At 60.8% G+C, this 56,609-nt stretch carries 55 protein-coding genes and 1 riboswitch (2 of these 56 only partly in view); of the genes, 43 read left to right on the top strand and 12 right to left on the bottom strand.

From position 1 onward, the window contains the following. Positions 1–1,124: the 3' portion of a hypothetical protein gene (locus ASE36_RS05360; protein ID WP_062276258.1), read on the top strand. The gene continues 6,364 nt to the left of window position 1, outside the view; the window shows 1,124 of its 7,488 coding nt (coding positions 6,365–7,488); the start codon falls outside the window, past its left edge; its stop codon occupies positions 1,122–1,124. Positions 1,125–1,253: 129 nt separating this feature from the next. Here the strand turns inward: ASE36_RS05360 and ASE36_RS05355 are convergent, their stop codons facing one another. Next, positions 1,254–1,457 (bottom strand): hypothetical protein, encoded by a 204-nt coding sequence (locus ASE36_RS05355; protein ID WP_062276256.1) that lies wholly within the window; start codon positions 1,455–1,457, stop codon positions 1,254–1,256. Positions 1,458–1,664: 207 nt separating this feature from the next. Here ASE36_RS05355 and ASE36_RS05350 point away from each other — a divergent pair, with 207 nt between their 5' ends. The 3 genes from ASE36_RS05350 to ASE36_RS05340 all read left to right on the top strand — a co-directional run bounded on the left by ASE36_RS05350 (position 1,665) and on the right by ASE36_RS05340 (position 3,580). Further along, a complete protein-coding gene (locus tag ASE36_RS05350; RefSeq protein ID WP_062276254.1) occupies positions 1,665–2,666 on the top strand; it encodes a GlxA family transcriptional regulator in 1,002 nt (333 codons plus the stop codon). A gap of 43 nt (positions 2,667–2,709) precedes the next feature. Further along, positions 2,710–3,105, top strand: coding sequence for a cupin domain-containing protein (locus ASE36_RS05345; RefSeq protein ID WP_062276252.1), 396 nt, complete (start codon positions 2,710–2,712; stop codon positions 3,103–3,105). Between the two features lie 142 nt (positions 3,106–3,247). Then, positions 3,248–3,580: a hypothetical protein gene (locus ASE36_RS05340; RefSeq protein WP_062276250.1), complete on the top strand. Its 333-nt coding sequence runs from the start codon at positions 3,248–3,250 to the stop codon at positions 3,578–3,580. A 64-nt stretch (positions 3,581–3,644) separates the two neighbouring features. Here ASE36_RS05340 and ASE36_RS05335 read toward each other — a convergent pair whose 3' ends face one another. The 3 genes from ASE36_RS05335 to ASE36_RS22845 all read right to left on the bottom strand — a co-directional run bounded on the left by ASE36_RS05335 (position 3,645) and on the right by ASE36_RS22845 (position 5,582). Further along, positions 3,645–4,835, bottom strand: coding sequence for an NnrS family protein (locus ASE36_RS05335; protein WP_062276248.1), 1,191 nt, complete (start codon positions 4,833–4,835; stop codon positions 3,645–3,647). 65 nt (positions 4,836–4,900) lie between these two features. Then, entirely contained in the window at positions 4,901–5,416 is a 516-nt protein-coding gene (locus ASE36_RS05330) for a hemerythrin domain-containing protein (protein WP_062276247.1), read from the bottom strand. A 10-nt stretch (positions 5,417–5,426) separates the two neighbouring features. Next, the gene (locus ASE36_RS22845; protein WP_200945154.1) at positions 5,427–5,582 is read right to left on the bottom strand and encodes a hypothetical protein; all 156 of its coding nucleotides are present in this window, start codon (positions 5,580–5,582) and stop codon (positions 5,427–5,429) included. Between the two features lie 122 nt (positions 5,583–5,704). Here ASE36_RS22845 and ASE36_RS05325 point away from each other — a divergent pair, with 122 nt between their 5' ends. The 13 genes from ASE36_RS05325 (at position 5,705) to crcB (ending at position 16,784) form a co-directional block, all read left to right on the top strand. Further along, positions 5,705–6,250: a cytochrome c oxidase subunit 3 gene (locus ASE36_RS05325; RefSeq protein WP_062276245.1), complete on the top strand. Its 546-nt coding sequence runs from the start codon at positions 5,705–5,707 to the stop codon at positions 6,248–6,250. An 8-nt stretch (positions 6,251–6,258) separates the two neighbouring features. Beyond that, entirely contained in the window at positions 6,259–6,534 is a 276-nt protein-coding gene (locus ASE36_RS05320) for a cytochrome C oxidase subunit IV family protein (RefSeq protein WP_062276243.1), read from the top strand. Positions 6,535–6,682: 148 nt separating this feature from the next. Further along, a complete protein-coding gene (locus ASE36_RS05315) occupies positions 6,683–7,135 on the top strand; it encodes a c-type cytochrome (protein WP_062276241.1) in 453 nt (150 codons plus the stop codon). A 27-nt stretch (positions 7,136–7,162) separates the two neighbouring features. After that, positions 7,163–8,509 (top strand): nitric-oxide reductase large subunit, encoded by a 1,347-nt coding sequence (locus ASE36_RS05310; RefSeq protein WP_062276239.1) that lies wholly within the window; start codon positions 7,163–7,165, stop codon positions 8,507–8,509. 78 nt (positions 8,510–8,587) lie between these two features. Next, positions 8,588–9,391: a CbbQ/NirQ/NorQ/GpvN family protein gene (locus ASE36_RS05305; RefSeq protein ID WP_062276237.1), complete on the top strand. Its 804-nt coding sequence runs from the start codon at positions 8,588–8,590 to the stop codon at positions 9,389–9,391. A 12-nt stretch (positions 9,392–9,403) separates the two neighbouring features. Then, a complete protein-coding gene (locus tag ASE36_RS05300) occupies positions 9,404–11,302 on the top strand; it encodes a nitric oxide reductase activation protein NorD (protein WP_062276235.1) in 1,899 nt (632 codons plus the stop codon). Positions 11,303–11,486: 184 nt separating this feature from the next. Continuing rightward, positions 11,487–11,768: a DUF2249 domain-containing protein gene (locus tag ASE36_RS05295; RefSeq protein ID WP_062276233.1), complete on the top strand. Its 282-nt coding sequence runs from the start codon at positions 11,487–11,489 to the stop codon at positions 11,766–11,768. Positions 11,769–11,855: 87 nt separating this feature from the next. After that, entirely contained in the window at positions 11,856–12,371 is a 516-nt protein-coding gene (locus ASE36_RS05290; RefSeq protein WP_062276230.1) for a DUF2249 domain-containing protein, read from the top strand. A 283-nt stretch (positions 12,372–12,654) separates the two neighbouring features. Beyond that, a complete protein-coding gene (gene nirK / locus ASE36_RS05285; RefSeq protein ID WP_062276228.1) occupies positions 12,655–13,794 on the top strand; it encodes a copper-containing nitrite reductase in 1,140 nt (379 codons plus the stop codon). 68 nt (positions 13,795–13,862) lie between these two features. Continuing rightward, the gene (locus ASE36_RS05280; protein WP_244474663.1) at positions 13,863–14,756 is read left to right on the top strand and encodes an SUMF1/EgtB/PvdO family nonheme iron enzyme; all 894 of its coding nucleotides are present in this window, start codon (positions 13,863–13,865) and stop codon (positions 14,754–14,756) included. Positions 14,757–14,854: 98 nt separating this feature from the next. After that, positions 14,855–15,559, top strand: coding sequence for a Crp/Fnr family transcriptional regulator (locus tag ASE36_RS05275; RefSeq protein ID WP_062276226.1), 705 nt, complete (start codon positions 14,855–14,857; stop codon positions 15,557–15,559). 116 nt (positions 15,560–15,675) lie between these two features. Continuing rightward, the gene (locus ASE36_RS05270; RefSeq protein ID WP_062276224.1) at positions 15,676–16,122 is read left to right on the top strand and encodes a pseudoazurin; all 447 of its coding nucleotides are present in this window, start codon (positions 15,676–15,678) and stop codon (positions 16,120–16,122) included. 278 nt (positions 16,123–16,400) lie between these two features. Next, on the top strand, positions 16,401–16,784 hold the full coding sequence (gene crcB / locus ASE36_RS05265; protein WP_062276221.1) for a fluoride efflux transporter CrcB: 384 nt from the start codon (positions 16,401–16,403) through the stop codon (positions 16,782–16,784). 180 nt (positions 16,785–16,964) lie between these two features. On the opposite strand, the gene ribB is transcribed toward crcB, so the two are convergent. Together ribB and ASE36_RS22515 are read right to left on the bottom strand one after the other, a co-directional pair. Then, positions 16,965–17,600 (bottom strand): 3,4-dihydroxy-2-butanone-4-phosphate synthase, encoded by a 636-nt coding sequence (gene ribB, locus ASE36_RS05260; RefSeq protein ID WP_062276219.1) that lies wholly within the window; start codon positions 17,598–17,600, stop codon positions 16,965–16,967. A 116-nt stretch (positions 17,601–17,716) separates the two neighbouring features. Beyond that, positions 17,717–17,861, bottom strand: a riboswitch (FMN riboswitch). After that, positions 17,859–18,077, bottom strand: coding sequence for a hypothetical protein (locus ASE36_RS22515; protein ID WP_156378569.1), 219 nt, complete (start codon positions 18,075–18,077; stop codon positions 17,859–17,861). It overlaps the preceding riboswitch by 3 nt. A 100-nt stretch (positions 18,078–18,177) precedes the next feature. Between ASE36_RS22515 and ASE36_RS05255 the strand changes: the two genes are divergently transcribed. The 9 genes from ASE36_RS05255 to cysG all read left to right on the top strand — a co-directional run bounded on the left by ASE36_RS05255 (position 18,178) and on the right by cysG (position 30,771). Next, entirely contained in the window at positions 18,178–18,771 is a 594-nt protein-coding gene (locus ASE36_RS05255) for an ANTAR domain-containing response regulator (RefSeq protein WP_062276218.1), read from the top strand. Positions 18,772–18,805: 34 nt separating this feature from the next. Beyond that, complete coding sequence (locus tag ASE36_RS05250; protein WP_156378568.1) at positions 18,806–20,074, top strand: CmpA/NrtA family ABC transporter substrate-binding protein; 1,269 nt, start codon at positions 18,806–18,808, stop codon at positions 20,072–20,074. A 354-nt stretch (positions 20,075–20,428) separates the two neighbouring features. Next, positions 20,429–21,727 (top strand): CmpA/NrtA family ABC transporter substrate-binding protein, encoded by a 1,299-nt coding sequence (locus ASE36_RS05245; RefSeq protein WP_062276215.1) that lies wholly within the window; start codon positions 20,429–20,431, stop codon positions 21,725–21,727. Between the two features lie 264 nt (positions 21,728–21,991). Next, complete coding sequence (gene ntrB / locus ASE36_RS05240; protein ID WP_413813646.1) at positions 21,992–22,813, top strand: nitrate ABC transporter permease; 822 nt, start codon at positions 21,992–21,994, stop codon at positions 22,811–22,813. Between the two features lie 10 nt (positions 22,814–22,823). Next, positions 22,824–23,621 (top strand): ABC transporter ATP-binding protein, encoded by a 798-nt coding sequence (locus tag ASE36_RS05235; protein WP_062276211.1) that lies wholly within the window; start codon positions 22,824–22,826, stop codon positions 23,619–23,621. 5 nt (positions 23,622–23,626) lie between these two features. Continuing rightward, positions 23,627–26,074, top strand: a complete 2,448-nt coding sequence (nirB, locus tag ASE36_RS05230; protein WP_062276210.1) for a nitrite reductase large subunit NirB — start codon at positions 23,627–23,629, stop codon at positions 26,072–26,074. A gap of 4 nt (positions 26,075–26,078) precedes the next feature. After that, complete coding sequence (nirD, locus tag ASE36_RS05225) at positions 26,079–26,417, top strand: nitrite reductase small subunit NirD (protein ID WP_062276207.1); 339 nt, start codon at positions 26,079–26,081, stop codon at positions 26,415–26,417. Positions 26,418–26,642: 225 nt separating this feature from the next. Beyond that, positions 26,643–29,300 (top strand): nitrate reductase, encoded by a 2,658-nt coding sequence (locus ASE36_RS05215; RefSeq protein ID WP_062276204.1) that lies wholly within the window; start codon positions 26,643–26,645, stop codon positions 29,298–29,300. Further along, positions 29,272–30,771 carry a siroheme synthase CysG gene (gene cysG, locus ASE36_RS05210; protein ID WP_062276202.1) on the top strand — a complete coding sequence of 500 codons (1,500 nt, stop codon included), beginning with the start codon at positions 29,272–29,274 and terminating at the stop codon, positions 30,769–30,771. Before ASE36_RS05215 ends, cysG begins: the two co-directional genes overlap by 29 nt. On the opposite strand, the gene ASE36_RS05205 is transcribed toward cysG, so the two are convergent. The 4 genes from ASE36_RS05205 to ASE36_RS05190 are packed head-to-tail and all read right to left on the bottom strand — an operon-like array spanning position 30,757 to position 35,051. Then, positions 30,757–32,241: an FGGY family carbohydrate kinase gene (locus ASE36_RS05205; RefSeq protein ID WP_062276200.1), complete on the bottom strand. Its 1,485-nt coding sequence runs from the start codon at positions 32,239–32,241 to the stop codon at positions 30,757–30,759. The two genes, cysG and ASE36_RS05205, sit on opposite strands and share 15 nt — an antisense overlap. 5 nt (positions 32,242–32,246) lie before the next feature. Further along, the gene (locus ASE36_RS05200; protein ID WP_062276198.1) at positions 32,247–33,206 is read right to left on the bottom strand and encodes a transketolase family protein; all 960 of its coding nucleotides are present in this window, start codon (positions 33,204–33,206) and stop codon (positions 32,247–32,249) included. Continuing rightward, positions 33,206–34,027 carry a transketolase gene (locus ASE36_RS05195; protein ID WP_062276197.1) on the bottom strand — a complete coding sequence of 274 codons (822 nt, stop codon included), beginning with the start codon at positions 34,025–34,027 and terminating at the stop codon, positions 33,206–33,208. Before ASE36_RS05195 ends, ASE36_RS05200 begins: the two co-directional genes overlap by 1 nt. A gap of 43 nt (positions 34,028–34,070) precedes the next feature. Then, entirely contained in the window at positions 34,071–35,051 is a 981-nt protein-coding gene (locus ASE36_RS05190; protein WP_062276195.1) for a sugar phosphate isomerase/epimerase family protein, read from the bottom strand. Between the two features lie 348 nt (positions 35,052–35,399). Between ASE36_RS05190 and ASE36_RS05185 the strand changes: the two genes are divergently transcribed. From ASE36_RS05185 to ASE36_RS05165, 5 genes are all read left to right on the top strand, one after another. Beyond that, entirely contained in the window at positions 35,400–36,341 is a 942-nt protein-coding gene (locus tag ASE36_RS05185) for a D-ribose ABC transporter substrate-binding protein (RefSeq protein WP_062276193.1), read from the top strand. 71 nt (positions 36,342–36,412) lie between these two features. After that, complete coding sequence (locus ASE36_RS05180) at positions 36,413–37,030, top strand: DUF2291 family protein (protein ID WP_062276191.1); 618 nt, start codon at positions 36,413–36,415, stop codon at positions 37,028–37,030. Next, a complete protein-coding gene (locus ASE36_RS05175) occupies positions 37,027–38,556 on the top strand; it encodes a sugar ABC transporter ATP-binding protein (protein ID WP_062276190.1) in 1,530 nt (509 codons plus the stop codon). The genes ASE36_RS05180 and ASE36_RS05175 overlap by 4 nt, the downstream gene beginning before the upstream one ends. Continuing rightward, positions 38,553–39,617: an ABC transporter permease gene (locus ASE36_RS05170; RefSeq protein WP_062276188.1), complete on the top strand. Its 1,065-nt coding sequence runs from the start codon at positions 38,553–38,555 to the stop codon at positions 39,615–39,617. The genes ASE36_RS05175 and ASE36_RS05170 overlap by 4 nt, the downstream gene beginning before the upstream one ends. 95 nt (positions 39,618–39,712) lie before the next feature. Then, positions 39,713–40,522 (top strand): DeoR/GlpR family DNA-binding transcription regulator, encoded by an 810-nt coding sequence (locus ASE36_RS05165; RefSeq protein WP_082510840.1) that lies wholly within the window; start codon positions 39,713–39,715, stop codon positions 40,520–40,522. A 2-nt stretch (positions 40,523–40,524) separates the two neighbouring features. Here the strand turns inward: ASE36_RS05165 and ASE36_RS05160 are convergent, their stop codons facing one another. Together ASE36_RS05160 and ASE36_RS05155 are read right to left on the bottom strand one after the other, a co-directional pair. Further along, the gene (locus ASE36_RS05160; RefSeq protein WP_082510838.1) at positions 40,525–42,705 is read right to left on the bottom strand and encodes a sensor histidine kinase; all 2,181 of its coding nucleotides are present in this window, start codon (positions 42,703–42,705) and stop codon (positions 40,525–40,527) included. Continuing rightward, positions 42,702–43,442, bottom strand: coding sequence for a response regulator transcription factor (locus ASE36_RS05155; RefSeq protein ID WP_062276186.1), 741 nt, complete (start codon positions 43,440–43,442; stop codon positions 42,702–42,704). Before ASE36_RS05155 ends, ASE36_RS05160 begins: the two co-directional genes overlap by 4 nt. A gap of 213 nt (positions 43,443–43,655) precedes the next feature. Between ASE36_RS05155 and ASE36_RS05150 the strand changes: the two genes are divergently transcribed. From ASE36_RS05150 to ASE36_RS05095, 12 genes are all read left to right on the top strand, one after another. Then, positions 43,656–44,678, top strand: coding sequence for an ABC transporter substrate-binding protein (locus tag ASE36_RS05150; RefSeq protein ID WP_413813640.1), 1,023 nt, complete (start codon positions 43,656–43,658; stop codon positions 44,676–44,678). Between the two features lie 109 nt (positions 44,679–44,787). Further along, positions 44,788–45,813 (top strand): ABC transporter substrate-binding protein, encoded by a 1,026-nt coding sequence (locus ASE36_RS05145; protein ID WP_062276184.1) that lies wholly within the window; start codon positions 44,788–44,790, stop codon positions 45,811–45,813. Positions 45,814–45,889: 76 nt separating this feature from the next. Beyond that, complete coding sequence (locus tag ASE36_RS05140; RefSeq protein WP_062276183.1) at positions 45,890–48,121, top strand: ABC transporter permease; 2,232 nt, start codon at positions 45,890–45,892, stop codon at positions 48,119–48,121. Further along, the gene (locus tag ASE36_RS05135; protein WP_062276181.1) at positions 48,118–49,176 is read left to right on the top strand and encodes an ABC transporter ATP-binding protein; all 1,059 of its coding nucleotides are present in this window, start codon (positions 48,118–48,120) and stop codon (positions 49,174–49,176) included. Before ASE36_RS05140 ends, ASE36_RS05135 begins: the two co-directional genes overlap by 4 nt. 33 nt (positions 49,177–49,209) lie before the next feature. Next, positions 49,210–50,013 (top strand): inositol monophosphatase family protein, encoded by an 804-nt coding sequence (locus ASE36_RS05130; protein WP_062276179.1) that lies wholly within the window; start codon positions 49,210–49,212, stop codon positions 50,011–50,013. A 1,023-nt stretch (positions 50,014–51,036) separates the two neighbouring features. Then, positions 51,037–52,395, top strand: coding sequence for an NAD(P)H-dependent oxidoreductase (locus tag ASE36_RS05125; RefSeq protein ID WP_062278088.1), 1,359 nt, complete (start codon positions 51,037–51,039; stop codon positions 52,393–52,395). Positions 52,396–52,407: 12 nt separating this feature from the next. After that, entirely contained in the window at positions 52,408–52,719 is a 312-nt protein-coding gene (locus tag ASE36_RS05120; RefSeq protein WP_062276177.1) for a putative quinol monooxygenase, read from the top strand. A gap of 6 nt (positions 52,720–52,725) precedes the next feature. Further along, complete coding sequence (locus ASE36_RS05115) at positions 52,726–53,616, top strand: NAD(P)-dependent oxidoreductase (protein WP_062276175.1); 891 nt, start codon at positions 52,726–52,728, stop codon at positions 53,614–53,616. Positions 53,617–53,665: 49 nt separating this feature from the next. Then, a complete protein-coding gene (locus ASE36_RS05110) occupies positions 53,666–54,661 on the top strand; it encodes a DctP family TRAP transporter solute-binding subunit (protein ID WP_062276173.1) in 996 nt (331 codons plus the stop codon). 63 nt (positions 54,662–54,724) lie between these two features. Beyond that, positions 54,725–55,282 carry a TRAP transporter small permease gene (locus tag ASE36_RS05105; RefSeq protein WP_062276171.1) on the top strand — a complete coding sequence of 186 codons (558 nt, stop codon included), beginning with the start codon at positions 54,725–54,727 and terminating at the stop codon, positions 55,280–55,282. Then, positions 55,279–56,559, top strand: coding sequence for a TRAP transporter large permease (locus tag ASE36_RS05100; protein ID WP_062276169.1), 1,281 nt, complete (start codon positions 55,279–55,281; stop codon positions 56,557–56,559). Before ASE36_RS05105 ends, ASE36_RS05100 begins: the two co-directional genes overlap by 4 nt. A gap of 1 nt (position 56,560) precedes the next feature. Next, positions 56,561–56,609, top strand: partial view of a gluconokinase gene (locus ASE36_RS05095; protein ID WP_082510836.1) — the 5' end (the start) only. It continues 500 nt past the right edge of the window; the window shows 49 of its 549 coding nt (coding positions 1–49); the start codon lies at positions 56,561–56,563; its stop codon lies beyond the right edge, outside the window.

Genomic DNA, 56,609 nt, shown 5'->3' with positions numbered 1-56,609 from the left:
CGGGTGCGGTGGCGGCCCTCAGCACCAGCCAGCTGGCCACCCTGACATCCGAGCAGATCGATTCGCTGACCACGGCCCAGGTCAAGGCATTGACCTCCAAACAGATCGCGTCACTCACCACTGAAGACCTCGGATCTTTCTCGACCGCCCAGATCGCAGCCATCAGTGCGGCAGGCATGGCGGGGCTGACACAGACCCAGATGGCGGCACTCAGCGTCGAACAGATCAGCGCGATCACGACGTCTCAAATCGGCGCTTTGACATCCGATGCTCTTTCGGGCCTCAGTGCCGCCGATATCGAGGGCTTCTCGTCGGAAAAGTTTGCCGCTATCAACTCGTCGGGCATCGCCGGCCTGTCGACGGCATTCATTGCCGGTTTGAGCACCAGCGCCATCGCCGCCCTCAGCACGGCGAGCGTCTCGGGCCTGTCCAGCGCTCAGATCGCCGTGCTCGGAGCCGACCAGATCGATGCCTTCTCGACCAGCCAGATTGCGGTGCTGAGCGCCGATGCCATGGCGGGTATTTCCACGCTCGGTATCGCGACCTTCTCGCAAACCGATCTCGCGGCCATCAGTGCCTCGGCGATCAAGGGTCTGTCCACGGTCGTCATCGCATCATTGTCCACGGGTGAAATCGCAGGTCTTTCCACCGCCCAGATCGCCGGCTTGAGCTACAATCAGGTCGACGCCATGAGCACGCTGCAGATTGGTGCGCTGACATTGGCCCAGATCGGCGCCATGGGAGCGGTGCAGGCTGCAGGTCTCGGCACGGAAGATGTGGCGCTGATGTCGACGGATGCCATTGCAGCCTTGAGCAGCAGCGCGATTTCGGGCTTGCGAACGCAGGTGATCACGTCGCTGACGACCGCTCAGGCCGAGGCGCTTAAACCGGGTCAAGTCGCGGCGCTGAACTCTGCCCAGGTGGCGGCCCTCGAACTGGAGGACCTGGCGACCTTCTCCTCGTCGGATATCGCTGCCTTCAGTTCAAGCGGCATAGCCGGTCTCTCGACAACTTACATCTCCCAGCTTTCAAGCACACAGCTGGGCGCCCTGATGGATCATCAGATGGGTGCGATGAACTCCGACCAGGTGGCGGCGGTGATCGCGGCCTATCTCGGCACCTAAACCGCTTGACACTAAGGTTGAACGGAAAAAGGCCTCCCTGGCATTCGCCGGGGAGGCCTTGTCGTATCGAGACACACCCTGCCGCTCAGATAGCTGCATCGGCGTCATTGTCGTCGTAAAGGCACAAACTCAGACAGCGAGGACCGGCTCAAGATCACGCTCAAGAGCAACGCGTCCCTGTTTGAATTCTTCGTTGTAGAGACGATATTGAGGGCTGTTGTCACGCAGTGGCATCGGTGCCTGAACCGTGTAGGTCGAAGCGGCCTTGGGTGACAAGGCGGTCAGATTGGTGAGACGCACGGCTTGGCCGACGGTGAAGCGATGAACGGGCATGAGCTTTCCTTTGCAGGGCTGGAGCGAGATCCTTGGGAGGGGATCGGGAACGACGCATCGGCTTTCGCGGACTGCCACTACCAGTAGATGTGGGGTCTAAATTAAAAATTGCAATGAGACGATAGCAGAAGAACATCGAAAACAAGCTGAGGGGATACCGGGTCGCCTAGGCTCCGCACGCTGGATGGGTTACGACTGCTGGGACAGATGAGGACGGATCGGATGGCCATCGCAGAACGCAACAGCAAGCCGCAGCTGAAGATCGCCTTCGTGCTGTCGCGCGCCTTCACGCTTTCCGCGTTTGGTCTGTTTATTGACACCATTCGCCTCGCCAGCGACGAGTTCGACCGCTCCGGGCGCGTCAAGGCCGACTGGCACGTCCTTGGCAGCACCCGCCACCTGATCACCTCCAGCTGCGGCGTTCAGGTAGCGCCCACCAGCGACTTCGTTGATCCGAGCCGGTTCGACTATATCGTGGTGGTCGGCGGATTGCTCGGCCAACAGGCGGCCGTCGATGAAGACACAGTCCAGTTCCTGCGCCGCGCCGATGCTCAGAAGGTGCCGCTCATCGGGCTTTGCACCGGCACCTTCATCCTGGCCGAGGCCGGATTGATGAAGGGCCACCAGAGCTGTGTCAGCTGGCTGCATTACCAGGCATTTCGCGAGCGATTTCCGGATCTCGATGTCCGCTCGGACCGGCTGTTCAATCTCGACCGCCGACGCGGTTCCTGTGCCGGCGGCAGCAGTTCCGCCGATCTCGCCGCCTTTATCGTGCGCCAGTATCTTGGCCATGACGCGGAGCGCAATGCGCTCGAGGTGCTGCAGATCGAGCGTGCCCGTTCGAACCGCGACATCCAGGTCCGTCGCCCCTTGACCATCGAGTGTGAAGATCCCCGGATCAAGGCCGTGCTGATCCTGATGGAGCAGACGCTCGAAAGCGAGCTGAGCATCGATCAGCTGGCCCGATCCGTCGGCCTGTCGCGACGCCAACTGGAACGGCTCTTCGCACAGGAACTGAAGGCGTCGCCGGCACGCGTCTATATGCGGCTGCGCATGGAGCGCGCAAAGATGCTGGTCGCCCAGACCGATGCCTCGCTGATCGACATCGCCCTTCAGGTTGGTTTCGAGAACACCTCCCATTTCAACCGGGTGTTCAAGAGCATCCACGGCAAGACGCCGGGTCAGATGCGCAATGCGCTGCCGGCCTGATGAGGCGCATCGGCACCCGAAGCAAGAAGGAACAGGAAGCAAGATGGACATCAAACGCGCAGGCAGCCAGCCCTCCGGCAAGGGACCGCCAGAATGGTTTACTGGAACGGTGCGGCTGGACCCCTTGTTTCCCGCTCGCGCTCCGGCACGGGCCGCAGGCAATACCGTAACCTTCGAACCCGGCGCCCGCACCGCCTGGCATACCCATCCGCTCGGCCAGATCCTGATTGTCACGGCAGGCCTCGGCCGCGTCCAGCGCGAGGGTGGACCTGTCGAGGAGATCAGACCCGGCGATGTCGTCTGGTTCGAGCCGGGCGAAAAGCACTGGCATGGTGCAAGCCCGACAGTCGCCATGACCCACATCGCCATTCAGGAGGCGCTGGATGGCAAGGCTGTGGACTGGCTGGACCATGTGAGCGACGAGGACTACGCCGGCTGAAAGTTCACTCACGTTCCCAAGTGCTATCTGCCGCGGGAAGGGGCCTGATCGCGTCAAAGCGCAATCGAACTTCACTCCCGGTCGGACGTTTGGGTTGGATGGAGAAAAACCTTCGTCTGGACGCGAACCCGAAAGGATCGGCATGATCACCGGAAGACAGATTGCTGCGGCGCGTGCGCTCTTGGGGTTGACCGCAGCTGACCTTGCCCGGCAAGCGGAATTGCCCTTAGCCATGGTCGAAGAGATGGAGGCCAGCGCTACCGCTTATCCTGATGACAGGAGCGAGGCGGCAGCGCTCCGAACCGCGCTGGAAAAGGCAGGGATCACCTTCATAGACGAACGCGTGACCAGCGCTGCCGGCGGCCCCGGAATTCGCCTCTCCGTCCCGCTTTCGACATCTCATGACACCGATGTGAGTGGTACCGTGCAGTATCCGGAAATGGCGAAGAACGGCCCCTTCGGCGCTGGCGGTTGACGATTGGACCGGGCTACAAAACGGCACCCGGTTCAAAGAGGCGCAGGCGGTCCAGCGGCCGCCCCTACCGGCTGCGCAGCACAATCGATCCGTAAAACACCACATATCCCAAAAATGCGACAATCCAGGCGATGCCGGCCACTGAAAGCAGGGCAGAGGCGTCCGTGGGCAGGAGGGCCGCACTGATACGGGCGGATGCCGCGATGATGGCGAAGGCATAGATGAACCAGGTCGTGGTCCAGGGGGCGTGGAGCGCGAGCCCGGTATGGCCACGTGTCGCCCTCGTCATGACGGCAAGGATCATGATGCCGATGCCGCCGACCGTCCAGGCATGGATACCCGCGGACGTCAGGCTCTGATCATCGAGCAGCAGGGACGAACCCATGAGCAGGAAGCCGATGGGTATGAAGAAATAGCCGAGATGCAGGATCCAGAGGATAGGTTCTCTGAGGGTCTTCAACGGGCGCCAGCGGAATTGGCGCACGAGGTGGGCAGCACTGACCGCGATCATCAACACACCGAGAGGCGTTGCGAAGTTCAGGCTCGCCCGGGCTTGAATGACCCAGGCAAGGAGGGTGACCAGCGACAGAACGATCACCACAGCATCGAAGCGCGAGAAAGGGACCGGCAGCAGTCCGGGACGATTGGCCTTCAGCCAGTTCCCGGTGAAGGCTGGAATTATCCGCCCGGAGACGATGGACACCATCAGCACGATCGTCGCAACCGCGAGACGTGCGGAGACGAGCGTGTCCCCAAACTGATCGAGCTCGACGAAGAAACACACTTGCGCAAGACTGAGGAGAGCAAGGATGACGAGGATCTTGTAGTTGCGGCGGTTGCCGGCCGCAGCAAGCTCCCGACCGATCATCACTGCGAAGGCAGGCAAAAACAGGCACGCAATCGGCGCGGCGATGATAAGGCCGGTTGATCCCGACAGGGCAATCGCGATCCGTCCGGCAAGCCAGAGCAGGAACAGGCAGAGCAAAGGCCTCCCGGCAATCGCCGCACGGCCCGTCCAGTTGGGCACCGCCGTCAGGAGAAATCCGGCAACGACGCCGGGCACGAAACCGAACAGGAGCTCGTGCTGATGCCAGGCGAGAGGGGGCAGTGCAACTGGAAGATCAAGCAGACCGAGATACCAAGGTACCCAAAGCGCCACCGCCAGTGCAGCGGCAATCGCACTGCCGGGAAAGAACAGGCGATACCCGCCGGAGAGCAAGGTCTCTGATACGGACCGAGGGGGAAGGCTGTGCATGGCAATGCCCTTTCGAGGCGAAATCCGGAGCCGTGAGCTCTGAAGCAAATGAAGGGAGAGAAGGATCAGGGACCCGCTGGGGGTAAGGAGGATTTCAGTCGCGCGGGTGTGGCCGTATCCGGGTCAGGACCGCCTGTCGCAGCGACGAGATTGTCCAGAAGGATCTGCTCCGCCGCCACATGCCGCTGAAGATACTCCAGGAACCGTCTTGTCATCCGCGCCACCATATCGAGGCTGAGCCTGCAGCGACCATCTGCGACAGCGCCAAGCGTCAGTTTAAGCTCATAGGCGGCTTTGCGATCGACGCTATGCTCCGCCTTGATCTGCGCAATCATCAGGGAACTGAAGCAGGAACCGGCCTGCTCTTCCAGGGTCGGATAAAGTGTCTCTTCTTCGAGCTGATGAGCGGCCTCGACGAGCGGTTCGAGCCGGGCGGCGACAGACATGACTGCGGCAGGCACAATAGAGCGCGCGAAATCTGTGGCGACTTCATCCAGTTCGAGACATAGCGCCAAAAGGGCGCGGTGACGCTCTTCCATCAGAGCCACCTGCGTCGATGACAGTCTTGGAGTGTGGAGCATGTTCGCCTCCTCACTGGCCGACGAACAGGACGACAGCGATCAGCCCCGAAGCCAAAATGGCGGAGATGGTACCCGTTGGCTGAAGCACACCCATGCGATGGAGCATCAGGGCAAAGCCCATGATGACAGGGGTAGCGACGATGAGGCCGATCTGTGCATCCGTCATGGCGGTCTTCCTTCCGTTTCGCATGCACTCTGCCCTGTCTTTCCGCAGCCTTCTTTGCGCTCCCACAAAGAGGAACTGAGATTGTCGCTCTAGAACGGTCCCCGACAAACGGAGACGCGACCATGGCCTTGGGAACGAGCCTCGGAAACGAGACAAAGGAAGACCACCTGCTGCTCTGGATCCTTGTGTGGAGCGAATTGATCGCGTTCGGGATCCTGATCCTCGGTTTCCTCGTCGTCTCGACCTATCAGATTGAAACCTTCGACCTCGCCCGCCTGCATCTGAGGCCGGGGATTGCAGGGGCCAATACGCTGATCCTGTTGCTCAGCGGCTATTTCGTCGCGCTCGCGGTGCGGCATCGTGACGATCTCGCTGCCGTCAAGCGGCCACTGAGGCTCGCGGCAGCACTTGGGTTCTGCTTCGTCGCCGTCAAGCTGTTCGAATATTCGGGCGAGCTGCGCTTCACCACGGATGCCACGCTCGATTCCTTCTTCGAACTCTACTTCATGATCACTGGCTTTCATCTCTTCCACGTCTTCTTCGGCGCTCTTGCGCTACTGCTGGTCGCCTGGCGTCCGGCGCGCGAGAATGTGCGTCTGGTGGCGACGCTCTGGCACGTCATCGACTTGGTCTGGCTGGTCATCTTCCCGATCCTTTATCTGGCGTGAGGCCCGTCATGACACGCAGACAACATGAAGAACTGGCCGGAACGCTGGCCATGCTGCTGACCTTCGCCGTGGGTGCCGCCGTCGTTGCAGCCCTTGCCGGCGGCACGGTCGTCCCCATTGCAGCCGTGCTCGTCATCGCTTTCGCCAAGGGGCGCCTGATCGTCCTCGATTTCCTGGAATTGCGAGGCGCGTCCCACCCGATGCGGCTTGCCCTCATCGCCTGGCCAGCACTCCTCCTGACCGCGGCCTTTGCCCGCTCGGTCGCGGTCGCTTTCGCGGGGTGATCGTCGCGCTCTTTGTGAATGCGCAAAGAAGGCTTTTCGCCAAGCGATAGAAACGGGACATCCCGTGATGCCGACACCGCAACGAAGGTTGATCGCGGAGACCTCAACGACCGGCCATTCAAGCACCGGCAGACGGAAGGACAAAGGCATGGCAGAGCGCCTGACCAAGACCGGAGCGCGCAACGTCTTCTACGGCGGCTCCATATTCTTTTTTGCGATCTTCGTGGGGCTCACGGCCCACAGCCACTATTACATGCGCACCACCTCGACAAACGAGGCGACGCTCAGCGAAAGCGTCGAGCGCGGCAAGCGTGTGTGGGAAAGAAACGCCTGCATCAACTGCCATACGCTGCTGGGCGAGGGCGCTTATTTCGCCCCTGAACTTGGCAATGTCTGGACCCGCTGGGGCGGCAAGGATGATCGCGACGGTGCGCGCGAGACGCTGCGCGCCTGGATGGCGGCACAGCCCTCAGGCGTCGAGGGGCGCCGGCAGATGCCGCAGTTCCACCTGACGGATGACGAGATCAACGATCTCGCCGATTTCCTCGAATGGACGAGCACGATCAAGACCCAGAAGTGGCCGCCCAACGACGCCGGCTGAGCCTTTCCGATCTCAAGGAGACATGACATGAAATACCAAACCCAGAAGGTCGCGATGCTGTATTTCTACGGCGCGCTCGGCCTTTTCCTCGCCCAGATCCTGTTCGGCGTTCTGGCCGGGACGATCTACGTGCTGCCGAACACGCTGTCCGAGCTGCTTCCATTCAACATCGTGCGCATGATCCACACGAATGCACTGATCGTGTGGCTGCTCATGGGCTTCATGGGCGCGACCTATTACCTGCTGCCCGAAGAAACGGAGACGGAGCTTTACAGCCCGAAACTGGCCATCGCCCAGTTCTGGATCTTTCTGATCGCGGCAGCCGTCGCTGTCGTCGGTTACCTCTTCCACATCCATGAAGGCCGCGAATTCCTGGAACAGCCCTTCGCGATCAAGGTGGGCATCGTCATCGTTGCCCTGATGTTGTTGTTCAACGTCACCATGACCGTGCTCAAGGGCCGCAAGACCGTCGTCACCAATATCCTGATTTTTGGGCTGTGGGGCGTCGCGATCTTCTTCCTCTTCGCCTTCTACAATCCGGCCAACCTCGCGCTCGACAAGATGTACTGGTGGTTTGTCGTGCATCTCTGGGTCGAAGGCGTCTGGGAACTGATCATGGCTTCGGTCCTCGCCTTCCTGATGATCAAGCTGAACGGCATCGACCGTGAAGTCGTCGAGAAGTGGCTCTATGTCATCGTCGGTCTGGCGCTGTTCTCTGGCATCCTCGGCACTGGCCACCACTATTACTGGATCGGCGCACCCGGCTACTGGCAGTGGATCGGTTCGCTCTTCTCGACGCTCGAAGTCGCCCCCTTCTTCACCATGGTGATCTTCACCTTCGTGATGACCTGGAAGGCCGGCCGCAAGCATCCGAACAAGGCAGCACTCCTGTGGTCGCTTGGCTGCTCGGTCATGGCCTTCTTCGGCGCGGGCGTCTGGGGCTTCCTGCACACGCTGTCGTCGGTCAACTACTACACCCACGGCACGCAGGTCACCGCCGCCCACGGACACCTCGCCTTCTTCGGTGCCTATGTCATGCTCAACCTTGCGGTCATGGCCTATGCCATCCCCGAACTGCGCGGCCGCGAGCCCTATAACCAGTGGCTGTCGATCGCCAGCTTCTGGATGATGTGCACGGCCATGTCGGTGATGACCTTTGCGCTGACCTTCGCCGGTGTCCTGCAGGTGCATCTACAGCGGGTCTTGGGCGAAAGCTACATGGACGTCCAGGACCAGCTTTCACTCTTCTACTGGGTACGCCTCGGCTCCGGCGCCGTCGTGCTGGTGTCGGCCTTGATGTTCGTCTGGGCGGTGCTGATGCCCGGCAAGGAGAAAGCCCCCGCCTTCGGTGGCTATGTCGAGCCCGCTGAGTGACGCCTATGCCCCGCCCGTTTGCCTCGCCTTCTGAGCTGAGCCGGCGGGGCACTTCCCGATAATCTGAGGATCAGAACCATGAACATCATTGCCCGCAATCTTGAGCCTGAGATCCAGGCCTATTCGCCGCTCGGCAACGAATGCGCTCTTTTCGAAACGGCCTGGACCCGGCAACTGCCGCTTCTCCTCAAAGGTCCGACCGGCTGCGGCAAGACCCGCTTCGTCAGCCACATGGCCGAGAAGCTCGGCCTGCCGCTGACCACTGTCTCCTGCCATGACGATCTTGCCGCCGCCGACCTGACTGGCCGCTTCCTTCTGAAAGGCGGCGAAACGGTCTGGGTTGACGGACCACTCACTCGGGCCGTTCGCCAGGGCGGCGTCTGCTATCTCGACGAGGTGGTCGAGGCGCGCAAGGACGTCGCCGTCGTGCTGCATCCGCTGACCGACGACCGGCGCATCCTGCCGCTGGAGCGCACCGGCGAAGAACTGGAAGCGCCGCCCTCTTTCATGCTCGTCGTCTCCTACAATCCCGGCTACCAGAGCCTGCTGAAGGCCCTGAAACCCTCGACCCGGCAGCGCTTTGTCGCCATCGAGTTCGATTTCCTGCCCAAGGCGCGCGAGATCGAAGTGGTCTCGGCCGAAAGCGGCCTGCCGGCAGCGAGTGTCGAGTCTCTGGTGGAGCTTGCAAGGCGGCTGCGGGCGCTGAAAGGCCACGATCTGGAGGAAGGGGTCTCGACCCGTCTTCTCGTCTACTGCGCAAGCCTGATCGATGCCGGTCTTCCCCCGCGCGAGGCGGTGCGGGCCGCAATGATCGAGCCGCTGACCGACGAGCCGGATGTCCGCGCCGCCCTTCTGGAACTGGCACAGGCGGTCATCCGCTAGGAGCGATGCGAGATGCTGGATTTCCTGGAACTTGAGGAGACGGTCGGGCGCGCCTGGCACAGGCTGGCCGGCGGCACCCAGACCTGGCCCCGCTATCCGCAAGCGGCGGTCACGCTGGAGGAGATGCTGCCAATTCTCTCCGTCTGCTTTCGCGGCTTCGGCGGCGAAAGAACGGTGCAACTGGTGCCGGCGCGGGGCAAGACATCGCAACATCGCCTCAAACTGCGCCAGCGCATGGGATTGGGCGAGGAAAAACTCGTCCATCCGGCCCGCGACGAGGCAAGCGTCATGCTGCCGCCCGTCCTCGATCTGATGCCAGAACCAGCACTGAACCGCGATCTCTATGTCTGGCTCGCGGCTGCCATGGCCGTGATGCCGCTCGAGCCGATGACGGAGATCGATCCGCTCCAGGCCGATCTGGAAATACTGCAATCGGCGAAGCGTCTCGAAGCAGAGGTGCTGGCAGCCTTTCCCGGTCTGCGTGACCGATACCGCAGGCTCTGCCTGTCGCTCCTGTCGGAGCGCCGGCGCGGCTCGCTGCCCCGTGTCGAGGGGCAGGTCGAGGATCTCATCATCGATCGCCTGCGCGCAGGTGCAGGGCTTGCACCCCTCTCGACGGACCGGGAGTTTCCGCGGCGCGCTCCCGCCGGCTATCTGCCCATGCTGCCGGTACCGCTCTGGCCACAGGCGGTGTTGCGTGAGGAATGGGCGGGGCGGGAGAGCCAGGATCAACCGATCGGGAGCGGCGAACGCGACGCACAAGCGGCAGGACGCCATCTGGCAACGCGCGAAAAGGATTCGGCAGGCAAAGGCGAGCGAAGCCCCTTCATCCTCAACCGCTTCGAAAAAATCCTGGCCATGGCCGAGATGGTCAATGTCGACAGACCGTCCGACGACAGCGACGATCACGACTCGTCAGCCGCCGATGAACTGGATGAGATGGTGCTGGGTGAACGCAAGGGGCGCCCCTCTGCCAAATTCCGCTTCGATCTCGACCTTCCACCGGAGGCGCTCCGCCATTCCATCCTCGAAGCCGACCTCACCTATCCGGAATGGGACTATCGGCGTGGCGTCTATCTCAAGGATCACTGCCGCGTCGTGACAGGTGTGGCTTCGGGGGAAAGTCCCACCGGGCAGCCGTCGGAGGAGATGAAAGCGCTGGTTCGGCGTGTGCGACGTCAGTTCGAGGCCATGCGGCCGCGCCACGAAATGCTCCGCGCCCAGGTCGACGGATCCGATCTCGATCTCGACGCCGTCGTGCGCAGCCGCACTGAGCTTGCTGCCAGCGGCGAATGCTCCGATCGCATCCATTTGTCCAGTCGTCCTCAGGGGCATGATCTCGCGGTCACACTCCTGGTCGACGTCTCGCTGTCGACGGATGCCTGGTTCAACGATCGCCGGGTGCTAGATGTCGAAAAGGAAGCGCTGCTGGTGCTGGCGGAAGGATTGGCTGCCTGTGGCGACATGCATTCCATCCTGAGCTTTACATCCCGCCGCCGGGATTGGGTGCGGGTCGAAACCGTGAAGGACTTCGACGAGCCGATGAGCGCGCTGGTGCGCCACCGGATCGCCGCGTTGAAACCCGGCTATTACACGCGCATGGGCGCTGCGATCCGCCATTCGACTACAAAGCTCGCCGAGCGGCCGAACCGCAAGCATCTGCTTCTCGTGCTGACTGACGGCAAGCCGAACGATGTCGATCACTATGAGGGCCGCTTTGCCCTCGAAGACACCCGGCGGGCGGTGACCGAGGCACGCCGAAGCGGCATCCATGTTTTCGGCGTCACCGTCGATCAGGACGCCAAAACCTACGTACCCGCCGTCTTCGGCCATCACGGCTATGCCGTCGTGCCGGACATCCGCCGTTTGCCGGCCGCACTGCCGCAAATCTACCGCGCGCTCGTTCGCTGATCCGCGAGCGCGCCTGAGAGGACCCGGGTCGAGCGATCTGCCCGGGTCCTGACTTGCTCACCCAGCCCGTCGGCCCCTCTCTTTGTTGCAGCACAACGACGCGCTTGTCCGCCTCGCTCAAGAGTGGTCGAGGCTGGTCAGCATTCCGCACACTGGCCCCATGATCTTTCGACAGGAACATCCCATGACCGAGACTGCTATAGACATGCTCCAACTCGACGTACGCTCCATTCCCCACCAGGAACGCCATCCGCGCATCTTCGGAATGCTGAATTCGCTTCAGCCCGGTCATGGGGTAACGCTCACCGTCGACCATGACCCGCTGCCGCTGTACTATCACCTGGAAACGCACTTTTCGGGCCTCTTCGGCTGGGACTACCTGGAGCGCGGTCCCGAGATCTGGCAGGTCCGGATCACCCGCGAAAAGCATGAAGGCTGCAATTGCAATTGCGGCGGCAGTCATTGAAGAAGAACGGCGCGATGTGCTCTCATGTCACGCCGTGCATGTGCGGCTGGTGACCCGTCGGATCACCGGCCCGGGAGAGGGAAGTCAATGCCGCCACATTTCAAGGACCTCGACGTTCGCCCGATCCTCAAAGCGGGCGGAGAGCCCTTTCCGGCCATCATGCGGGCGGTGCAGACGCTGGAGCCGGGGGAGGGGCTGCGCCTGCTTGCGACCTTTCAGCCGACACCGCTCCTCAGCGTCATGGCCCGGCGCGGCTATGACGCTGTGATCAACGAATTGAGTGACGGCGACTGGGAGGTAATCTTTTCCCAGGTGTCGCCCATTACAGCCAATGTTTCCGTCTCGCTTGGTGCCGAAGAAGCGGCTGGCTGGCCCGATCCCCTGTGGCAACTCGATCTCACCGGGCAGGAACCGCCCGTGCCGATGGAGAAAGTTCTTTCGCGCATCAGTCTTATGGAGCCCGGCGAAGTCCTTTTTGCAGTCTTCTCCGATGAGCCGGTCTTTCTGATGCCGGAGCTCGAAAAGCAAGGCCATCAATGGGTCGGAAAACCCGACGCGAGCGGGTCGGGTTACCGGATGCTGATCCGCGTCGGCGGCGCCTGACCTCCGCCTCTTCTATCCATTCTACACAGGATCTCACTTCGCCACCGCTTACCTGGATGAGCGAACCGGTAACTCTCCCTGGAGGCGAGCGGACATGCTCGGATTGCTCCAGCTTGTCTTGATCCACATCAACGGAAAACAAATTTATTCTTCTCGATCAGGCGAGTTAACTACCGCTTTCCCTCGGAAGTTTGTCCTGAAACAAATAGAAATCGGCCTTTGCTCCTAAAACGGAAAGCAACGAAGCGGCTGACGCTTCGCTCTTTCCAAAGGAGTGACTGAGATGACCCACGGGCTTACACTGACAAGACGGACCATGTTGACCGGCGCTGCGATCGCCGGAGCTCTTGCGCCCGTGATCGCCTCCACCGTTGCCCACGCCGAAGGCGCGCCAATCACGACGGATCCGGCCGCCGTTGCTGCCGATATCGCCAAGCTCGAACGCGTGAAGGTCGAGCTGGTCCGCCCGCCCTTCGTGCATGCCCATACACAAAAGGCGGAGGGTGGACCAAAGGTGGTCGAGTTCACGCTTACCATCCAGGAAAAGAAGATCGTCATCGACGATGCCGGGACAGAGGTCAACGCCATGACCTTCAACGGCTCGGTGCCGGGACCCCTGATGGTCGTGCACCAGAACGACTATGTCGAACTGACACTGATCAACCCAGAGACCAACACGCTGCAGCACAACATCGACTTTCACGCCGCAACGGGCGCGCTGGGCGGTGGTGCTCTGACCCTGGTCAATCCCGGCGAGAGAGCGGTCCTGCGCTTCAAGGCAACGAAGGCCGGTGTCTTTGTCTACCATTGCGCACCTCCCGGAATGGTGCCGTGGCACGTCACCTCGGGCATGAACGGCGCGATCATGGTCCTGCCGCGGGATGGTTTGAAAGACCAGAAGGGCAATGAACTGGCCTATGACAAGATCTACTATGTCGGCGAGCAGGACTTCTATGTCCCGAAAGATGCAGACGGCAATTACAAGAAATACGAAAGTGCCGGCGATGCTTATGCGGACGTGCTGGAAGTGATGAACACGCTGACCCCGAGCCATATCGTCTTCAACGGTGCAGTCGGGGCCCTGACCGGTGACAATGCCATGACCGCCGAAGTCGGCGAGCGGGTCTTGATCATCCATTCGCAGGCCAACCGCGATACCCGGCCCCACCTGATCGGCGGCCATGGGGACTATGTCTGGGCAACCGGCAAATTCGCCAATCCGCCGGAGCTCGACCAGGAAACCTGGTTCATTCCGGGCGGAGCGGCAGGGGCTGCCTACTACACCTTCCACCAGCCGGGCATCTACGCCTACGTCAACCACAACCTGATTGAAGCCTTTGAGAAGGGCGCCGCAGCCCATTTCAAGGTCACCGGCGAATGGAACGACGACCTGATGACCGCCGTGGTCAAGCCCGACAGCTGATCGAACTGCGGGAGGTCGCCTCGGGAGAGGCGACCTCCCGCCACCCTCTCTCTGTGAGGATCGATTCCATGCCCGCCTCGATGTCTCTTCCCCTGCCACACAAACCGTTCAGCTCCCTGCTGCTGCCGATTGGATTGATCGTCGCGCTCTCGGCTGCTCTGGTCTGGCAGACTGGGTTGCTGCGCTTCGGTTCGCCGGCACTGACCGAGCCGTCAGCCATCACGGTAGAACCAGGCACCTTTCTTTACCGCCAGCCCGGCGAGTTTTATCGCGGCGGCTTTGCGGTCGATGGTCCGAAGGCGGAAGAGGCGGTAACCTATCCACTCACCATCATGAAGTATCAGGTGAGCACACTGGACTATGATGCCTGTGTGGCGGAAGGCACCTGCGCGGCGCGGGAGGCGACCACCTCTGAGCAGGCCGATATGCCGGCAACCGGGGTCAGCCATGACGACGCGATCACCTATGCCAGGTGGCTGTCGGACAAGACGGGCTCATTCTGGCGCCTGCCGAGCGATCGTGAGCTGGCCTTCGCGGCCGCTGAAGACTTCCCGGATGATGCCTTGGGCGTCGATGCCGACAGCGGCAATCCGGCGCTTCGCTGGCTCGCCGACTACGAGCGCGAGGTCGCCCGCAAGCGCTCGCGCGATCCCGATCCGCTGCCCTTCGGTAGCTTCGGCGAAAACCGGCACGGCCTCGCCGATTTCGCCGGCAATGTCTGGGAATGGACATCGACCTGCAATCGTCGTGTGGACCTGTTGACATTAGGTGCCGCGCAAACGGAGGAAAGCTGCGGCGTCTATATCGCAGCCGGCAAACATCGCGCGCCCCTCAGTTCCTTCATCCGCGACCCCAAGGGCGGCGGCTGTGCGGTCGGGGTTCCGCCGGATCATCTCGGCTTCCGTCTCGTCAAGGACACCCGCTGGTACGCGCCCTTGCTCTTTGCTCTTCACGCGCGTTGATGTAGCGTGCCCCCGCTTCGTGCAGCCCGGTGCTGGCGCGAAGCGGCCGGTTTTGACTTCGGCCAATGCGACAGACGCCTGGGCGAAGGAAAGCTCTTTTGAAACTCGACCGGACGATCATCAAATCGCTGCCTCTGTTCGATCGCATGACGGACGACGAACTCGACCGGCTGCTCGTGCCCGCCCAGTCCCGCCGCGTCGCCATTGGCGAGACGGTCTTTGAACAGGGCGAGCCGGCGCAGAACTTTTTCCTGCTTCTTCATGGTCGGCTGAAAGTGACGCAGGTGACGTCGGACGGTCAGCAGATCATCGTGCGCATGGTGCATCCCGGCGATCTCTTCGGCTTTGCCAAGGCACTCCAGCGCGCCGATTATCCAGGCACGGCCATCGCCGCCGTCGACAGCGTCACGCTGTGCTGGCCGACGGACCTCTGGCCCAACTTCGTCGAGCACAATCCGCGCCTGGCCGTCAGCGCCATGGAAACGATCGGTCAGCGGCTGGAAGAGGCGCATGTGCGTATTCGCGAAATGTCGACCCAGGAAGTCGAGCGGCGCGTCGCCCATACGGTTGTTCGTCTGGCAAAGAAGGCCGGGCGTGTGGAGCCTGCAGGTCTGCGGATCGATTTTCCCATCTCCCGGCAGGACATCGCCGAAATGACCGGAACCACCCTGCACACGGTGTCGCGCATTTTCAGCGCCTGGGAAGGCAAAGGCCTGATTGAAGGCGGGCGGCAGAAGCTGCTGGTTCGAGACCTAGTTGCGCTCGAACATCTGGCAACCGCCGTGGTGGAGCGCAGGGGATGACGGCGGGACAATCATCTTCCGTCCGCCTAATTGATTTTGCGCAAAGAAGCCGTGTGCTGCTCGGCCTATGTCTCTGTCAACGGAACGCTGACGTTCCCGCTTCAAGGAGATAGACAATGACACGCCACTTCCCGAAGATCGCCATTCTGGCCGCCCTCGCACTCGCCATTCCCGGCCTTGCCGCCGCTGCCGATTTCGAGGTCAAGCTGCTCAACAAGGGCACGGAAGGCGCCATGGTCTTCGAACCGGCTGGCCTGAAGATCGCACCCGGCGATACCGTCACCTTCACCCCGACCGACAAGGGCCACAATGCGGAATCCATCAAGGGCATGATCCCGGAGGGCGCTGCTGAGTTCAAGGGCAAGATGAGTGAGCAGATCAAGGTGACCTTCGATGTGCCCGGCCTCTACGGCGTCAAATGCGCCCCCCATGTCGGCATGGGCATGGTCGCCGCCATCCTCGTCGGCGACGCACCCGCTGCCAATCTTGACGCCTTCAACGCGGTGAAGCTGCCGAAGAAGGCGCGTGAGCGCATCGACGCCGCCGTCGCTGCAGCAAAGTGATCAAGGCAGCTTAAGCACTGTCTTCGAGCGTGACGAGAGCCGCAGGGGTTAAAAGACCTCTGCGGCTTTTGCGTTCCAGGTGGTCTCACGTTTGATCCGCCTGTCGCTGGGTTGCCTTCCCCTTTCAGTCCTCGGACATCGTTGGCTGCCGTCCAGCGATGTGATTGTTGAGCGAGACGATGATCATCTGTAAGCAGCAAGGAGGTTGGGACAGGGCAGACCTGCCTCGACGATCGACGAAGCGGCCTTCAGCGACGCGCATGATAAGGAACGGACCTATGCCCTATCTCATCGTTTTCCTTGGAGCTGGACTTGGCGGCGCCGCGCGCCATGCGGTCAACACGACCGCGGCCCGAATGCTGGGTTATGGCTTTCCCTTCGGAACGCTGACTGTGAACGTCATTGGCTCCATTATCATGGGCCTCCTGACCCAGATCTTCGTGATGCGTACTGGACTGCCGCAGGAATTGCGCCTGTTTCTGACCACAGGCGTGCTCGGCGGCTTCACCACCTTTTCCACCTTCTCGCTCGACGCCGTCACGCTCTGGGAGCGCGGTCAATGGAACCTCGCGGCCGGCTATGTCGCCGTCTCCGTGATCTTGTCCTTGGCTGGGCTTTTCCTCGGCCTTTCGCTCCTTCGCCTCACCGGCCAGGGGAGCTGATCGCGAAGATCCTCCGCGCAAGCGAAAGCCAGCCACCCTAGGAAGATTGCGGTGTCTGGGGCAAAGCTACGCTCTTGCACACCCGTGCACTATGATTCCGGTTTGGCGCCTGCGACGTGACCCGTCCTGTGCTTCGATACAGGGCGGGCTCCGTTGCAGACGCTTCAGCCGAGAAGCGTGTCACGCCGCAACAGCCGACCCGGAGGCATCGCCACGCGCCCTGTATTTGATCAGATCCTCGATCGAGATCAGCGGCAGATCGTGCTCCTTGCAGAAGGCGATGAGGTCGGGCAGTCGCGCCATCGTGCCGTCGTCGTTTGCCACTTCGCAGATCACGCCGGAGGGTTTCGCACCGATCAGGCGGGCAAGATCTACGGCAGCTTCGGTATGTCCCGGGCGCCCCAGCACGCCGGCCGGATGGGCGCGCAACGGAAAGATATGGCCCGGCCGTGCGAAATCGTCAGGGGCGGTCGCTTCGTCCATCAGGGCCCTGACGGTAGCAGCCCGATCTGCCGCCGAAATTCCTGTCGTCGTTCCGTGAATGTAGTCGACAGACACGGTGAAGGCCGTCTTCAGATATTCCGTGTTGTTGGGCACCATGAGCGGGATGCCGAGCGTATCGAGCCGCTCCCCCTCCATCGCGATGCAGACTAGCCCGCGGGCATGTTTCATCATGAATGCGATGGTTGCAGGCGTCACATGATCGGAGGCAACGATGATGTCGCCCTCGTTTTCCCTGTTTTCATCGTCCACGACCACGACCATGCCACCCCGTGACAAGGCTTCCAGTGCAGTTTCAATTGTCGAAAGTGTCATTCCATTGCCTTTCAAGGGTTACCGCAGCAGCGGCCAAACCGCGACCTCTCGGCCGCCATCCAATCCCTTGGGCGAACACAGCACACACGCCTCCCCAAGGCGGGGAGCCGCACAGCCGATGCTCTCTTTCATCCGGACTCTAACCGTCGGCTCCGGCATCGCACCGGATCTGCTGCCTTTCACCGAAGTGAAAGCGCTCGCGGGCTCCCGGCAAAGCCGGATACCGCCGGTGGGGAATTTCGCCCCGCCCTGAGAACATCAATAAGGTAGGGGAGAAGCGATCGGCTTTTCAAGCGCAAAGTGAGCAAATGCAGCAAAATTCGGATCGGTGTCGCGAAAGCGCAGGGAAGGGGCGCGCAGGCAATAGGAACCGAAGCGCGCGTCCCAACCCAGGCTCATTGAGGCGGAGAAGTTTGACGGTGATGGATCTGGCGTGAAAATTGCTTCAATCCCCAGGCAATCAGCTGGAGATTTCATTGTCGGTTCACCAACCCACCTATGATCAAGGTTATTCGGAACGGTCGAGCCCAAGCATCAGGGCAGTCTCGCTGCCGACCGCCGGTCCTGTGGTGTAACCATGGGCAAGACCTCCACTGACCTGACGATCCTCGTCGTTGATGAAAATGCCATTCGTGCCTCGATCATCGAGGAAGGTCTGAACGAGGCCGGCCATCTCAATGTCCGGGTTATCCATGAAATGCAGGGTGTGGCGCGGCTGATAGAGACCATGGATCCCGACGTCATCATCATCGATATCGAGAACCCCAATCGTGACATGATGGAGCACATGTTCCAGCTCACGCGGATGATTTCGCGCCCGATAGCCATGTTCGTCGACAGATCCGACACAGCCGCCATCGAGGCTGCTGTGGATGCGGGGGTGTCGGCCTATGTCGTCGATGGCTTGAAGAAGGAGCGCATCAAGCCGATCCTCGACATGGCAGTGAGCCGCTTCAACGCCTTCAGCCGGCTGCAGCGCGAACTGTTGGAGGCACGCAATGCGCTTGAGGAACGCAAGGTCATCGAGCGTGCCAAGGGCATATTGATGAAGATGCGCGGCTTGAGCGAGGAGCAGGCGTTTGCCCTGCTTCGCCAGACCGCCATGAACGAGAAAAAGAAGCTGGCCGACATCGCTCAAAGCGTCGTCACGGCTGCAGGACTGCTGCTGTGAGAGCGGCATCGATCGGAGAATGCAGGTGATTGACATGGTGTCCACGCAATCGGGTGACAATGCCGTCCACACGCCCGCGCGTGTGCGGGGCAGGGAACAGCGGACGCTGCGGGCGGGCTACATCCCGCTCATGGATGCCTCGATCCTCATCGTTGCAGCCGAACTCGGCTTTGCTGAAACCGAGGGGCTGCGTCTCGACCTGGTGCGCGATGTCACCTGGGCCAATGTGCGGGACCGCCTCGCATTCCGTCAGTTCGATATAGCGCACATGCTCTCCCCGATGCCGGTTGCCTCCATGCTCGGGCTGGGCTCGAACCCTTCTCCAACCATAGCACCCTTCTCGCTCGGCCGCGGTGGCAATGCCATCACGCTCTCGGCGCGCATCTTTGAGCGCATGAAGTCACTGACCGGCCTCAGCGATGAGGCCGACGCACTTGCCAATGCGCAGGCACTGGCTGCCCTTCTCGCCGACATGCGCGCGCGCGGCGAGACAGTGCCCACCCTCGGCATGACCTATCCCTTCTCGTCACACAATTACGAGTTCCGCTACTGGCTTGCCGCCGGCGGCATTGATCCGGACCGCGACGTCAAGCTCGTCGTGGTTCCGCCGCCGCTGACATCCGATGCCTTGGCGGCCGGCGCAATCGACGGCTTTTGCGTCGGTGCGCCCTGGAATATGATCGCCTCCGAGCGCGGAACAGGCCGCATCGTCGCCGCCAAGCAGGATATCTGGCCGCTCGCGCCGGAGAAGGTTCTCGGTATGCGTCCCGACTGGGCCGAAGCCAATGCCGATACGGTGTCGCGCCTCTTAGTCGCGCTCGATCGGGCAGCCCGCTGGTGCGACGATCCCAGCCATCACAATGAACTTGCCCAGATCCTGAGCGCGCCCGACTACATCTCCGCGCCAACGGACATAATCCGACGCGTGCTGAGCGGAGAATTCAGTCTGGATGCCCAGGGCACGAAGCGGATCGTCCCTGATTATTTCCTCTTCCATCGCGGGGCGGCCAACCATCCACGGCCAGATCAGGCAAGCTGGATCTACAGCCAGATGATCCGCTGGGGGCAGGTCGGTTTCAGTGCAGACGGCATGGCGGGGGCCAGAAGTGCATTCCGCCCTGACCTGTACCGGACCGCGCTCGGTGTGGATGCGGCCATACCGGATGACACAAGCGAAAAGGGACTGGCGGGCTATGCCGGGTTCATGGATGGTGCGCTTTTCGACCCCGATGATGTGGCGGCCTATGTCGCCCGTTTTCCGGTCAGATCGGTTGCGGCAAGCACCGGCTCGACCGAAACCTGATCCGCTGCGATGCACAAAGCTGAGGCATTTGCACCGACCAGCAGGTCGGTGAACGTGCAATTTCTCAAATGAACCCATAGGTGGAATTGACGCAGCTCTCGGGAAGAACGCTTGAATTCCGTGAGTTTAACCCGGGCCAGATCAAACTGGCACGCTCCTTGCTTTGCTGTTTACGTCCACGGTCAACGGCGATCGCAGGACGGATGAGCGCCGCATCTGGCGCAGATAACCATCAGACAATGACGTCGCAGGCTTCTTGCTGTCCGGCTCCTCCCGCCAGGACCTCGCAGGAAAGCACGCGGCGTTTTTTCGTTTTTCCGGATCTCCGTCATCAGACACAGAGGGGCACAAGCTATGACCAAGACCAAGGCAACGAGCATCACCCGCCGCCAGATTCTTAAACTCGGTTCTGCCGCCGCACTCGCAAGTGCTGCGCGGTTGGCGTTTCCATCCGGCGCATTCGCCGCAACCGCTGGGCCTGAAGTGACGGGCGTCAAGCTCGGCTTCATCGCACTCACCGATGCCGCACCGCTGATCATCGCCAAGGAAAAGGGCCTCTTCGAAAAACATGGGCTTCCCGATGTCGAAGTGCTGAAGCAGGCGTCCTGGGGCGCCACCCGTGACAACCTTGTCCTCGGTGGCGAAGCGAACGGCATCGACGGCGCCCATATCCTGACCCCGATGCCCTATCTGATGGAAACCGGCAAGGTCACGCAGAACAATGTGCCGGTGCCGATGTCGATCATCGCCCGCCTCAATCTCGACAGCCAGGGCATTTCGGTTGCCAAGGAATATGCCGAAACCGGCGTGCAGCTGGATGCCTCCAGACTGAAGGAAGCCTTTGCCGCCAAGAAGGCAGCCGGCGGCGAGATCAAGGTGGCCATGACCTTCCCCGGCGGCACCCACGACCTGTGGATCCGCTACTGGCTGGCCGCCGGCGGCATCGATCCGGACAAGGATGTCTCCACCATTGTCGTGCCGCCGCCGCAGATGGTCGCCAATATGAAGGTTGGCAACATGGACGCCTTCTGTGTCGGCGAACCCTGGAACGAACAGCTGGTCAACCAGGGCATCGGCTTCACCGCCTGCACCACCGGGGAGCTCTGGAAGGGCCATCCGGAAAAGGCGCTCGGCCTGCGCACCGAATGGATCGAGAAGAACCCCAACGCCGCAAAAGCCCTGATGATGGCCGTCATGGAAGCCCAGATCTGGGCCGACAGCATGGACAACAAGGAAGAGATGTCCGCGATCCTCGGCAAGCGCCAGTGGTTCAACGTGCCGCCGAAGGATGTCGCCGGTCGTCTGAAGGGCACGATCAACTACGGCAATGGCCGTCTCGTTGAAAACACCGGCCTTGAGATGAAGTTCTGGAAGGACCACGCCTCCTATCCCTTCAAGAGCCATGACGCCTGGTTCCTCACTGAGAATGTCCGCTGGGGCAAATTCGCACCCGACACCGACATCAAGGCTCTGGTCGACAAGGTCAACCGCGAGGACATCTGGCGCGCCGCAGCCGCCGACCTCGGCATCGCCGCCGCTGATATTCCGGCCTCAAGCTCGCGGGGTCCTGAGACCTTCTTCGACGGCAAGGTCTTCGATCCCGAAAACCCGAAGGCCTATCTCGACAGCCTGTCGATCAAGGCCGGGGCTTAGTTTGCCTGCCCCTCATCCCCCTGCCGGGACCTTCTCCCCGCTAGCGGGGAGAAGAGGGCAAGCGGCAAGGCCGGCGCTTTGTCTCCCTCTCCCTGCTTGCGGGGAGAGGGTGGCGGCAGCCGGGTGAGGGGCAAGCCCCCGGATGCCAACTGAACAGCAATTGTTGAAGAGGACCACACCATGACCGCAACAGCCCTCAAGGTCGGTTCACCGGCTCAAGCGATGGCGCAGGCGTCATCAGACAAAAGCGCGACCGTCGTCGTGATGGCACAGCGCCCAACCCGCAAGCTGAACCTTCAGAGGGCATTGACAGCCGTCTGTCGCAACGTCCTGCCGCCGCTGGTGGTGCTTATCGCGCTCCTCGCCGTCTGGCAGGTGGCTTGTTCGCATCCGGGCGCCACTCTGCCGCCGCCGTCACAGGTCTGGACGGACAGCTATGACCTGATTGCCTTCCCTTTCTTCGATTATGGCTCTCAGGACATCGGCCTCGCCTGGCGCGTGCTGATCTCGTTGCAGCGGGTGGCTATCGGCTTTGGCCTGGCAGCCATCGTCGGCGTCTTTCTCGGTGCGGTCGTCGGCCAGTCGGTCTGGGCCATGCGCGGTCTCGACCCGATCTTCCAGATCCTGCGTACCGTGCCGCCGCTGGCCTGGTTGCCGCTGTCGCTAGCCGCCTTCCAGAACTCCAATCCCTCGGCGATCTTCGTCATCTTCATCACCTCGATCTGGCCTGTGATCATCAACACCGCCGTCGGCGTGCGCAACATTCCAGATGATTATCGCAACATCGCCCGCGTGCTGCGCCTCAATCTGCTGGAATTTTTCATCCGCATCATGGTGCCGGCGGCTGCCCCCTACATCTTCACCGGCCTTCGCATCGGGGTCGGGCTGTCGTGGCTCGCCATCGTCGCCGCTGAAATGCTCACCGGCGGCGTCGGCATCGGCTTCTTCATCTGGGACGCGTGGAATTCCTCCCGTCTCTCCGACATCATCGTGGCGCTCGCCTATATCGGCGTGACCGGCTTTGTCCTCGACAAGCTCGTCGCGCTCCTCGGCAACGTCATCACCCGCGGCACCGCGAAGAACTGAGGAGAGCGACATGAACGCCTATCTCAAGATCGACCATATCGACAAAAGCTTCGAACGTTCCGGCGCCCGCACGGAAGTTCTCAAAGACGTGACGCTCACCATCGACAAAGGTGAATTTGTCTCGATCATCGGCCATTCCGGCTGTGGCAAGTCCACCCTGCTCAACCTGATCGCAGGGCTGACCCGGGTCTCCGCCGGAGCGGTTCTTCTGGAGAATGTCGAGGTCAACGAACCAGGGCCCGAACGTGCCGTCGTCTTCCAGAACCACTCGCTTCTGCCGTGGCTGACCGTCTACGAAAACGTCAATCTTGCCGTTTCAAAGGTCTTTGCGGGAAAGAAGACGAAGGCCGAAAAGCATCACTGGGTTATGCGCAATCTGGATCTCGTCCAGATGGGCCACGCCAAGGACAAGCGCCCCTCGGAGATCTCCGGCGGCATGAAGCAGCGTGTCGGCATCGCCCGGGCGCTCGCCATGGAGCCGAAGATCCTGCTGCTCGACGAGCCGTTCGGGGCATTGGACGCGCTCACTCGCGCCCATCTGCAGGATGCCGTGATGGAGATCCATTCCCGCCTCGGCAACACGATGATCATGATCACGCATGATGTCGACGAAGCGGTGCTCTTGTCCGATCGCATCGTCATGATGACCAACGGCCCGGCCGCCAGGATCGGCGAAGTCCTCGAAGTGCCGATCCCGCGCCCGCGCGACCGCATCGCGCTCGCCGCCGACCGAACCTACCTCAAATCCCGCGAAGCCGTGTTGAAGTTCCTCTACGAACGCCACCGCTTCGTCGAAGCCGCGGAGTGACATCAATGGCTGAAAAACTCGTCATCATCGGCAATGGCATGGCGCCGGGGCGCATGCTGGAAGAACTGTTCGAAAAGGCCCCCGGCCTCTTCGATGTCACGATCTTCAATGCCGAACCGCGCGTCAATTATGACCGCATCATGCTCTCGCCGGTGCTCTCTGGAGAGAAGGCGTATGAAGATATCGTCATTCACAATGACGACTGGTACGCGGCGCACGGAGTGACCCTCCACAAGGGCGCCAAGGTTAGAGAGATCCACCGGCATGCGAAGACGGTCACCTCGGCGAACGGTATCGTGGCCCCTTACGACAAGCTGGTCATTGCGACAGGATCGCTGCCCTTCATCATTCCGGTTCCGGGCCATCAATTGGCGGGCGTTTTGCCCTATCGCGATCTCGACGACGTTGATGCCATGCTCAAGATCGCCGAAGGCAAGGGCAGGGCGATCGTCATCGGCGCCGGCCTGCTCGGCCTTGAGGCTGCCTATGGCCTGAAACGCCAGGGCATGGATGTCACCGTCATCCATCTGATGCCGACCATCATGGAACGCCAGCTAGACCCGGCCGCCGCCTACCTGCTGGAAAAAGCGCTCACAGAACGAGGCATCGACATTATCACCAAGGCCAACACCAAGCAGATCCTCGGAACCGACAAGGTCGAAGGCATCGAGCTGGAAGACGGTCGCGTTATATCAGGCGACATGGTGATCATGGCCGTCGGCATCCGCCCGGCCTCGCAGCTCGCCAAAGACGCTGGCATCGCCGTCAACCGCGGCATCGTCGTCGACGACGGCATGATGACCTCGGACCCCCATGTCTTTGCGGTTGGCGAATGCGCCGAACATCGCGGCACCTGCTACGGCCTGGTGGCGCCACTTTACGAGGCCGCACGCGTTCTTGCCGATCGGCTGACCGGCGGAAATAGCGAATATCATGGCTCCGTCGTCAATACGAAGCTCAAGGTCACCGGTATCAATCTCTTCTCTGCCGGTGACTTTGCCGAAGCGCCAGACCGGGAGGAAATCGTGCTGCGCGATGCCTCGGCCGGCATCTACAAGCGCCTTGTGCTGAAGGACAACAAGATCCTCGGTGCCGTCCTCTATGGAGAGACGGGAGATGGCTCCTGGTTCTTCGACCTGATGAAGCGCGGAACCGATATCTCTGAAATGCGCGACACCCTGATCTTCGGCCAGTCCTACCAGGGGGGCGCCTCGCTGGACCCTATGGCGGCCGTTGCAGCCTTGCCGGATGATGCAGAAATCTGCGGCTGCAACGGCGTCTGCAAGGGCAAGATCACCTCGGCAATCACGGCCAAGGCTCTGACGACGCTGGATGGCGTGCGTGCCCACACCAAGGCCTCGGCCTCCTGCGGTAACTGCACCGGTCTTGTCGAGCAGCTGATGGCGCTCACGCTGGGCGATGCTTACAATCCGGCCGCTGTCACGCCGATGTGTACCTGCACCGAGCTTGGCCATGACGACGTGCGCCGGCTGATCAAGGCGAAGGGTTTGAAAACCATTCCCGCCGTCATGCAGGAACTGGAATGGAAGACCTCCTGCGGCTGCGCCAAATGCCGCCCGGCGCTCAACTACTATCTCGTCTCGGACTGGCCGGACGAATATGCCGACGATTACCAGTCGCGCTACATCAACGAGCGCGTCCATGCCAACATCCAGAAGGACGGGACCTATTCCGTCGTGCCGCGCATGTGGGGTGGGGTGACGAATGCCGCCGAACTTCGTGCCATCGCCGATGTCGTCGACAAGTTCGAAATACCGATGGTGAAGGTCACAGGCGGCCAGCGCATCGACCTGCTCGGCATCGAGAAGGAAGACCTTCCAGCCGTCTGGGCAGATCTAGGCAAGGCCGGCTTTGTGTCAGGCCAGGCTTACGCCAAGGGTCTGCGCACCGTGAAGACCTGCGTCGGCTCCGACTGGTGCCGCTTCGGCACGCAGGATTCGACGGGGCTTGGCATCAAGCTCGAAAAATTCATGTGGGGTTCGTGGACACCGGCAAAGCTGAAGCTCGCCGTCTCCGGCTGTCCGCGCAACTGCGCCGAGGCCACCTGCAAGGATATCGGTGTGATCTGCGTGGATTCCGGCTTCGAGATCCACTTCGCGGGCGCTGCTGGCCTGGATATCAAGGGCACGGATGTGCTCGGCCTCGTCAAAACCGAGGAGGAGGCTTTGGAGCACATCGTGGCACTCACCCAGATGTATCGCGAGCAGGGCCGCTATCTTGAGCGCATCTACAAATGGGCAAAACGCATCGGCCATGACGAGATCCGTCGCCAGATCATGGACGATCACGACAAGCGTCGTGCTTATTTCGACCGCTTCGTCTTCTCCCAGAAGTTCGCGCAGGTCGATCCGTGGTCGGAGCGGGTGTCGGGCAAGGACAAACACGAGTTCAAGCCGATGGCGACCGTCGGCTTCCCTCAGGCAGCGGAGTGAGATCATGGATGACAACTGGATCGCCATCGGACACATCGACGACATCCCGCTTCGCGGCGCGCGCTGCGTGAAGACGCCGGATGGCAAGATCGCCGTTTTCCGCACGGCTGAAAGCGAGGTCTTCGCCATCGAGGACCAGTGCCCGCACAAGGGCGGCCCGCTCAGCCAGGGCATCGTCCACGGCAAAGCCGTGACCTGCCCGCTGCACAATTTCGTCATTTCCCTGGAAAGCGGGCAGGCGCTCGGTGCCGACGAGGGCGAGGTGCGAACCATTCCCGTGCGCAACATCGACGGCCACGTGTCGATTGCGCTGCGCGCGGCAGCCCTGGTGGCGGCGGAGTGAGGAGGATGCGCATGGCGGTTGGCATACCCTCCTCTGTCCTGCCGGACATCTCCCCCTCAAGGGTGGAGATTGGATGGCGCGCGCTCCCCGCTTCCTCGCATGCGTCCTTGGCGTCGGCCTTCATGACTGGGCGAGACGGCCGCTCCGGGTCATTCTCCCCCCTTGAGGGAGAGATGTCAGCGAAGCTGACAGAGGGGGATGCCACCTCCCGGATCGGAAGACACGATGCTCACTGAAACCAAGACGACCTGCCCCTATTGCGGCGTCGGCTGCGGCGTGATCGCCACGGTCGATGTCACGGGCAAAGTCAGCGTGCGGGGTGATCCGGACCATCCGGCTAACTACGGCAGGCTCTGCTCCAAAGGCTCGGCCCTTGCTGAGACGATCGGCCTTGATGGCAGAGCGCTATACCCGGAAATCTTGGGCGAGCGCGCGAGCTGGGATGCTTCGCTCGACATGGTGGCGCGCACTTTCACGCAGACCATTGCCGCACACGGTCCCGACTCCGTTGCCTTCTACGTCTCCGGTCAGCTTCTGACAGAGGACTATTACGTCGCCAACAAGCTGATGAAGGGTTTCATCGGCTCGGCCAATATCGACACCAATTCCCGCCTCTGCATGGCGTCCTCGGTTGCCGGTCATCGCCGTGCCTTCGGCGCCGATACCGTGCCCGCCTGCTATGAGGATCTGGAGCTTGCCGATCTCGTCGTGCTGGTCGGTTCCAACATGGCCTGGTGCCATCCGGTCCTCTACCAGCGCCTCTCGGCAGCCAAGGCCCTGCGCCCTGCCATGAAGGTCGTGGTGATCGATCCGCGCCGAACCGCCACCTGCGACATCGCCGATTTGCATCTGGCGGTTCGTGCCGATGGTGACATCGCTTTGTTCAGTGGCCTGCTCGCCCATCTCGCCCAGTCCGGCGCGATCGATGAAAACTATGTCGGCCGGCATACCTCAGGCTTTGCCGCAGCCCTGCTTGCAGCCTCACACGGCCGTCTCGCGGAACTTTCCGAGGCGACCGGCGTCTCCGGCATGCTGATCCGCCAGTTCTTCCGTCTCTTCGCTGAGACGCAGAAGGTCGTCACCTGCTACAGCCAGGGCGTCAACCAGTCGTCCGTCGGCACAGACAAGGTCAATGCCATCCTCAATTGTCACTTGGCAACGGGGCGGATCGGCCGCCCCGGCATGGGGCCTCTGTCGCTCACCGGCCAGCCCAATGCCATGGGTGGGCGAGAGGTCGGCGGTCTTGCCAATATGCTCGCGGCCCATATGGCGATCGAAAATCCGGTGCAACGTGATCGGGTGCAACGGTTTTGGAAGGGCCCGGTGATGGCGGACAAGCCCGGCCTGAAGGCGGTGGACATGTTCAAGGCGGTGGCCGACGGACGCATCAAGGCAATCTGGATTGCGTCCACCAATCCGGTCGTCTCCATGCCGGATGCCGATGCGGTCAAGGCAGCACTTGCAGCCTGTCCCTTCGTGGTCGTTTCGGACATACAGAAGGACACCGATACCGCCCGTCTTGCCCATGTCCTGCTACCCGCGACCGGATGGGGCGAAAAATCCGGTACCGTCACCAATTCAGAACGGCGCATCTCCCGCCAGAGACCTTTCTTGTCCGTCCCGGGCGAAGCGCGCGCCGATTGGTGGCAGTTTGCGGAGGTGGCCAAGCGCATGGGATTCCGTTCCCCTTTCGACTATTCCGGCCCCGCAGCCATCTATGCCGAACATGCGGCTCTTTCCGCTTTCGAAAACGACGGCGAACGCGATTTCGATATCGGCGCCCATGCCGGGATCGGAGACCAGGTCTATGACGACCTTCTCCCGTTCCAGTGGCCTCTTTCTCACACCGGAGCATCGCAGGCCCGCTTCTTCGCCGAGGGGGGCTTCTTCACCGCTGATCGCAAGGCACGCCTCGTGCCGGTCGCGACACCGGTTATGCAAATACCGGATCCGAAATTTTCCTTCACCCTGAACACTGGCCGTATCCGCGACCACTGGCACACGATGACGCGCACGGGAAAGAGTGCGCGGCTATCCGCGCATATCGCCGAGCCCTTCTGCGAGATCCACCCGTCGGATGCGGACAAGGCCGGTATTGGCGATGCCGATCTGGTGCGCATCGATGCTGAAAACGACCGGTCGATCATCGTGCGCGCGCTTTTGACCGAACGGCAGATGCGTGGCGCGCTCTTCGTTCCCATGCACTGGACGGGGGAGACGGCGCCGAGCGCCCGCGTCGATACCCTTGTCAGCTCTCTCGCCGATCCGCTCTCAGGCCAGCCGGCCCTGAAGATGGCGCGTGTTGGGGTCTCCCGCTACGTGCCTCAGATGCATGGCTTCCTGATCACAGTAACGCGCCCTCTGGATCTGCCATTCGCCTATTGGGCGATTGCACGAACAGAGGGAGGCTACCGGCTGGAATTTGCAGGCTCCCCACCTGCCGATGGCTGGGAACCATGGTTGCAGCATAGCCTGCAGCTTGGGGAAGACGAGCAGTTCTCTGGCTATGTCGATCGAAAGACGGGTGATTATCGCCTGCTCGCTTTCGATGGCGATCAGCTTCTGGCAGCCCTATTCGTCTCGCCACAGCCCGTCTCGGTATCGCGGCAATGGGCGGCGGATCAACTGAAGCAAAGCCATGCCGACCGGCAGGCGCGCTCCAGGCTTTTCGCCGGTCGCCCGGCTGCCGGCGCGTCTGACAAGGGTGCCATCGTCTGCTCCTGCTTCTCCATCGGTATCAATGAGATCAGTGCTGCTGCCCATCGTGGCTGCCGCTCGATCGAGGCTATTGGCGCTGCTTTAAATGCCGGAACAAATTGCGGCTCCTGCCGCCCCGAAATCAGGAGGATCCTGGATGCGAACCAAGCCCTTGCCGCGGAGTGATGCCCAAGAACGCATCGCCCCGCTCGCCAAGCTTCCGCTGTTCTGGAACCTTGCCGGCAAGCGAGCGGTCCTCGCAGGAGGATCGGATGGCGCCGCCTGGAAGGCGGAGCTTCTCCAGGCCTCAGGTGCCGAGGTCGAACTCTATTGCGAAACCGATCATCTCGGTGAGACCATGAAGGCGCTCGTCGAGCGCACGTCGATGATCCACCATGCACATCCCTGGCATTGTGGCATCTTTAGAGGCGCATCGCTGGCCCTTGCCGACTGTGAAACCGATGACGAGGCGCGCGCCTTCTTTTGCGCGGCGCGTGCGGCGGGCGTGCCCGTCAATGTGATCGACAAGCCTGCTTACTGTCAGTTCCAGTTCGGCTCGATCGTTAATCGCTCACCGGTCATCGTCTCAATCTCCACTGATGGTGCCGCCCCGATCCTCGCCCAGGCCATCCGCCAGCGCATCGAAACACTCCTGCCACCATCCTTGAAGCAATGGGCGATCCTTGCGCAGTCGCTGAGGGAGGCCGTCAATCGCCGCCTCTCGCCGGGGACGGCACGGCGGCTCTTCTGGGAGCGGTTCGTATCCCGCAGCCTCTCGACGAACCAGCCGCCGACCGAAGAGACAGCGGACGCCTTGCTGGCGACGACAGAGGAGATTGCATCCGCGCCCCAATCGGGATCGGTGACATTGGTCGGAGCAGGGCCGGGGGATGCCGAGCTTCTGACACTGAAAGCCATGCGGGCGCTGCAGGCCGCCGATGTCATTCTCTTCGACGATCTTGTCTCACCGGACGTGCTGGAACTGGCGAGGCGCGAAGCGAAACGCTTCCTCGTCGGCAAGAGAGGTGGCCGGGAGAGCTGCCGCCAGGATGATATCAACGACATGATGGTCAATTTCGCCAAGGCCGGCAAACGTGTCGTGCGGCTGAAATCCGGTGATCCGATGATCTTCGGGCGCGCCGGCGAAGAAATCGCCCGGTTGGAAAGCGAGGGCATCCCCGTCGATGTTGTGCCGGGCATCACCGCCGCTTCCGCCATGGCAGCTTCGCTCAAGACATCGCTGACCAATCGCGACCACGCTCAACAGGTCAGCTTCGTCACCGCCCATTCCCGCCACCACGAACTGCCGCGAACCGTCGACTGGGCCTCGCTCGCCGCAACCAACCAAACCTCGATCTTCTACATGGGCGGACGCATGGCCGGGCAGATCGAGCAGCGCCTGCGGCAGCACGGCATGAAAGGCGATATGCCGGTGGTCGTGGTCTCCGCCGTCAGCCGGCCGCAAGAGCGCCACTGGTCCGGTCCGCTCAAGAGCCTCGCTGCAGCGATGGAGACCATAGGCGTTGACGAGCCGGTCTTGATCGGCGTGGGTGAGGTGTTTGGTGGCATGACAGAGAGCTGGATCAATTCCACGGAAGTCAACGATCTGCAGCGCCACATGACGATTGCGGCACCCCGATTGTCAAACCGGCTTTGATATCGGCAACTTCGCCCGAGCAACCGCCTCACGCCATCGTGCGAGTAGGTTGGCGCGTGAAGTTGGGGACAGAGTGCCGGGGGTGAAGCGCCTGGCGTGCGCCGGCTCGGGCGCTGTTATCCCCATCGCGCCAAAGGCCATAGCCGCAGCACCGAGCGCGCCCACTTCCGGCTGGTCGCCGCGCAACACGGGCCGATCCAGCAGATCCGCCTGCAATTGCATGAGAAATTCATTCGTCGAGGCACCGCCGTCTGCCATCAGCCCGGAGAGAGAAAGCCCGCTGTCCTGTTGCATCGCTTCGAAGACATCGGTGATCTGGAGCGCCACGGCTTCCATGGTTGCCCGGGCGATATGAGCCGGCGTCGTTGCATGGGTCATGCCTGAAATCGTGCCGGTGGCGTCATCCGTCCAGTGTGGCGCACCCAAACCGGCCAGTGCCGGTACGAAGACCACCTTGCCGCTGTCGGGAACCGATTGTGCCAGATCGGATAGTGCAGTCGGTCCACTAAGCCCGAGCAAAGTCGCGACGAATGCGATCGCTTGTGCGGAAACGGTAATATTGCCCTCAAGGGCATAGGCGACGCCACTGTCATCGGACCAGGCGATCGTGCTGGAGAGGCCATGATCCGACAATAGGCGCCTTTCCGTCAGGGTCATCAGCGAGGACCCTGTCCCGTAGGTCGCCTTGACCAGCCCTGAGGTGCGGACACCATGGCCATATAGGGCGGCGTGGCTGTCACCCATCATTGAAAGGATGGGTGTGCCTGCTGGCAATGCTGTCGTTGCTGGCGCCGTTTCACCAAAGCGACTGTTGGAGGCTCGGGCTTGCGGAAGTGCAGAGAGAGGCACATTGAAGAGGCTGCAGAGTTCCGGGCTCCACGCGAGCCTAGCCGTGTCGAAGAGCATGGTGCGCGAGGCGTTGGAATGGTCAGTCGCGAAAACGGCCCCTGCCGTCATCTTGAACAACAGCCAGCTGTCGACCGTGCCGGCGCGCAGCCGTCCCTGGGCGGCCAGATCTGGCGCACCTGCGATATTCTCCATCACCCAGCCGAGTTTGGACGCCGGGAACAGGGCGTTGATCGACAACCCAGTCAGTTCGGCAACTGCCCCGTTGTGTCCTTGGTCGATCAGCCTCTGACAGGCTGCAGCGCTCCTGCGGCACTGCCACAAAATCGCAGGCGCCAGGGGCTCGCCCGTCTCCGCATCCCAAACAACGAGGGTTTCTCGCTGATTGCTGATGGCAATCCCAGTGATCGGGCCGTGGTCGCCCGCAACAATGTCGGCAATGACCGCCTGCACGCTCTGCCAGATCGCATCTGCCGATTGCTCGGCCCAGCCCGGATGTGGATAGTGGGATGTAAGGGGCACTGAGGCCTTGGAGACGACCATGCCCGAAGCGTCGACCAGAACGGCCTTCGTGTTGGTCGTGCCCTGATCGATGGCAATGATGAATGGCTGTTGTCCGACCATCGAGATCACCGCTTGCGCGCCAATGCCCGACGCGCCGCAGCGGTAATCCCGTGCGCGGTTATGCCGTAATGTTCGAAGAGGAATTCCACCGAGCCGGTGACGACGAAGCCGGGAAAGCCGACCCGCTCCACCGGAACAGGGTGATGTCCGGCTGTGTATTCCGCGACCGCTCCTCCCAGTCCGCCACGAATATTGGCTTCTTCCACCGTCACGATCGCACCGGTTTCTCCAGCAGCTGCCGCGAGCGCTTTCTCGTCGAGTGGATTAATGGTCGCCATGTTGAGCACGCGGGCGGAGATGCCTTCGCTCCGGAGCTGTTCTGCGGCGAGGACTGCGAGATGCACGGTCGTACCGCAGCCAATTAAGGTGACGTCGCTGCCGGAACGGATCACTTCAGCCTTCCCCGGACGGAATGCACGGTCCTTGACCGCGAGGTCTGGCACGGGCATTCGGCTCAGGCGCAGATAGACAGGACCGTCATGCGCGGCTGCCCATCTGACCGCCTGTTCGGTTTCCCAGGCGTCTGCGGGAACGATGACGGTGATGGCATCCAGCGGGCGAAGCCAGGCGAAATCTTCGATCGAATGGTGCGTCGGCCCGAGTTCGCCATAAGCCACTCCCGACGATTGCCCGACCAGTTTCACATTGAAACGCGCATAGGCGATATCGGCCTTGATTTGCTCCAAGGCACGGCCGGTGAGAAAGCATGAGGCTGCGGAGACGAAGGGGATCTTGCCGCCATTGGCAAGGCCCGCACCCACGCCGACCATGTTTTGCTCGGCGATGCCAACATTGACCAGCCGCTCGGGGAAGGCTTTCTGGAAGCCGCCGAGTTTGGACGAGCCGACAGAATCGTTGACGACGGCGACGATCCGCGGGTCGACGGCTGCGAGATCCTCGATCGTGCGCGCCCAGGCGTCACGGCAATCGCGAAAGCCTTCCTGTTTGGTGGCGGGAGCAGCCATCAGATCAGTTCCTCCAGAGCAATCTTGTACTGTTCGGCATTGGGCACGCCATGGTGCCACGATGCCTTGTTTTCCATGAAGGAGACACCCTTCCCCTTCACGGTGTTGGCGATGACGCAGAGCGGGCGGCCCTTGCCGGTGCGCGGGGTCGCAAGGACGTCGAGGAGGGCTCCGATGTCATGTCCATCGACAATGACAGCCTCCCAACCGAAGGCACGGAATTTTTCGTCGAGGGGATCGAGCCCATTGGTCTCTTCGGTGCCCATGCCCTGCTGCAGGCGGTTGCGGTCAACGATCAGGCTGAGGTTCTCGAGTTTTCGATTACCTGCAGTCATCGCAGCTTCCCAGTTGGACCCTTCCTGCAGTTCACCGTCACCGGTCAAAACAAAGGCCCGATGGGCCTGGCCCGAGATCTGGGCGGCAATGGCGATGCCCAGTGCGACAGGCATGCCGTGCCCGAGAGGACCGGTGTTGGTTTCAACACCCGGCAGGTAGTTCCTGTTGGGGTGGCCGTTCAGCCTGGAGTTCGCCTGCATATAGGTGCTGAGCCAATCCTCCGGGTAATAACCGGCGGCACAGAGCGCGGTGTAAAGCGCCCCGGTCGCATGTCCCTTTGACATGATGAACCGGTCCCTGCTTTCAAGCTCGGGTTTCATCGGGTCGTAGCGCATCACGCCAAAATAGAGTGTGGCGATGATATCGATCGCGGAAAAATCTCCGCCGGGATGCCCGAGCTGGGCGTCGTGGACCATCTTGAAGGCACGGCGGCGCATCCAGAGGGCCCGGTCCTTGATGGTCTGAACGGTGTCGTTCGCAAGCATTCAAAAGCCTTTCAGTCTGGGGCTGGTGCATCGTAGAAGCCGCTCACATGGCGCCGAAAAGAGCCTTCTGGGCAATCCGCAAGGCGGCAATAGCGTCGTGCCGGCTCTGGGCTTCCCTCAGGGCATCGACATCGAGCGCCTCAAGACCTTTTCCAGCGGCCTTCAGGAAGTCGATAGCGTGGTTGGCGGTCGTCACACTGTCCTCGCGGAAGGGGAACTGGTCGAGCTGCCACACGCCTTCCCACTTGTTCTTTCGAAGCACGTAGAAAAATTCGAAGAGCTCGATGGGGTGCAGGCTTCCGGCAACGAGATCATCGTCCCAGCTGCGATAATTGTCGTTCACGTCCATGCCAAACAGGCGCCCGTAGTCGATCGCAAGCTGCGCGCTGTCGGCGGCGGACTCGCCACCCATGATCGCATGGCCGAAATCCAGGAGAATACCAATGTTCGGCAGACCGATCTTCTCGATGCCGAGAAGTGTCCGGGCGACCGAGCCAAAGCTCATGCGGACCCTGGGTTCGCGCGGCTTGTACTCGATAACGAATTTGAGATCAGGGTTTTCACTTGCCAGCTGGCCCACGCCGTCGAGCGAGTGCTTCCAGAGAGTGCCGTAGTCGACCTGGAACGGGTAGTCCCAACCATCCTGCCCCGGCCACAGCTTCACATAGTCAGCGCCGAAGTAGCGAACCTGATCGCAGGCTTCTGTTACCAGCTCATGCGTACGCCTGCGAATGCCGGCATCGGGATTGGTGAAGGAGCCTTTGGAGAATTCGCGCGTGTATATCTCGGGTGTAATGCCGATCACGCCGAGATTGTTGCGATCGAGGGCAGTCTTGATGTCTGCGTTCGAGAAGTCTCCGCCGAAGAAGGGGTAGTTGATGTCGACGACCGACAGGTCGCGCACCTGACCGGCGAGGTCGATCGCGTCGATCACGCTGCGTGGCGTGCCATATCCGTCGGTCGCGTAGCGATCGACATAGGTCGCGAAATGCCAGATTCCGGCGCCATAGCGTTGGGTCGTCATGGATTATTCCTCCCGTCTTGAGCACGTCGCCCACCTGCTAAAACATTTGTATGGTCCGGATCTTGCGCGGTTCCGGGGCCTTTACTGCTCGTGAGCGTCTTTCATATAATGCTGTTTGATTTCGATATCTTCCATAAATCGAAGAGATCGACAAGAGTCTTTCAAATTTTTGCGCAAGATTTGCTGCATCGCAGCGAAAACGGCGTCGATTCGGTCCGAACATTGAGAAAAAGCCTAAATAATCGAAGACGGAACGTCGCAAACAGAAACAGATTGACAGAAATCGAAATCATTCGATAGAAAATGAGGCGGGTCACAAGGAGGTGGCTTGGAGAAAGGGAGGATCTTATGAAAATTTCACGCCGTTTGCTCGTATCCGTTTGCGCATTGACCCTGTCCGGCTTTGTCCCGGGTTTTGCCATGGCTGCCGATACGATCGCGATCATTACGCCGAGCCACGACAATCCGTTCTTTAAGGCGGAGGCCGACGGTGCCGCGGCCAAGGCCAAGGAACTGGGCTACGAGACGATGATCCTGGTCCATGACGACGACGCCAACAAACAAAACGAGCTGTTCGATTCCGCCATCGCGGCAGGTGTTAAGGCGATCATCCTCGACAACGCCGGTGCCGATGCTTCGGTCGCGGCCGTTCAGAAGGCCAAGGACAAGGGCATTCCGTCCTTCCTGATCGACCGCGAAATCACGGCAACGGGTGTGGCTGTCTCGCAGATCGTTTCGAACAACTACCAGGGTGCACAGCTCGGTGCGGAAGAGTTCGTCAAGCTCATGGGCGAAGAAGGCAATTATGCCGAACTCGTCGGCAAGGAATCCGACACCAATGCGGGTATCCGCTCGCAGGGTTACCATGACGTGATCGACCAGTATTCGAACATGAAGTCGGTCGCTCGTCAGACGGCAAACTGGTCGCAGACCGAAGCCTATACGGTGATGGAATCCATTCTGCAGGCGCATCCGGATATCAAGGGTGTCATCTCGGGCAACGACACCATGGCCATGGGCGCTTATGCGGCACTTGAAGCAGCCGGCCGCAAGGATGTCATCGTCGTCGGCTTCGACGGCTCCAATGATGTTCGTGATTCCATCCTGAAGGACGGCATCAAGGGCACCGTTCTGCAGCCGGCCTATCAGCAGGCCCAGCTCGCCGTCGAGCAGGCCGACAAGTTCATCAAGACCGGCGCGACCGGCGTCGAGGAAAAGCAGCTGATGGACTGCATTCTGATCAACAAGGACAACGCGTCAAAGCTCGAGACCTTTGCTCTCAAGCCGTGACGTCCTGCTTGAATGTCACCCGGGGCGTTTGCGCCCCGGGTGACACCTCTGTTGAAGAAAATGGTCGTCTGATGATGAAACCTATCCTGCTCACGACGGGCCTCATGCTCGCGTTAAGCCTTTCGGGCTGCAAGCTCGTGAAAACCGAGGGCGCCGACGAGGCATCCGCCGATCCGATCGCAACGCTCGTGTCGGAGACCTTTGACGCAAAACTCGTGCCGGCGTTGTCGGAAAAAGCGGTCGATCTCGCCGTATTGCGCGATGCTGCCAAGGCCGGGCTCGATCAGGCTGGCGGCAAATATGGCTTGCGCGTTGGTGGTGCGGGTGGCGGCTGGAACTTTCCCGTCAAGGGCAAGGGTAAAGTCATCGCAGAGAACCGCGCTTCGAAGGCGGCTGTTGCCGACATCGATATCGACGGCGATGGCACCTCCGACCTTACCCTTCAGCTCGGCCCGGTCGTGAAGGGGTCAGCGCTGCGGGATGCCACGTCCCTCTATGATTTTTCGGCATTCCGGGACCAGATCGAATATGCGCGGCTCGGACGCGCACTCAACGATCGCGCGGTCTCGACAATTCCCGCCGACGCCCCAATCAGCGGCAAGACCATCGAATTCCTGGGCGCTACCGTGCTTCGCTCGCCAACTGAAAAGCCGCTTGTTACGCCCGTCTCGATCAAGGTCATGCCATGAGCGAGGCGCATCCAATCGGCCTGACGATCCGCTCCGGCTCGAAGCTTTATCCCGGCACGCAGGCGCTGAAGAATGTCGATTTCGATCTCCGCATGGGCGCGGTCAACGTTCTGGTTGGTGAGAACGGGGCAGGCAAGTCGACGCTGATGAAGGTCATCGCGGGCGTGGAGCAACTGAATGGTGGTACCATTACGCTCGACGGCAATCCTGTCGTTTTCGCCGACCGGACCGATGCCGCCCGCCATGGCGTCGGGATCGTCTTTCAGGAACTCAATCTGTTTCCCAATTTGACGGTGGCGGAAAACATCTTCGTCGGCCACGAAAAGACGATAGGCGGTGTGCACATCGACCGGATGGCCCAGCATGCGGTTGCGGCCGCGCTGATGAAGCGTCTGGAGCAAGATATCGATCCCGATATGCCGCTGGGTAACCTGAGGATCGGCCAGCAGCAGATTGTCGAGATCGCCAAGGCGCTCGCCGAAGATGCGCGCATCCTGATCCTCGATGAACCGACGTCTGCGCTGTCTGCTGCCGAGGTCGAGGTGCTGTTTCGCGTGATCGGCGACTTGAAGCGCCAGGGTGTTGGCATCGTCTACATTTCCCACCGGCTCGAGGAGCTGATCCGGATTGGCGATTACATCACCGTGCTTCGCGATGGCGTGATTACCGGCGCGCGATCCATGGAAGGGGTCGATATCCCCTGGATCGTCTCCAACATGATTGGCAGCGCATCCAAGGAGTTTCCCAAGACGGAACACCAATCGCTCGGTGACGAAGTCTTTCGCGTCGAAGAGGTTTCATTGCCGAGACCAGCTGGTGGCTATGTGGTGGATCACGTGTCGCTCTCGGTACGGTCAGGTGAAATTGTGGGGCTTTACGGCCTGATGGGAGCGGGGCGATCCGAACTGCTCGAATGCATCATGGCGCAGCATCCAGGCGCGAGGGGCACGCTGTATATCGGCGGCGAGCGCGTCAAGGAGCGAAGCGTTTCGGGTCGGATCCGCCGTGGCCTCGCCCTGATCCCGGAAGACCGGAAGCGCGATGGCTTGGTGCAGATCATGAGCATCCGCGAAAATCTCACCCTTTCGTCGCTGGGTGATTTTACCAAGGGTTTTCATCTCAGTCTGAGAGCCGAAGCCGCCAAGGCGGTTGAATTCGTCAAGCGCATGGCAATCAAGATCGCCAGCCTCGAACATCCGGTTTCCAGCCTGTCAGGCGGCAACCAGCAGAAGGTCGTGATCGGCAAGGCGCTGATGACCCGTCCGCGCATCCTGTTAATGGATGAGCCGTCCCGCGGCATCGATATCGGCGCCAAGGCCGAGATCTTCCGTACTATGCGCAAGCTGGCGGCAGATGGCCTCGGTATCCTCTTCGTCACCTCGGATCTGGAGGAGGTCCTGGCCCTCTCTGATCGCATCCTCGTCATGGCGAATGGCAGGCTGACCGGCGACTTTCCGGCCGGTGCCGCTGCCGCGGAAGTCATTTCCGCCGCTACGCCCCATCTGAACAAGGTCAAATCCTCATGAGCAGTCCCGTCATTGCCCAAGGCAGCAAGGCCCTCGGCCCGTCGTCGCAAACCTCGATGCTGCTGCTTCTCCTGAAGATGCGCACCTTCGTGGCACTCATTCTGGTGTTTGCCTTTTTCGCAATCGCTGCCCCGAACTTCCTCTCCGGGGCGAATATGTTGATCATCTCCAAGCATGTGGCGCTGAACGCCCTGCTTGCCATCGGCATGACCTTCGTGATCGTTTCCGGGGGCATTGACCTTTCGGTTGGCTCAATCGTCGGCCTGTGTGCCATGGTCGCCGGCTGGTTGGTTCTGTACGGCATCGACCTGCAGATCGGCTGGAGCCTGCAGTTCAATACAATCGAGATATGCCTGATCGTGGCGGTCGTCGGTGTCCTGGTCGGTTTGATCAACGGACTACTGATTACCAAGCTCAATGTGGCGCCCTTCATCGCCACGCTCGGCACGCTCTATGTTGCCCGCGGCGCGGCCCTTCTCTTCTCCGACGGCCGCACATTCCCCAACCTTGCCGGCAATGCGGACTATGGTTCCGACACCTTCAGGCTGATCGGCTCGGGGTCCCTATTCGGGTTTCCGCTCTCCGTCTGGATCATGGTCGTTGTAGCACTTGCCGCGGCCTATCTCGCGACACGGACACCGCTTGGTCGCCACATCTACGCGGTCGGCGGCAACGAGCGGGGTGCAGCACTCTCCGGCGTCAACGTCGATCGCATCAAGCTCTTCGTTTACATGTTCTCCGGCTTCTGTGCCGCCCTTGTCGGTCTCATCATCGCCTCGCAGCTGCAGGCAAGTCATCCGGCGACGGGCGAGACCTTCGAACTCAATGCGATCGCCGCGGCCGTTCTCGGTGGCACCTCAATGTCAGGCGGGCGCGGTCGCATCGGTGGCACGATTGTGGGCGCATTTGTCATCGGCATCCTGGCGGATGGTCTGATCATGATGGGGGTTTCCTCCTTCTGGCAGACCGTCATCAAAGGTCTTGTGATCATCGCTGCTGTCGTGGTCGATCAGGTGCAGCAGAAGCTACAGGCTCGGGTGGTCCTGCAGAGCCCGGCATGATGAGGATTTCAACTGGCGGGCACTTGTTGTAAGGGAGCCGTGGGTTAAGATCGAAACACTGCGCTTTGCTTGCGAAAATCGAGGTTTGTTGAGACATGGACGCGAAGACAGAAAACGATTCTGCCGAATCCATGATCGGCTTGCTGTCCGAGCCAAGGCGTCGGCGGATCCTTGAATGGCTGCAGGAAGAGGGCTCGGCGCGCGTGCGCGAACTTGCGACCGCTTTCCACGTCTCCGAGGCGACCATCCGTCAGGATCTCGAACGTCTGGAAAACGAAGGCTTTATCACCCGCGAGCACGGTGGCGCCTATCTGAATTCTGTAGCGCCCCAGATCGGCACCATGACCCTCCATCATCAGGAGAACATGGACAAGAAGCGCAAGATCGGCGCCTTGGCAGCAAGTCTGGTTAAAGACGGCGAGACTTTGATCCTGGACGCAGGGACGACAACTACCGAAATCGCCATGCGGCTCACGAACCGCCGCAACCTGACCCTCATAACCAACGCCTTGAACATCGCGATCATTCTGGGCGCGGTTCCGACTTTTGCGGTGCATATGCCCGGCGGGCAGTTCAAGTCGCCGACCCTGTCGCTGTCGGGTGACAAGTCGGTCGAATATTTCAGCAACATCTTTGCAGGCAAGTTGTTTCTGGCGACAGCCGGCGTCGATCTGGAGGCCGGGCTGACCTATCCAAGCTTTGCCGATCTTCAGCTGAAGGAAGCCATGATCAAGGCGGCAGCCCATGTGTATCTGGTGGCGGACTCGACCAAGATCGGACGGTCCTCCTTCACCCGCCTCGGATCCCTTGATGTCATCCAGTCACTGATCACCGACGAGGGCATCCCGGATCGCGTTGCGCGGGAGTTCGAGCGTAGAGGGGTGGAGGTTCTGATCACCTCTTGATGTCAGTTGTGACCGTCTTTCAACCGGCTATTCGCGACGCGAACTCCGTCGCTCCCAGTCTCGCCCCGCTGCGACGGTTGGCCGTCCTCGACCGAGGGGAAGCAAAGTTCAACGCACGTGCCCTCCCCGATGCGGGAAGTGATCTTGACCTCACCGCCTGACTGGCGGACGAATCCGTAAACCATGGCAAGGCCCAGACCTGAACCACCTGTCTTCGAACGAGTGGTGAAGTAAGGCTCCATTGCCTGGTCGAGAACCTCAGGGGACATTCCCACACCTTCATCGGTGACGGCGATCATGACCGTTGCTTGCTCTCGTCGAGCCTCCACCCGGATCAGCCCACCATCCGGCATAGCCGCCGATGCGTTGAGGCAGAGGTTGAGGATCGATTGCTCAAGGAGGGCGGGATCGAGGCGGACGGTCGGCAGATCGGCCCGAAGCTCGAGCGCCAGCCGGTTCCGCGACCCGATCGCCATTTCCAGCACATCGGCCATGCCACTCAGCACCGTCGAAACATCGATCGAGGCCGGATGAATCTGCTGCTGACTGCCAATGGACAACATGCTGGAGGCGAGCGCCCGCCCACGTTCGGCAGCCTTGCGAATGCGGCCCAGATGGCGTTTCTGTCGATCCGTGAAGCCAGGTTCGCGCTCCAGCAGACCGAGGCTCCCGGTAATGATACCGATCATGTTGCCGACCTCGTGGCTCACCTGATGGGTCATGCGCATCACCACATCAAGGCGCTGTGCGCGAGCAGCTTCCACCTCCTGCCGATCCATCACCGTCACGTCCCGGGCAAGCAGCACCACGCCTCCGTCCGGCTGGCGAGAGGCAGAAATTTCCACCACCTGATCGTTGGCGAAGCGCTGTCGGTGCACGTGCCGCTCAAGGAGTGTGCCACTTTCGTGCTCCGTCGGCATCAGCAGTGGATCGATTTCGGGCACCGAGCCGACAAACCGGCGCAGCGGCATTTTCCGCGATGATCCCGTCTGCCGCATCAATTCGATGATGCGGCGGTTCATGGTGATCGGCCGACCGGCCGGATCGAAAAGGGCAATGCCTTCGTTCATTGTGCGAAAAGTTGATCGGATCGTACGCGCGGCCGCTTCCGCCGTGCGCCTCAAACGGGACACCCGGTCAACGCTCTCCTTGAAGGCACGAAACGCATCGAGCAGGCGGATCAACTCGGTCTCTGTCCCGGCATAGACCGGGGAACCTACGTTCTCTTCACCGCGTGCCAGTGCATTCATCCCACGCGAGAGATCGCCTATTCCGTGGGACACCCGCATGACCGACCGAATGGAGAGGATTGCCAGAAGGACCACCGCAAATGAGGACAGCAAGATCATCACGAGCAGTTGGCGCAATGCGCTGGACGTCGTCTCAAGATTCCGGTTGAGCGCGCTTGCCACCAGCGCACTTTGTGTTTCCGTCGCGTGCGAAAGGTCACGCGAAACGGTGTGCAGGCGCGAGACAGACGCCCGGATCGTGAACATTTCCAGGAGATAGCGTGTCTGCGCCTCGAAGATCTTGCGATAGGGCTCAAGCTGTTTCGGCGACACCCGTAGATTGGGACCAGGTGCCAGCATGCGGGCCGACGTTTCGGCCACGAAACGTCGTTGAAGCTCCCCCAACTGGAAGAGACTGTCAGACGTCGAGGCAGATTGTGCAATCCCGTTTAGACGCTGCCGCAGGTCCTTATCCTCAATCACGCGAGCGGTGGCGATCTCGCCAAGCGCGACGGCTGCCTCGGCCTTGTGACCCTGAGCAGCGTCGGCATTCGCGGAAAGAGCGAGCGTCTGCGCCTCGATGTTTTGCAGCAGTTCAATGATCCGCCTTGCGCCGGTGCCCTGCATGGCGGCGTTCGGCTGGTCAGGTGCCATCGTCTGGAGCAGGGTTTCCACCTGGACGACCACGGCTCGGCTCTCGCTCGAAACCCGATACGGTGACGTGGCATTCATCAGGAAGGGCGCGCTTGAAACGAGGTCTGAGACCTGTCGTGACACAAGCGATGCCTTGGCGAGGCTGGAAAAGGCCTGCACACTGTAGGCCGACATCTCGCTGCGCGCTCTCTGCAGACCATAGATAGCGACAGTTGAGAGGAGCAGAACAGAGGCGCAGATGAAGGCGATCGCGAAGGGCAATCGAAAGGCGATCGAGGAGACCAAGGCGCGGTTGATCAAGGCAATGATCCGGCGTCGTCTGTGTGCAAAACATAACCTTTGCCACGTCGTGTCTGGATATGCCGGGGTAAATCGGGATTACGCTCGATCTTGCGCCTGAGGCGCAGCACCAGAACATCGACGTTTCGATCGACGAAACGATCGGAATCGGCGCCCATCCGGTCGAGGATCTGAGCGCGGCTCACGGGTGTATTCGGCGTTTCGGCGAGGATTTCCAGCAAGGCGAATTCAGCTGAGGTCAGCGTCCTGGTTGGATCGGCAAGGCAAACGGCGCGGCGCTGCCCGAGATCCACGGCCCATTCCCCGAGCCTCAGCGCCGCCAATGGAGTTGTGCGATCAGCGTCTCTGTCATGACGCAGTTGCGGATGGGTGCGTCGCAGAACCGCCTTGATCCGTGCGGTGAGTTCGATCGGTTCAAACGGCTTTACCACATAATCGTCTGCCGCAGTTTCAAGGCCGAGCACCCGGTCGGTGGCACTGCCCGCCGCCGTGACCATGACGATGCCGACATCAGTCTGGGCCCTCAATCGTTGGGCAAAAGCGCGTCCCGAAAGGCCCGGCAGATTGTGATCAACCAGAACCAGTTGAACTGTTTCGTGCTGCAATCGCTCCTGCGCAGCTTCCGCAGAGGGTGCCGTTACCGGTACCCACCCCTCGGCCTCGATCAGATCGCAGATAAGCTCCGCCATATCCGGATCGTCCTCGACGATCAGAATTTTTACCTTCTGGTTCAACAAGTTGCAGTCCTCCCAACGGCATCATAACCGGGCAGGGCAAAAACAACAAAGACTTGGTGGTTATCGGCGAACGTCACAATTGTAATATTTGCAATCTCTGCAACGGGTACTCTCGGCTTGGTGAAAGATCAGTAACCATTCTTCGGTTGCCAGCAGTGATCGATACGGACATGCTTTACTCATTGGAACGGGGAGGTTCCAAGGGAGGACGATGTGAAGTTATTGACCGCCATCGGCGCCGGGCTTTTTCTGACTCTGCCCAACGCTCCGGTTTCCCGGGCTGCCGACACGCTGAACGTCCTCTGTGGCGTCGACGAAGCGTGGTGCGCCGTTATGGAGAAGACTTACGAGGCGAGGACCGACCTTGCTGTCAACATGCCCCGGATGAGCACTGGCGAAATACTCGATCGTGTGCGTACCGAGAAAGATGCGCCAACGGTCGATGTCTGGTGGGGCGGCACCGGTGTCACTCACCTTCAGGCTGCCTATGAGGGGCTGCTCGAACCCTATCGTCCCCAACAGGAAGCAGACCTTCTGCCCTGGGCGCGGAACTTCTTCTCTTTGTCTGGCGGTACATCTGTCGGCCTTTATGCCGGGGCACTCGGATTTGCTTACAACAGCGAGCTTCTGGCGGCTGCAGGATTGCCGGCGCCCAACTGCTGGAAGGATCTCGCAAAGCCGATCTATCGCGGCCACATCCTGTCTGGAAACCCGCATTCGTCAGGCACCGCCTTCACAACGCTTGTGACGCTCGTGCAGTTGCTCGGTGAAGACGAAGCGTTTGGCTATATGCGCGAACTCGGACGCAATATCACCGAATACACAAAGGCCGGTGCTGAGCCGGTCAAGGCTGCGGGCAGGGGAGAGATCACGATCGGCATTTCCTTCATGCATGATGCCGTCACGCAAAAGGAGGCGGGCGCTCCCCTTGTGATCGTCGCGCCCTGCGAGGGCACCGGCTACGAGATCGGTGCGGTCAGTATCGTCAAGGGCAGTCGCAATCTGGAAGAGGCGCGGCGCTTCGTCGATTTTGCGCTGAGCCCCGAAGGGCAGGCAACGGGTGCCGCCGCGGGCCAGAACCAGGTGCCGTCCAATGCCCGGGCCATGCTGCCGCCCGCCGCTCCCGATATCTCGATGATCAAGATGGTGGACTATGATTTTGCCACCTTCGGATCACCGGAACAGCGAAGTCGGCTCTTGAGCCGCTTCGATAGCGAGATCAACCCGACCAACTAATTTTTTGACGATCGGACACTCCGAGACACGGTGCTTTGAAGGGCACCGACGCCGAAGGCTTGTCCGTTTTCTTCGACTTCCATCAGACGCAAGCAACAGGAGGATACCCATGCGACTGACAATACTCTCCACTCTACTCTTCGCCGGCACCAGTTTGACGGCCGGTTCGGCCATGGCCGCCGGTGAACTCAACCTCATCTGCGCCGCCGACGTCGTCATCTGCGAACAGATGCAGGGCGATTTCGAAAAGGCGCACGACATCAAGGTCAACATGGTTCGCATGTCCTCAGGCGAGGCCTATGCCAAGATCCGCGCCGAAGCCCGCAATCCGAAGACCGACCTGTGGTGGGCCGGTACCGGCGACCCGCATCTCCAGGCCGCGTCCGAAGGGCTGACGGAAGAATACAAGTCGCCCATGCTCGACCAGTTGCAGGATTGGGCGAAGAACCAAGCTGAAAGCTCGGGTTTCAGGACCGTCGGTGTCTATGCCGGCGCGCTCGGCTGGGGCTACAACACCGAGATCTTTAAGCAGAAGGGTTACAAAGAACCAGTCTGCTGGGCCGATCTCCTGGCGCCCGAGCTGAAGGGCGAGATCCAGATCGCCAACCCGAACTCGTCGGGGACCGCCTATACGGCGCTCGCCTCGCTCGTGCAGATCATGGGCGAAGACAAGGCCTTCGAATACCTGAAGTCGCTCAACGCCAACATCTCGCAATACACCAAGTCCGGCTCCGCTCCGGTGAAGGCTGCTGCCCGTGGCGAAACCGGTCTTGGCATCGTCTTCATGCATGATGCCGTCGCTCAGACGGCGGAAGGCTTCCCGGTCAAGGCGATCGCACCTTGTGAAGGCACCGGCTACGAGATCGGCTCCATGTCCATCGTCAAGGGCGCTCGCAACATGGACAATGCCAAGACCTGGTATGACTGGTCGCTGAAGCCTGAGGTCCAGTCGCGCATGAAGGACGCTAAGTCCTTCCAGCTTCCTTCAAACAAGACCGCCGAGATCCCCAAGGAAGCGCCGCGGTTCGAAGACATCAAGCTCATCGACTACGACTTCAAGACTTATGGCGATCCGGAAAAGCGCAAGGCACTGCTCGAGCGCTGGGACCGTGAAATCGGTGCCGTCGCCAACTGACGCCTGACACTATCCGCCGGCGGTTTCTGGACCGCCGGCCCCCTTCCTTCTTCCGCTTCTACTGATGAGGTCGACCATGAGACATGGCAACCGCAGACTGGACCTGTTGCTGGCATTTGGAGCCGTGTCCTTCATTCTGCTTCCCTGGTACAGGCTGGAATCCGGCTTCTTCGGATTGGACTGGCTTGGCGATTTTCCCTTCACGGAGAGCGCAGCACCAGGCGTGTTGCAGCTATTGGGCTATGGTCGGCTCTGGCTTCTCGGTGTCGTTCTCTTCTTCAGTCTCGGTTTCGCAGCACGTTTCATTGCCGACCCGATGCGCCGTGGTGCGTTTTTTGCGGCAGCAGGTGCGGCAGGCCTCGTCTATCTCTGCCTGCAGGGGCTTGCGGTCGGTTTCTCCGGCTGGACCTGGGGGATCAGTGAAACCCTTTTCGGAGCGCTATCCGATGGGCAACCCTCCATGGGCGCCGGCGCCGTCACCATGGCGATCGTCTTCGTGCTCATGTTCGCCTTCGGCCTCGTGGAGCGCGGCGTGATGAAGGGCGATGCCTTCGTCGTTGGGTCGATCTCGCTGCTTGTCTTCCTCGTCTTCGTCTTCGTTTTTTATCCGATCGGCAGCATGCTGGTGGCGGCCGTCCAGGATTTCGACGGTTCCTTCAAGCCGGATGGCTTCATCCGCAACCTGCAGGATCCGGGCATCTGGAGCCTGAGCTGCCTAGTGGGTGAGGGCCGCTGCGGCGTCGCCTGGCGCACCTTCACGCTCGCCATCATGACGGCGTCCGCCTCCACATTGCTGGGCCTTGCCTTCGCACTCGTGGCGACCCGCACCCGCTTTCCTTTCAAGAAGGGGTTGCGGCTTCTCACCGTCCTGCCGATCATCACGCCACCCTTCGTCATCGGCCTTGCACTCGTTCTGCTATTCGGTCGCGCCGGCGTGGTCACCGAAACCCTCTCCAGCCTTTTTGGCATCGAGCCTGGTCGCTGGCTTTATGGCCTGACCGGCATCTGGATTGCCCAGGTCCTGTCTTTCACGCCCATCTCCTTCCTGGTCCTGATCGGCGTCGTCGAAGGCGTCAGCCCATCTATGGAAGAGGCTTCGCAGACGCTGAGAGCCGATCGCTGGCGCACCTTCTGGCGCGTTTCGCTGCCTCTCATGAAGCCTGGCCTCGCCAATGCCTTCCTGATCGGTTTCATCGAAAGCATGGCCGATTTCGGCAATCCGCTGGTGCTTGGCGGCAGCAATGGTGTGCTCTCGACCGAAATTTTCTTCGCGGTCGTCGGCTCGCAGAACGATCCGTCGCGTGCGGCCGTCTTGGCTCTGGTCCTCCTCTTCTTTACGTTGTCGGCCTTCCTCGCCCAGCGCCTCTGGCTGTCGGGCAAGAACTTCGCGACCGTTACCGGCAAGGGAGACAGCGGGGCGCATATCGCGCTGCCACGCGGCCTGTCGATCGGTGTGCATGCCATCGTCATTCCGTGGATGATCTTCACTGTCGTCGTCTACGGCATGATCCTCGTCGGTGGCTTCGTGACCACCTGGGGCCTCGACAACACGCTGACGCTCGATCATTACGCCCGTGCATTTTCAGTCAGCTTTCAGAACGGCTCGATTGCCTGGACCGGTGTTGCCTGGAATTCCTTCTGGACGACCATGGAGATCTCGCTCATCTCCGCGCCGCTCACCGCAGCCGTCGGCCTCCTGACCGCCTACATCATCGTCCGGCAGAAATTCGCTGGCCGGAACCTGTTCGAATTCGCCCTGATGATGAGCTTTGCCATCCCCGGTACCGTCATCGGCGTCAGCTACATCATGGCCTTCAATCTGCCGCCGCTCGAAATGACGGGGTCTGCTCTTATCCTCATCGCCTGCTTCGTCTTCCGCAACATGCCGGTCGGCGTGCGCGGCGGGATCGCGGCGATGAGCCAGCTTGACAAGAGCCTGGACGAAGCATCGCTGACCCTTCGGGCCAACAGCTTCCGCACGGTGCGCAAGATCATCCTGCCGCTGTTGCGACCGGCAATCACCGCCGCCCTTGTCTATTCCTTCGTTCGCGCCATCACCTCGATCAGCGCCGTCATCTTTCTCGTCAGCGCCGAACACAACATGGCGACCTCCTACATCGTCGGCCTTGTCGAAAACGGCGAGTATGGTGTGGCAATCGCCTATTCCTCGATGCTGATCGTCGTGATGATCACGGTCATCGGTGGTTTCCAGCTCCTCGTCGGCGAACGCAAGCTGCGTCGCGAAAACCGTATTGCCGGTCTCGGCAACAACAGTCCCGTTCCTCTCGGTCAGGAGAAAACCGCATGATCACCGTCAAAGCCGGATCCGTCACCTTCCAGAATGTCCGCAAGGCCTTTGGCGCTTTCACCGCCATCCATGATCTTTCACTCACGATCGAGCCGGGAACGCTTGTGACCCTGCTTGGCCCCTCCGGCTGTGGCAAGACGACCACTTTGCGCATGCTGGCAGGCCTCGAGCATCCGACCTCCGGAAAGATCCTGATCGGTGGCAAGGATGTGACCATGTTGCCGGCCAACGAGCGCGATGTTTCGATGGTTTTTCAGTCCTATGCGCTCTTTCCACATATGACCTCGCTCGAAAACGTCGCCTATGGCCTTCAGTCGTCAGGACTGGGCAAGAAGGAGGCGCGTGAGAAGGCCGAGGAAGGCCTCAAGCTCGTCGGCCTCGCCGGCATGGGGCATCGCCTTCCGGCCGAGCTTTCGGGTGGTCAGCAGCAGCGCGTGGCCGTCGCCCGTGCATTGGTTCTCGAGCCGCAGGTGCTGCTGCTCGACGAGCCGCTCTCCAACCTTGATGCACGCTTGAGGCGCCGAGTGCGAACCGAAATCCGCGACCTCCAGCAGCGTCTCGGCTTTACCGCCGTTTACGTCACCCATGACCAGGACGAGGCGCTTGCCGTTTCCGACCGGATCATCGTCATGAAGGATGGCGAAATCGCCCAGTCGGGGGCACCGCGCGAACTCTACGAGGCACCGGCCTCGCCCTTCATTGCCGACTTCATGGGCGAAGCGAATGTGTTGCCCTGTGAGGTGCTCCAGTCTGATGGCGGCGAAGTTCTGGTCAGGGTGAGCAATATCGAACACCGCCTGCACTCTACAGCCGCAAAGGGCTCGGCCAAGCTTGCGGTCAGACCCGGTGCCATCCGGATCGATTCTGCCGGCGCAGAGGGCCTGAGGGGCCGCGTCCTGCACTCCGCCTATCTCGGCGGCCATGTGGAATACGAGGTCGAGACCGATGTCGGAACGCTCTTCGTCGTCGATCACGACGTTGATCATGCCCATGCCGCCACGAGCGACGTCACATTGGCGTTCAAGAACCGTGGCATTGCCGTGATCAGCGGCTGATGATTTCTTAAAAGAAGACCAAGGAAGAAGAGAATGACAATGAATGATACGGCACTCGCAGCGCGTTTTGCCCTTGCCAAGACGCTGGCAGCGGAAGCGGGCGCCATGGCGCTCGACTATTTCAATCGACGCGAGACGCTGGTGATCGAGACGAAGCGCGACCTCCAGGACGTCGTCTCCATCGCCGACCGCAATGTCGAGACCTTCCTGAAGGAGCGCGTTGCCGAAATCTACGCCACCGACGGCTTCCTCGGAGAAGAGTTCGGCCATGACGAAGGCTCCTCCGGCTTCACATGGGTTGTCGACCCGATCGATGGGACTGCACCCTTCGTCAACGGGATGCCGACCTGGTGCGTGTCCGTCGCGATCGTTAGGGATGGTGAGCCGGTCGTCGGCGTCATTCACGTGCCCTGCTCGGACGAACTCTTCGCGGCGGCCAATGGCCTCGGCGCAACGCTCAACGACAAGCCGCTACGTCTTGACCCCACACGGAACTTGCAGAATGCAATGACGGGCATCGGCTGCAACAACTACGTCACGCCCGAGCGCGTTGGCGCGATTATCGCCGGTCTGATGCAACGCGGCGGCAATTTCATCCGCAATGGATCGGGTGCCCTGATGCTCGCCTATGTCGCAGCCGGCAGGCTGGTCGGCTATTACGAGCCCTATATGCGCGCCTGGGATTGCATGGCAGGCTTCTGCCTCGTCCGTGAAGCCGGCGGCAAGAACCTTCCCTTTCCCGCAAGCGGTGCTGAATTCTTAAATGGCCATCCGGTGCTTGCCGCAAATCCGTCCTGCTACGATGAACTGATGCAGCTTCACCTCAACAATCTCTAGAGCTTACAGGGTCCCGAAGACGACTAGCGGACAATATCGCCGACGTTGGCCCAGCGTGTAAATTTGGGGCCAAGGCCTTCAAAATGATGTCGACTTTTCTGGCTGAACGCGGACTTTGGGCCACCAGTCCAAGTCGTCGCGTTAGCGAGTTTGAGCAAGCTCGGGGAAAGAAAGCTTTTCTAAGAGGTTTACGCGTAGGGGCTCCAGCCAATTTGGGAGGCCCACTTGTGCGCAAAGGATGGCCTGATAAACGGCCCTCAGAATTCCTCAAGTTTCTGAAGAGAGGTCGCTTTTTTATGTGAGAACAGTCGCCAAATGTACGCGCAAAGAGGTCCATAACGAGGTATCTATTGAGGTAAGCCGTGCCCTCTAAGGCATTGATATCATTTGATGGTTAAGATTGGCCGGGGAGCGTGGATTCTCACATAATTTCAAGGGCTTAGAAAAATTGCCTTTGATTTTCCCATGTTTTCCTGCCGCGAGCGACCGTGGATGCCATCTTTGTGCCCTGGCTTTGGGCCGACGTCAACATGGCGGGAGAGCGGCAATTATTTCCGCTCGGGAGCGCTGAAGCCGGAGGTGAGTTGTGTATATCGCGGGGCAGGATTGCAAGATAATTGCTATCGCGATCCCGTCAGTCTGGTCGGAAATGTGCGTGGCTCTGGCCGACCGAAGTAGCGAGGCGCTCCGGAAAGATGACGCCGTAGCCGACCTCCATTCTCAATCACCGCGAGTGCGATGCAGACTATAAGCAAAATCGAGCGACTAACCTGCTCATTAATTAGAAATTCTACAGTATTTTCTCATTCTTCTAAATTGAGCTAACTCCTCCGCAGTCCTACTCTTTCCTCATCGGCCGCTGTGGGAGGCGGCTGGAGGATGCGGCTGGATGTCGTGTCTGCGGAGGAGATCACTCGCTCAGGGCAAATCGAAACCGGTGGTTCAGGTGTGAACCTCGGCGCGAGATTGCTCGTCGTCGATCCGGCCGCTCTCATCGGATTTGCCCCTGTCGAGGATATCAACATGAATCTTTATTCCCTGCTTTCCCTGCGCGCCTCGAATGGTCGTCCCGTACGCGTCGGATTGATCGGTGCCGGCAAGTTTGGCTCCATGGTCCTGGCTCAGGCCCAGCGTATTGAGGGCCTGCACATGGTGGCGGTCGCCGACCTCAATGTCGGTAAGGCGAAGGAATCGCTGGAGCGCGTCGGCTGGCCGAAGGAGCGTTATTCGGCTGAAAGCTGCGGAGATGCCATCAAGTCCGGCAAGACCTATGTCACCTCGGACGCAGCCGATCTCTTCGGGTGCGACGAGATCGAATGCATCATCGAGGCGACAGGACATCCCATCGCTGGAACTCGTCATGCTTTGGGGGCGATTGAAAGCAACAAACATGTCGTCATGGTCAACGTTGAGGCCGACGTCATGGTAGGGCCGATCCTTGCCGAGAAAGCCCGCGCGAAGGGCCTCATCTATTCGATGGCCTACGGTGACCAGCCGGCCTTGATCTGCGAACTTGTCGACTGGGCCCGCGCAACCGGCTTTGAGGTCACGTCAGCCGGCAAGGGCATGAATTTCGAGCCGCGATACCGCTACTCGACGCCCGATACGGTCTGGAGCTTCTTCGGCTGGACCGAAGAAGAGGTCGCCAAAGGCGACTTCAATCCGAAAATGTATAATTCCTTCACCGATGGCACCAAGGCTGCGATCGAGATGGCAGCCGTTGCAAACGGCACAGGCCTCGATTGCCCGGATGATGGGCTGGCTTTCCCGCCCGCTGGTCTGCACGACCTCGCACGCGTGTTCCGCCCGGCATCCGACGGTGGCCGCATGGCACGCAGCGGTCTGGTGGACATCGCAGCCAGCCAGGAACCTGACGGCCGCGAGGTCTTCAACAATATTCGCTACGGCGTCTTCGTCACCTTCAAGGCGCATAACGAATATGCCCGCGCCTGCTTCAAGCAGTATGGGCTGCTGACCGATCCCTCAGGCTGGTACGCTTCGATGTGGCGACCGTTCCATATCATCGGCCTCGAAACCTCCATCAGCGTGCTCTCTGCCGTGCTGCGCAATGAGCCGACCGGCTGCTCCAAGGAGTTTCGCGGCGATGCCGTGGCAACCGCCAAGAAGGATATGCAGCCGGGCGAGATGTTGGACGGCGAAGGCGGCTATGCCGTCTGGGCCAACGCCATTCCGGCCACGCGCAGCCTTGACCTCAAGGCGCTGCCCATCGGTCTTGCGCACAACGTCAAGCTCAAGCGCCCAATCAAGAAGGACCAGATCGTTTCCTTCGATGACGTCGAAATCGTCAACGACCTCGATGTGGTCGGCCTGCGCCAGGAGATGGAAGCGCGCTTCCGCCCGGCCAAGATCGCTGCCGAGTAAGGGGCAGGGAAGATGACAAGCCATCCCTTTGTCGTCATTGCCGAGTTTCAGGTTAAACCCGGCATGATGACGGCCTTTCTGGAGGCCGCTCGTGATGACGCGGCTCATTCGGTTGCCGATGAACCCGGCTGCCGGCAGTTCGACGTCATCTGCCCGCAGGGCTCTGACGACACCGTCGTCTTTTATGAGGTCTATGACAGCCGTGCAGCCTTCGACGCCCATCTTGCGACGCCGCATCTGGCCCGTTTTCGTAACGCGTTTCCGTCGCTGATCATCGAAGAGCGACCCGTCCGGTTCGCCGATCGTCAGCATCCTGGAGGATAAGGTTTAATGAACGCAGCGGAAATACAAGAGACCGTCGCCGTTCTGGGAACCGGCATCATGGGAGCCCCGATCGCAATGCGCCTAGCAAATGCCGGGTTCAAGGTAACGGCCTGGAACCGCAGTCCTGACAAGGCCGAGGTACTGAGGCCGCATGGCGTAGTCCCAATGTCCTCGGCGGCAGATGCGGTGCGCGACGCGAACGTTGTCATCTGCATGCTCAGTTCCGGTCCCGTCTGCGAGACCGTGCTTGGTGGGAAGGATGGAGCGATTGCGAGCATGCGCCCCGATGCGACACTCGTCGTCATGAGCTCCATTCCGGTCGAGACCGCGATTGCCATCGCGGGGTTTGCCGAAGGCCGGGGCATTGCCTGCCTTGATGCACCGGTTTCCGGTGGCGAACTTGGGGCGAAGGAAGGTCGGCTTGCGATTATGGCAGGSGGCGGCGCCTATGTCGTTGATGGGCTTGCACCGATTTTTGCTCCCCTTGGTCGTGTGACCCATGTCGGGCCATCCGGGAGCGGCGCCCTCACCAAGCTTGCAAACCAGCTCATCGTTGCGTCGACCATCTGCGCGGTCGCCGAGGCCCTGACACTTGCCGAAGCTGGCGGTGCGGATCCGGCGCGTGTCCGCGAAGCTCTTCTGGGTGGCTTCGCCGACTCGACCGTCTTTCGCCAGCACGGCCTGCGCATGGTGGAGGGGAACTTCACGCCCGGCGGCCCGGCCAAGTACCAGGTGAAGGACACATCGACCGCACTCCGCTTCGCGCAGAGCCACGGATTGAAGCTGCCGGTCGGCGAGGAGGTTGACCGTTTGTTTCAGGCCATGGTGGACCATGGCAATGGAGACCTCGATCACAGCGGGGTCATTCTGGAGTTAAAGCGTATGAACTCGGCTTAAGCCCCGGTCCGCGCTTCAATCATCATCAATGTCAAACGGGAGGATAGACATGAAACAGTTCACACTTCGCAGCCTGGTTACCGCTGCCACCATTCTGACAGCGAGCCTTGTCCAGGCGGAAACGCTGACGCTTTCGACACCGGATCCAGATTCGTCCGAGATTACCGTGGCCGCCAACAAGTTCGCAGAACTCGTCTCGGCCAAGACCAATGGCGAGGTGACAGTCAAGGTATTCCCGAACGGGACGCTCTATGGCGGCGATCCGTCCGCGGCCGTCAAGCAGCTCGCCGGCGGCTCGCTCGACATGTTGGTTCTCGCGACCTCGCTTTACGCCAACTTCAACCCGAAGTTTTCGGCCATCTCCATTCCCTATCTCTTCGATGACGAGGCACAGCTTCGGTCTTATCTCGCAGGTGAGCCTGGCAAGGAATTGATCGCCGATCTTGATGCCATCGGTATCAAGGGCATTAATCTCTGGCCGCGCCCCTTCCGTCAGATGACCAATTCGAAGCTGCCGATCGAAAAGCCGGAAGATCTGGCCGGCCTGAAATTTCGCGTACCCAACAATCCGCTTTGGGTCGAATTCTTCGGCAAATTGGGCGCCGTTCCAACGCCGATGGCCTTTGCAGAGGTCTATAACGCTCTTCAGCTCAAGGTCGTTGATGGTCAGGAAAATCCAATCAACGTGCCATTGTCTGCTAAATTCTACGAAGTTCAGAAGTATGTCTCCATCACCAACCACATGGGCGACGGCTGGGTGCTCGGAATCAATCCGGCAAAGTACGAGAGCCTGAGCGACGCGCACAAAAAAGCAATCGAGGAAGCGGCTGTGGAAGCTGAAGCCTGGAAAGTCGAGAACGACAACGCGACCGCCGAGAAGACCATTGCCGAACTTCAGGGTCACGGCATGCAGATCAATCGTCTGTCCCCCGAGCAACAGCAGGCCTTCGTCGCGGTTGCCAAGCAGCTCTATCCGGTCTTCGCCGGATTGGTGAAAGATCAGGCCTTCTTTGACAAGACGGTTGCGGCCGTCGGCAAGAACTGATCGATGAACGCAGGCGGACCGGCATGGAGGATGCCGGTCCGCACCAATCCGGGAGGAGGAAACATGTCTAACAGCAACTCAACTTTCGACAGGCTGCTGAAGGGCCTGAGCGACATCGCGGCGGGGCTCGCTGCTTTCGGCATTCTCCTCGTCGTTTTGCTTCAGGTCGCGAGCCGGCTCCTCGACATGTCGGTGTCCTGGACCGAGGAAGCAACACGCTATCTCTTCGTCTGGATGATCTTCCTGGGGCTTGCAGCCGGATTTCGCACCGTCGAAACCGCTCGCGTTACCGTCTTGCTCGCCATGTTTCCGCGCGCCATTCGCCGGCTCTCCGTGCCGATCTATGTGCTGAGTTCTGTCTCCTTCTTCGTGCTGATGGGATGGACCGGCTACAAGCTTGCCTGGCAGCAATTCGCCATGAACGAAACGGCCGCGACGCTCGCGATCCCGATGTGGCTCATCGGTACGATCATGCCCTTGAGCGCAATCCTTGCCGTCTTGGGGATCATCGATTCCCTGAAACGCCGGCGTCATCTCATCGAAATTCTCGATCCCGAGGTTCAGATGCCGGAGCTCCGCAATCAGCACCAGGACCCCTCAACTGCGGAGAAGCTGTCATGAGCCTGGTCCTACTTGCGCTCTTTCTCACCATGAGCGTTTTCGGCGTGCCGCTCGCGATCGCGCTTGGGCTGTCGAGCGTGATCGCAATCGTCATGTTCACCTCGACCCCGGTTGATCTCATGGCGCAGAGCATGTTCTCCGCAATGAATTCCTTCCTGCTGGTCGCCGTCCCGCTTTTCATCCTGGTCGGTGTCTTGATGGAGCGTGGCCGGGTGGCCGAGAAGCTCTTCGATTTCGCTGAGGCCATCGTTGGCTGGCTTCCGGGTGGCCTCGGCCATGTAAACGTCGCGTCGTCAGTGATTTTCGGAGGAGTGTCTGGTTCTTCGGTCGCTGACATCGCATCGATCGGAGCGATCGAGATCAAAGCCATGGAGCGTCATGGCTTCCCGAAGGGCTACGCCGTCGGTATGACGCTCTGCACCTCCACCCTGTCGTCAATCATTCCGCCGTCCATCTTGATCGTCATTGCGGGATCGATCGCCAATGCCTCGATCGGCACGCTTCTGGTGGCAGGCCTCATTCCTGGCCTCTTCATCGCCTTGGCCTTCATGATTTTCAACCACGTCTACGCGGTCCGTTACGGCTTCAACCCTCCAAGCCCCTTCAACGCGCGCCATGTCATGAAGACGGGATTAGCGGCCATTCTTCCGATGTTGACGCCAGTGATCCTGCTGGTCGGTATTGTCGACGGGTATTTCACGCCGACGGAAGCGGCCGGCATTGCCGTACTCTACACCCTCTTCCTGTCCGTCATCCTGTACCGGACGATCTCGCCGCGCGAGCTGCCTGGCATCTTTATCGAGACGGCTCGGACCTCGGGCACCATTCTCTTTATTGCGGCCACAGCTAAGCTTGCTGCCTGGGTCTTCACCTATGACGGGCTGCCGGCCCAGGTTGCGACGTTCCTCGGCGCGATCTCCACAGGCCCGACCATGGCACTCGTCCTGATCTTCCTCTTCCTGATTGTGGTCGGAATGTTCATGGATGCTATCGCGGCCATGTTCATCTTGATCCCGGTGCTGCTGCCGCCTGCGGCTTCCCTTGGAGTCGACCCCATCCACTTCCTCATCGTCATGGTCATCACCCTGACTCTGGGTCTGGTCACGCCGCCCGTCGGCGTCTGCCTATTTGCGGTGGCGCAAGTGGCAAAGATGTCGATTGAGGATGTGGTGAAGGGATCGCTGGCGCCGATGTCGATCCTCGTCGCGGCAATCCTGGCCCTGGTTCTATTCCCAAGCCTGACCCTCTGGCCGATCCGAATGCTGGGTTTGTACTGATATGGCATCGGAGCACGAAGAATCGCTTGACGCATTTCTGCTGGTAATGG

Source organism: Rhizobium sp. Root274 (genome assembly GCF_001429245.1).
In the GTDB taxonomy this organism is placed as follows: Bacteria; Pseudomonadota; Alphaproteobacteria; order Rhizobiales; family Rhizobiaceae; genus Allorhizobium.
This window is presented reverse-complemented; position numbering and strand designations above follow the sequence as displayed.

Excerpts from the sequence above, each read along its gene's own strand:
- ASE36_RS05355 (WP_062276256.1), bottom strand. The coding sequence starts at position 1,457 with ATGCCCGTTCATCGCTTCACCGTCGGCCAAGCCGTGCGTCTCACCAAT.
- ASE36_RS05350 (WP_062276254.1), top strand. The coding sequence starts at position 1,665 with ATGAGGACGGATCGGATGGCCATCGCAGAACGCAACAGCAAGCCGCAG.
- ASE36_RS05345 (WP_062276252.1), top strand. The coding sequence starts at position 2,710 with ATGGACATCAAACGCGCAGGCAGCCAGCCCTCCGGCAAGGGACCGCCA.
- ASE36_RS05340 (WP_062276250.1), top strand. The coding sequence starts at position 3,248 with ATGATCACCGGAAGACAGATTGCTGCGGCGCGTGCGCTCTTGGGGTTG.
- ASE36_RS05335 (WP_062276248.1), bottom strand. The coding sequence starts at position 4,835 with ATGCACAGCCTTCCCCCTCGGTCCGTATCAGAGACCTTGCTCTCCGGC.
- ASE36_RS05330 (WP_062276247.1), bottom strand. The coding sequence starts at position 5,416 with ATGCTCCACACTCCAAGACTGTCATCGACGCAGGTGGCTCTGATGGAA.
- ASE36_RS22845 (WP_200945154.1), bottom strand. The coding sequence starts at position 5,582 with ATGACGGATGCACAGATCGGCCTCATCGTCGCTACCCCTGTCATCATG.
- ASE36_RS05325 (WP_062276245.1), top strand. The coding sequence starts at position 5,705 with ATGGCCTTGGGAACGAGCCTCGGAAACGAGACAAAGGAAGACCACCTG.
- ASE36_RS05320 (WP_062276243.1), top strand. The coding sequence starts at position 6,259 with ATGACACGCAGACAACATGAAGAACTGGCCGGAACGCTGGCCATGCTG.
- ASE36_RS05315 (WP_062276241.1), top strand. The coding sequence starts at position 6,683 with ATGGCAGAGCGCCTGACCAAGACCGGAGCGCGCAACGTCTTCTACGGC.
- ASE36_RS05310 (WP_062276239.1), top strand. The coding sequence starts at position 7,163 with ATGAAATACCAAACCCAGAAGGTCGCGATGCTGTATTTCTACGGCGCG.
- ASE36_RS05305 (WP_062276237.1), top strand. The coding sequence starts at position 8,588 with ATGAACATCATTGCCCGCAATCTTGAGCCTGAGATCCAGGCCTATTCG.
- ASE36_RS05300 (WP_062276235.1), top strand. The coding sequence starts at position 9,404 with ATGCTGGATTTCCTGGAACTTGAGGAGACGGTCGGGCGCGCCTGGCAC.
- ASE36_RS05295 (WP_062276233.1), top strand. The coding sequence starts at position 11,487 with ATGACCGAGACTGCTATAGACATGCTCCAACTCGACGTACGCTCCATT.
- ASE36_RS05290 (WP_062276230.1), top strand. The coding sequence starts at position 11,856 with ATGCCGCCACATTTCAAGGACCTCGACGTTCGCCCGATCCTCAAAGCG.
- nirK (WP_062276228.1), top strand. The coding sequence starts at position 12,655 with ATGACCCACGGGCTTACACTGACAAGACGGACCATGTTGACCGGCGCT.
- ASE36_RS05280 (WP_244474663.1), top strand. The coding sequence starts at position 13,863 with ATGCCCGCCTCGATGTCTCTTCCCCTGCCACACAAACCGTTCAGCTCC.
- ASE36_RS05270 (WP_062276224.1), top strand. The coding sequence starts at position 15,676 with ATGACACGCCACTTCCCGAAGATCGCCATTCTGGCCGCCCTCGCACTC.
- crcB (WP_062276221.1), top strand. The coding sequence starts at position 16,401 with ATGCCCTATCTCATCGTTTTCCTTGGAGCTGGACTTGGCGGCGCCGCG.
- ribB (WP_062276219.1), bottom strand. The coding sequence starts at position 17,600 with ATGACACTTTCGACAATTGAAACTGCACTGGAAGCCTTGTCACGGGGT.
- ASE36_RS22515 (WP_156378569.1), bottom strand. The coding sequence starts at position 18,077 with ATGAAATCTCCAGCTGATTGCCTGGGGATTGAAGCAATTTTCACGCCA.
- ASE36_RS05255 (WP_062276218.1), top strand. The coding sequence starts at position 18,178 with ATGGGCAAGACCTCCACTGACCTGACGATCCTCGTCGTTGATGAAAAT.
- ASE36_RS05250 (WP_156378568.1), top strand. The coding sequence starts at position 18,806 with ATGGTGTCCACGCAATCGGGTGACAATGCCGTCCACACGCCCGCGCGT.
- ASE36_RS05245 (WP_062276215.1), top strand. The coding sequence starts at position 20,429 with ATGACCAAGACCAAGGCAACGAGCATCACCCGCCGCCAGATTCTTAAA.
- ntrB (WP_413813646.1), top strand. The coding sequence starts at position 21,992 with ATGGCACAGCGCCCAACCCGCAAGCTGAACCTTCAGAGGGCATTGACA.
- ASE36_RS05235 (WP_062276211.1), top strand. The coding sequence starts at position 22,824 with ATGAACGCCTATCTCAAGATCGACCATATCGACAAAAGCTTCGAACGT.
- nirB (WP_062276210.1), top strand. The coding sequence starts at position 23,627 with ATGGCTGAAAAACTCGTCATCATCGGCAATGGCATGGCGCCGGGGCGC.
- nirD (WP_062276207.1), top strand. The coding sequence starts at position 26,079 with ATGGATGACAACTGGATCGCCATCGGACACATCGACGACATCCCGCTT.
- ASE36_RS05215 (WP_062276204.1), top strand. The coding sequence starts at position 26,643 with ATGCTCACTGAAACCAAGACGACCTGCCCCTATTGCGGCGTCGGCTGC.
- cysG (WP_062276202.1), top strand. The coding sequence starts at position 29,272 with ATGCGAACCAAGCCCTTGCCGCGGAGTGATGCCCAAGAACGCATCGCC.
- ASE36_RS05205 (WP_062276200.1), bottom strand. The coding sequence starts at position 32,241 with ATGGTCGGACAACAGCCATTCATCATTGCCATCGATCAGGGCACGACC.
- ASE36_RS05200 (WP_062276198.1), bottom strand. The coding sequence starts at position 33,206 with ATGGCTGCTCCCGCCACCAAACAGGAAGGCTTTCGCGATTGCCGTGAC.
- ASE36_RS05195 (WP_062276197.1), bottom strand. The coding sequence starts at position 34,027 with ATGCTTGCGAACGACACCGTTCAGACCATCAAGGACCGGGCCCTCTGG.
- ASE36_RS05190 (WP_062276195.1), bottom strand. The coding sequence starts at position 35,051 with ATGACGACCCAACGCTATGGCGCCGGAATCTGGCATTTCGCGACCTAT.
- ASE36_RS05185 (WP_062276193.1), top strand. The coding sequence starts at position 35,400 with ATGAAAATTTCACGCCGTTTGCTCGTATCCGTTTGCGCATTGACCCTG.
- ASE36_RS05180 (WP_062276191.1), top strand. The coding sequence starts at position 36,413 with ATGATGAAACCTATCCTGCTCACGACGGGCCTCATGCTCGCGTTAAGC.
- ASE36_RS05175 (WP_062276190.1), top strand. The coding sequence starts at position 37,027 with ATGAGCGAGGCGCATCCAATCGGCCTGACGATCCGCTCCGGCTCGAAG.
- ASE36_RS05170 (WP_062276188.1), top strand. The coding sequence starts at position 38,553 with ATGAGCAGTCCCGTCATTGCCCAAGGCAGCAAGGCCCTCGGCCCGTCG.
- ASE36_RS05165 (WP_082510840.1), top strand. The coding sequence starts at position 39,713 with ATGGACGCGAAGACAGAAAACGATTCTGCCGAATCCATGATCGGCTTG.
- ASE36_RS05145 (WP_062276184.1), top strand. The coding sequence starts at position 44,788 with ATGCGACTGACAATACTCTCCACTCTACTCTTCGCCGGCACCAGTTTG.
- ASE36_RS05140 (WP_062276183.1), top strand. The coding sequence starts at position 45,890 with ATGAGACATGGCAACCGCAGACTGGACCTGTTGCTGGCATTTGGAGCC.
- ASE36_RS05135 (WP_062276181.1), top strand. The coding sequence starts at position 48,118 with ATGATCACCGTCAAAGCCGGATCCGTCACCTTCCAGAATGTCCGCAAG.
- ASE36_RS05130 (WP_062276179.1), top strand. The coding sequence starts at position 49,210 with ATGACAATGAATGATACGGCACTCGCAGCGCGTTTTGCCCTTGCCAAG.
- ASE36_RS05125 (WP_062278088.1), top strand. The coding sequence starts at position 51,037 with ATGAATCTTTATTCCCTGCTTTCCCTGCGCGCCTCGAATGGTCGTCCC.
- ASE36_RS05120 (WP_062276177.1), top strand. The coding sequence starts at position 52,408 with ATGACAAGCCATCCCTTTGTCGTCATTGCCGAGTTTCAGGTTAAACCC.
- ASE36_RS05110 (WP_062276173.1), top strand. The coding sequence starts at position 53,666 with ATGAAACAGTTCACACTTCGCAGCCTGGTTACCGCTGCCACCATTCTG.
- ASE36_RS05105 (WP_062276171.1), top strand. The coding sequence starts at position 54,725 with ATGTCTAACAGCAACTCAACTTTCGACAGGCTGCTGAAGGGCCTGAGC.
- ASE36_RS05100 (WP_062276169.1), top strand. The coding sequence starts at position 55,279 with ATGAGCCTGGTCCTACTTGCGCTCTTTCTCACCATGAGCGTTTTCGGC.